This window comes from Methylobacterium segetis (assembly GCF_004348265.1).
GTDB lineage: Bacteria > Pseudomonadota > Alphaproteobacteria > Rhizobiales > Beijerinckiaceae > Methylobacterium > Methylobacterium segetis.
Map to the genome: position 1 here is coordinate 1 of NZ_SMNT01000019.1, position 56,196 is coordinate 56,196.

The window sequence follows — 56,196 nt, forward strand, 5'->3', positions numbered from 1 at the left end:
CCGAGCCGGCGCGGCCGGCCGCCTTCGCGCCGCGGCCGATCCCGCCCCTGCCGCGATCGTCCGGGGCCGACATCGTCCCGGGCCCGGCCGGCGCAAGGCCGGAGCGGGGCGCCCGCGACGAGGCCGTCGTGGCGGCCTTCGACCGCGAGGGCCTGGAGGTGCACCTGCAGCCCGTGGTGGTGCTGCCGCAGCGCAAGGTCGTCTCCTACGAGGCGCTGGCACGGCTGCGGGTCGAGGGCGAGGTCCTGGCGCCGGAGGCGTTCCTGCCGGTGCTGGAGCGCTACGGCCGCACCACCGACCTCGACCGGCGCATGCTGCAGCGGGTCGCCACCATCGCCCGCCATCTCGCGGGGCGCGGCAGCGAGGCGGCGGTGGCCTACGGGCTCTCGCCGCTCTCCCTCTACGAGCCCGGCTTCCTGCGCTCGCTGGCCCGCCTCGTCGCCGCCGAGCCCGGCCTCGCGGGGCGGATCGTGATGGCGCTGCCGCAGGCGAGCTGGCGCAACCTCGACGCCGAGCAGGCGGCGGCGCTTGCCGCCCTCCGCGGCCGCATCGGCTTCATCCTCGACCGCCCGACGGACCTGCGCTTCGACGCCCTCTCGCTCGCCGAGCGCGGCGTCGGGCAGGTCAAGGTGCCGGCCGACCTGCTGCTCCGGCAGGCGGCGGGCCGCGGCCCCCTCTCCGACATCGCGGTGGAGGATCTCGTCGCGGCGCTCGCCCGGGCCGGCATCCGCCTCGTCGCCTGCGCCGTCGAGCACGAGGGCGACGTGCCCGACCTGATCGACCTCGACGTGCCCTTCGCGCAGGGAAGCGTCTTCGCCGCGCCCCGCGCCGTCCGGGCGGAGGTTCTGACCGCGCCCCCCGCGCCGCCCCCGCCTCAGCCCCCGGCCGACGACCCCGAGCCGCCGCCGCAGCGGCGGCCGTTCCGCGACTTCCTGCGCCGGGCGAGCTGAGGGCGGGCGTTGCAATCGGCGGGCGTGCCGCCTAACCGGGCCTGGACCAGAGCCATCCCGGGACGCTTCATGACAGCCTCATCCGCCGCGGCGGTTCCAGCCCAGGGCCGGGCCGCCGTCCCGGTCCTCGCCGGCATCGCGGACATCGCGCCGCGCTACGACCTCCTCCTGTGCGACGTCTGGGGCGTGCTGCACGACGGCACGGTCGGCCATCGCGCGGCGGGCGAGGCCCTGATCCGCTTCCGCCGCCTCGACCCCGAGGGCCGGCCGCGCCGGGTGATCCTCGTCTCGAACGCGCCGCGGCCCTGGCCGGGCGTGCAGCGGATCCTCGACGGCTACGGCGTGCCGCGGGAGGCCTACGACGCCATCCTCACCTCCGGCGACCTCACGCGGGACCTGATCGCGCGGCGCGCGGGGGCGGCCATCTACCATCTCGGGCCGGAGCGCGACGGGCCGATCTTCGAGGGGCTCGACCTCGATCTCGTCCCCGCCGAGGCGGCCGACCTCGTCGTCTGCACGGGCCTGTTCGACGACACGCGCGAGACGGCCGACGATTACCGCGCCGCACTCGCGGCCTTCCGCGCCCGCGCGGTGCCGATGATCTGCGCCAATCCCGATCTCGTGGTGGAGCGCGACAGGAAGCTCATCCCCTGCGCCGGGCTGATCGCGGCGGCCTACGCCGAGATCGGAGGCGAGGTCGTCTACGCGGGCAAGCCCTACCGGCCGGTCTACGAGGCGGCGCTGGAGAAGGCGGCGGCCCTCGACGGCGCCGGCCCGCCGGACAGGGCCCGGGTGCTGGCCATCGGCGACGCGCTCCGCACGGATATCGCGGGGGCCGCCGCGTTCGGCATCCCGAGCCTGCTCGTGGCCCGCGGCATCCATGCGGAGGAGCTCGGCGTGCTCGGCGAGCACGAACGGCTCGGCGATGCGGCCGACTGGCTCGCCCGCCAGAGCGTGCACCCCGACGCGCTGATCGAGCGGCTCGTCTGGTAGGCGCCTCAGGCGAACAGGGCGTCGATGTCGTCCTGGGAGGTGGCCGGCCCGCCGATCTGCGGCCCGTTGAGGAGGAGGCGCTCGGCCCGGCCCCGGCGATCGGCCTCGCTCGGATCGACGCCCGATTCGTCCCGCGCCTTCACGGCGTTCGCGAAGCGGGCGAGCCGCAATTCGAGCTGGCGCAGGGCCTCGACCACCTTCGAGATGCGCTGGCCGGTGATGTCCTGGAAGGCGCAGGCCTCGAAGATCTCGTAGATCTTCGCCTCGACGTTGACCCGGTAATCGGCGTCCTCGGGCAGGGACAGCATCTCCTCGGCGGAGGCCATGATCCGGTTGGTGGCGCCGGCCGTCGCCTCGAGCACGTTGCCGAGCTCCTCGTGCGCCATCGGGATGCGGTCGCGGGTGATCTCGTTGGCCCGCAGCGCCGCGATCTCCTGGCGCAGATGGCTGATATACTCCGCGATCTCCACGAGCTCGTGGATCACCGCCGGCGAGGGCCGCTCGGGAGCCGAATCCCGCGTCTTGCGTGCGAATAGCATCCGCGCTCACTCCACAGGGCGGCGCCGAACGGGCGCCGCCGGTACGCGTGCCGGCCCCTCCGCCCGGGGGGCCGTGATCGACAGGACGCCTCAGGCGCCGCAGACCGCCTCGATCTTGCTCTTGAGCGTGGCGGCGTTGAACGGCTTGACGATGTAGTTGTTCACGCCGGCCTTCTTGGCGGCGATCACGTTCTCGGTCTTCGACTCGGCGGTGACCATGATGAAGGGCGTGGTGCGCAGCGACTCGTCGGCGCGCACGTGGCGCAGCAGCTCGTAGCCCGTCATCGGCTCCATGTTCCAGTCGGAGATGACGAGGCCGTATTTGCGGCTCTTCAGCCGGGCCAGCGCCGCGGTCCCGTCGGAGGCGTCGTCCACCTCCTCGAAGCCGAGCTGCTTCAGGAGGTTGCGGATGATGCGGACCATCGTCTGGTAGTCGTCGACGACCAGGATCGGCATGCTGAGATCGAGGGCCATGGGGGTTCTTCGCTCCGTATTCCCGGGGGACGGTGCGGCGTCCCCTGCATATTGAGGGAAGCGCCCAGCGACGCGGCGCCTCGTAGTCGCGAAATTACCGGAGACCCGCTTGCGAAGCGGTTAACTGCGCGCGCATCCGTACGCGCCCCACCCGCGGGGCCCGTGCCCCTCGCTTGACCCCCCGTGCGGTTTTCGACAGGGTCCGCCCGGCCTCCTCCCCCAGAGCCCGGCCCACCCGCCCCGCAACGCCCCATGAGTCCGATGTCGTCCGCCGACGAGACACCCGCGCGGCCCTTCACGGTCTGCCGCGAGGACGAGCCGCTGCCGCCGCAGCTGCGCGGCGCCGTGGCGGCGATCGGCAATTTCGACGGGGTGCATCGCGGCCACCGGAGCCTCGTGGAGGCCGTGCGCGCGGGCGCGCGCGCCGACGGGCGCCCGGCCGTCGTCCTCACCTTCGAGCCGCATCCGCGGGCCTATTTCGCGCCGCACCTCCCCCTGTTCCGCCTGACCGACCCCGGCGCCAAGGAGATCGTGTTCCGGCGCCTCGGCCTCGACGGGCTCGTCGTGCGCCGCTTCGATGCGGGCCTTGCCGGCACGGGCGCACGCGACTTCGTGCGGGGCCTGCTCGTGGAGGATCTCGGGCTCTCGGGCGTGGTGATCGGGCATGATTTCCATTTCGGCCGGGGGCGCGAGGGAACGCCGACGCTGCTCGCCGGGCTCTGCCGGGATTACGGCCTGTCCTGCCGCATCCTTCCGGCGGTCTCGCTGGTCGACGAGGCGGAGCCGGTCTCCTCCAGCGCCATCCGCGCGGCGCTCTCCGGCGGCGACATCGCCCGGGCGAACGCGCTCCTCGGCTACCGCTGGTTCGTGCGGGGCGAGGTCCGCCACGGCGACAAGCGCGGGCGGGTCCTCGGCTACCCCACCGCCAACATCGCACTCGACGATTGCGGCCTCGCCCACGGCATCTACGCGGTGCGGGCGCGGCTGCCGGACGGGCGGGTCCGCGCGGGCGTGGCGAGCTACGGCCGCCGCCCCACCTTCGACGACGGGGCGCCGCTCCTCGAGGTCAACCTGTTCGATTTCGCGGACGACCTCTACGGGCAGGCGCTCGAGGTCGAGTTCCTCGCCTTCATCCGCGGCGAGGAGCGCTTCGCGAGCGCCGAGGCGCTGGTCGCCCGCATGGATGTCGACGCGGCCGAGGCCCGCGCCCTCGTCGCGACGGACCGGACGTCCTCGATGATCGAGGGCGGGCGGTAGGTCCGCCGCTCACCTCTCCCACCCGGGAGGCCGCCCTCGGCGGGCCGACCCGGACGGGTCTCGGAGAGGCCGATCGCCCCACTTAGAGCTTCTCCCGGCTCAGAGCTTCTCCCGGCCCATCTCGCCCGCGAGGTCGGCGGCCGCCTGCCGCAGGTCGGTCGCGTCGCGGGTGCCGCTGAGGGCGTAGGTGGAGCCGCCCGCCGTCCAGTAGGCGGTGGTGCCGTCGCTGGAGCGGACAACCTCCTTCTCGCGGGCGCCCGACTTGCGGTGCGTGGCGAACAGCGAGACCTCTCCGAGGGCGCCCGCGTCGATCGCGACCTCGACGCCCGCGCCGCGATGGGCGGGGAAGACCTGCACGTCCCGCACCGTCCATCCGGCGGGCAGGTCCGGCAGGCGGATGCCCGTCGCCGCCTCGATGTCGGCCCGGTCGTAGGCCGGCGTCGGCCGCTGCGAGGCCATGCGGGCGCGCAGCTGCGCCGTCTGGCGGGCCTGCGCCGCGTCCTCCACGAAGGTCGGATCGATCGGGGAGGCGAAGGTATCGGGCACGCCGAACCCGCCGACCTCGGCATGGGCGAGCCAGCCGGCCCCGACCAGGATGGCGATGGCCGCCGCGCGCCGCAGGCGGGCGCCGACGGAGCGCCAGCGGAGCGAGCGGTCGAGGCGGCGGGCGGCAGCCCGGTTGCGCTCGGGGCCGGGGCCGGGCAGCCGGGCGAAGGCGGCGCGCAGGGCGTCGCTGTCGTGCATCTCGGCCATCACGCGGGCCGCCACCTCGGGGTGGCGCGCGAGATGGGCCTCGACCTCCAGGCGCCTCATGACGTCGAGCTCGCCGTCCACGAAGGCGATGAGATCGGAATCGGTAATCGGGTCGACCATGGCGGCAGGTCCTCATGCCCTGTCCGGGCGCATCTTGAACGATCGCGAGACCGGCCGATGCGGCGGCCGGTGCGGGTGGCCTCAGGTTTCCCCGACGGCCCGGCTCTCGTAGCCGAGGGGCGGGGCTCCCCGGATCTCCGGCTGGCCGCTCGACGGCACGAGGCGCAGATGCGGCCGCTCCGAGCCTCCCCCTTCGCGCTCGGGCGGTTTGCGGGCGGGCCGGCCCTCCTCGAAGGCCCGCAGCGCCGCGCGTCCGCGGCCGAGCCGCGACATCAGGGTCCCGATGGGGATGCCGAGCACGGCCGCGGCATCGGCGTAGGCCATGCCCTCGATCGTCACGAGATGCAGGGCCGCGCGCTGCTCCTCGGGCAGGGTCAGGAAGGCCTCGCGGATCTGGGCGAGGCGCACCTGCCCTTCCTGGGCGGGCAGCGCCACCTCGTCGCTCATCTGCACCAGCACGTCGGCGTGGCGCGCCTCGACGCGCTTGCGACGCTGGTCGTCGATGAAGACGTTGTGCAGCACCGTCATCATCCAGGTGCGCAGGTTGGTGCTCGGCCGCAGGGTCGCCTGAGCCTCCAGGGCGCGCACGAGGGTGTCGTGCACGAGATCGTCGGCCCTCAGCGTGTCGCGGGTGAGCGAGCGCGCGTAGCGCCTCAGGGGCACCAGCAACTCGACGATATCGGGACGCTTCGACTTGTCGGATGTCATACCGGTTCAGACGGGTGCCGAGGCACCTTTAATCCCCGCCCGCGCCCGTCGCGGACGGGGTTTGTGCTTGAGACTACTGGTAGGCGGCGTGGAGATCGAGGGTGCATTCGTGGCCGACCCGCTCGAAATGCTCCGCGAGCCACGCCTGCGCGGCCGCGCGACCCCGGTCGCGCAGGCGCTCGAACACCCGCCAGCGCGCGTCGAGGCGCGAGGAGGCCGGGTAATCCTCGAGGGCGTCGGTGCCGTCGATCCGGTGGACCCGCACCCGCTCGTAGGCGCCCTGGCCGAGGACGCCCTCGTCGATCAGGTTGTCCACGAAGTCGATCGCGCGCAGCTCCCGCATCAGGTTGGCGTTGAACGTGATCTCGTTCAGCCGGTCCTGGATCTCGGCCTCGGTGCGGGGCGTCTCGCGCCGCTCGACGGGGTTGATCTGGACGAGGAGGATGTCCCGCGTGCGCGCCCCGCGATGCAGGGGATAGAGGGGTGGGTTCCCGAGATAGCCCCCGTCCCAGTAGGGCACGCCGTCGATCTCGACCGCCTGGAACACGGTGGGCAGGCAGGCCGAGGCCATCAGGTGGTCGACCGTGAGCCGCTCGCGCTCGAACACGGCGAGCTTGCCGGTCCAGACATTGGTGGCCGAGACGTAGACGCCCGCCGTCTCGGCCTCCCGCAGCCGCTCGAAATCGACCTGCTTGGCCAGAGCCTTGCGCAGCGGGTTCACGTTGAGGGGGTTGGCGACGTAGGGGCTCGGCATCAGCGCCTTCGTCCAGAACTCGGCGACCGGGTTGCCCTGCCACAGGCCGAGCAGCCCGCTGACGACGCGGCGCTGGGCCGGCCAGAGGTCGCCGTCGAGGCTGACCTCCCGCCAGAACCGCTCCAGCGCCTCGCGCGCCCCCTTGGGGCCGCCCGAGAGCCAGCCGTCGATCATCACGACCGCGTTCATGGCGCCCGCGCTCGCCCCCGTGACCGCCTCGAAGCCGAGGCGGCCATCCTCGATCAGCGCATCGAGCACGCCCCAGGTGAAGGCGCCGTGCGCGCCGCCGCCCTGAAGGGCGAGGGCGACGGTCTTCTCCGCCCGCGCACCGGCCAGGACGTGCATCGGCGGGCGCGCCTCGGACCGCGCCTCGATCCCGTCCTCGGACTGCACGGGCTCGGGCACGGCGGTGGCCGGGTTGTGCGGCTCCGGCCCGTGCGGGTTCGCCGCGGGCGGGGCTGGTCTCTCGGTGCGGCTCATGGGATCCGTCATGCCTCTCAACATGGTATGTTGCGCTGCAACAGCAACGGCCAGGCCAAACGGCCGGCCGACGCCTCCGTTCCGCGAATCGGCGCACGGGGCCGGGGCAGCCGATGAGGCGAAAGGGCCGCAAGCCCGGCCGCCCGCAGGGGCGGGGCGCCGGAATCGGGGAGAACGGCCCTCCGCCTCGACATTCGCGCCCGGATGCGACATGACACGCGCGATGCTGCCATGCGCGGCCTCGGCTTGACGCTGCGGGCCGGCAATCTCAGCTAAACCAACGCGCGCGTATCCTGCGCATCTCTTGAGTTGATCCTGGCGGCGCGCCGGCTCCGAACGAGCGGGCCCGGGCCGCCGGGGGCGGCGAAACCCGGAGACGGGCGGGGCGGGAGCCCTGCGGCCCGGGCCACGCGCGCCCCGAAGGATCGCAGACGAGATCCTGCAGACAAGGTCCATCGATGGAACTCACCACAGCCGCAGCCGCTCCCGAGACCCTCGGCGGAACCGGCCCCGAGATCGCAGGGCCGGCCCCCCGGCACCGCACGGTCGGCGTGCGCGTCGGCACGGGGGAGGGCGCGGTCACCGTCGGCGGCGGCGCTCCCGTCGTCGTCCAGTCCATGACGAACACCGACACGGCCGACATCGACGGCACCGTGGCGCAGGTCGCCCAGCTCGCCCGGGTCGGCTCGGAACTCGTCCGCATCACCGTCGACCGCGACGAGGCGGCCGCCGCCGTTCCGAAGATCCGCGAGCGCCTCGACCGCATCGGCGTGCACGTGCCCCTCGTCGGCGACTTCCACTACATCGGCCACAAGCTCCTCTCCGACCACCCGGCCTGCGCCGAGGCGCTCGCCAAGTACCGGATCAACCCGGGCAATGTCGGCTTCAAGGAGAAGAAGGACACGCAGTTCTCGACGATCATCGAGCAGGCGATCCGGTACGGGAAGACCGTGCGCATCGGCGCCAACTGGGGCTCGCTCGACGGCGAGCTCCTCACGCACCTGATGGACGAGAACGCGAAATCCCCGAGGCCCATCGACGCCCGCGCCGTGATGCGCGAGGCGATGGTGCAATCGGCCCTCTCCTCGGCCAAGCGCGCCGAGGATCTCGGCCTGCCGAAGGACCGCATCATCCTCTCGGCCAAGGTCTCGGCCGTGCAGGATCTGATCGCGGTCTACCGCGAGGTCGCCCGCCGCTCGGACTACGCGATCCACCTCGGCCTGACCGAGGCCGGCATGGGCTCGAAGGGCATCGTCGCGGCCTCGGCCGCCATCGGCGTGCTGCTCCAGGAGGGCATCGGCGACACGATCCGCTACTCGCTCACCCCCGAGCCCGGCGGCGACCGCACGCTGGAGGTCAAGACGAGCCAGGAACTCCTGCAGACGATGGGCTTCCGCACCTTCGTGCCCCTGGTCGCCGCCTGCCCGGGCTGCGGGCGCACCACCTCGACGACCTTCCAGGAGCTCGCCCGCGACATCCAGAACTGGATCACCACCTCGATGCCGGAATGGAAGAAGACCTATCCGGGCGTGGAAGGGCTGAACGTCGCGGTGATGGGCTGCATCGTGAACGGCCCGGGCGAGTCGAAGCATGCCGATATCGGCATCTCGCTGCCCGGCACGGGCGAGACCCCGAGCGCGCCGGTCTTCATCGACGGCAAGAAGGCGATGACGCTGCGCGGCGCCACCCTCGCCAAGGACTTCGAGACCATCGTCATCGACTACATCGAGCGCCGCTTCGGCCAGGGCGCCCGCAGCGCCGCCGAGTGAGGCTCGCCCGCTGATCCCGAGGCCGGGCCGATGGCCCGGCCGGGGCTTGCCGAAAGGTCGCTGTTTCCGCCGCTCCGGCCGCGTGCTAAGCGTGCCGGCACGATCCCCTTGAGCGGCCCGGCGAGCGCCGGGCGCGCGTGCCCCGGACGGCATCGCGTCCCCATGGCGTCCTCGATGCGCCGCGTCGCGAGCCTTCGGGCGGCCCTCACCCTAGATCGCCCTTCATGACGCACTCCGCCACACCGAGCGTCCCCGCCGCTCAAGCCGCCGCGGGCGCTTCCGGTACGGCCTCCGCCGCAGGCGCTTCCGGCACGGCCTCCGGAGCTCCCGCGCCCGGCGAGGGCGGAGGCACCCCGCCGACCTCGGCGGGGGTCCTGGACGGGCCCGAGGAGGGGCACGCCCCTGCGAGCTTCTGGACCCTCGTCGTCGGCTCGGTCGGCGTCGTCTACGGCGACATCGGCACGAGCCCGCTCTACGCCTTCCGCGAGGCGCTGGCGCCGGCGCGCGCCGACAACATCCTGCTCGCCGAGGAGGTGCTCGGCACCGCCTCGCTGATCCTGTGGGCGCTGCTGCTCATCGTCACCATCAAGTACGTCGCCATCCTCCTCCGGATGGACAACAACGGCGAGGGCGGCATCCTCTCGCTGATGGCGCTCGCCCGGAAGTCGCTCGGCGGCTCGCGCCTCGTCTTCACCCTCGGGCTCCTCGGCGCCTCGCTGTTCTACGGCGATGCCGTGATCACGCCCGCCATCTCCGTGCTCTCGGCGGTGGAGGGCTTGAAGCTCGTCACCCCCGCCTTCGAGAACTCCGTGCTGCCGATCACGGTCGGCATCATCGTCGCCCTCTTCCTCGTGCAGAGCCGGGGCACCAGCAAGGTCGCGGCCTTCTTCGGGCCGATCATGGTCGTGTGGTTCCTGGCCCTGGCGCTCGCGGCCCTGCCGCACATCCTGGCCAATCCCGGCGTGTTCTGGGCCTTCCACCCCTGGTATGCGGTGCATTACCTGCTCGGCCACGGCTCGGGCGCGCTGGTGGCGCTCGGCGCCGTCTTCCTCGCGGTGACGGGCGCGGAGGCGCTCTTCGCCGATCTCGGCCATTTCGGGCGCCGCCCGATCCAGGTGGCGTGGCTCGGCCTCGTCGCGCCCTGCCTCGTCCTCAACTACCTCGGACAGACCGCGCTGGTGCTCGCCAAGCCCGACACGACGGACCCGTTCTACCAGCTCGTGCCCGAATGGGGCCTGATCCCGATGGTGGTTCTGGCGACGCTCGCCACCGTCACGGCGAGCCAGGCGGTGATCACGGGCGCCTTCTCGCTCTCGCGGCAGGCGATCCAGCTCGGCCTGCTGCCGCGGCTCGAGATCCGCCATACCTCCGAATCCCATTCGGGCCAGATCTACCTGCCGCAGATCAACCTGCTCCTGATGATCGGCGTCGTGGTGCTGGCGGTGCTGTTCCGCTCCTCCTCGGCGCTGGCCTCGGCCTACGGCATCGCCGTGACGGGCACGATGCTGCTCACCGCCTCGCTCTCCTTCATCGTGCTCTGGCGCTACTGGCGCTGGTCGCCGATCGCGGCCGCGGCGGCGATCATGCCCTTCATCGTGGTCGAGTTCCTGTTCATGCTCTCGAACCTCCTGAAGGTGTTCGAGGGGGGCTACGTGCCGCTGCTCGTGGCGGGCTGCCTCATCGTGCTGATGTGGACCTGGGTGCGGGGCGTCACCATCCTGTTCAACAAGACCCGCAAGACCGACGTGCCGCTGGTCGAGCTCGTCGGGATGCTGGAGAAGAGCCCGCCCCACCACGTGCGGGGCACGGCCGTGTTCCTCACGAGCGACCCCGAGATCGCGCCCGCGGCCCTCCTGCACAACCTCAAGCACAACAAGGTCCTGCACGAGAAGAACGTCATCCTGACGGTCGAGACGGTCGACACCCCCCGCTCGAACCAGGCGGACAAGGTGCGCATCGAGCCGATCGGGCCGCATTTCTCGAAGGTCGTGATGAAGTTCGGCTACATGGAGCAGCCGAACATCCCCAAGACCCTGACGCTCCTGCGCAAGCAGGGCTTCAAGTTCGACATCATGGCGACGTCGTTCTTTCTGTCCCGCCGCTCGATCCGGCCGGCGGCGCATTCCGGCATGCCGCTCTGGCAGGACCGCATCTTCATCACGCTCGCCAAGAACGCCAACGACGCGACGGACTTCTTCCAGATCCCGACCGGACGCGTCGTCGAGGTCGGCACGCAGGTCACGGTCTGAACCGGGCCGCGCCCTGTGCGAAAGGGCACATACCATGCGCTCCGCGCAGGGTTCGCGGGCCGGGAGGCGATGCACCCGTGTTGCCGCGCGGCGGACAGCTGGCTTAGATTGAATTCATTCTGAAGACGGCGCGGACCGGGGGCGGTCGCGATTCCGGTCTCCCGTTCGGGAGGCCAGATCGCGGGCACCCTGGCACCGCTTGCGCTGCCTGGGGCACCCGCTGTGCCCCGGGGCCGGCCCCCGTGCCTCACGACAGGACGATGCTGATGATCAAATTCACCGTGAACGGGGCTGAGCGCAGCTTCGACGGCGATCCCGACATGCCCCTGCTCTGGTACCTGCGGGACGAGCTGGGCCTCACCGGCACCAAGTTCGGCTGCGGTCAGGCCCTCTGCGGCGCCTGCACCGTCCATCTCGGCGGCACGGCCGTGCGCGGCTGCGTGACCCCCGTCTCGGCGGCCGAGGGCCAGACGGTCACGACGATCGAGGGGCTCTCGCCGGACGGCAACCACCCGGTCCAGGCCGCGTGGCGCGACCTCAACGTCTCCCAGTGCGGCTATTGCCAGCCCGGGCAGATCATGCAGGCGGCCTCCCTCCTCAAGGACACGCCGAAGCCGACCGACGCCCAGATCGACGAGGCGATGAGCGGCAATCTCTGCCGCTGCGGCACCTATCCGCGCATCCGCGCCGCCATCCACCAGGCCGCCGGCCAGCCCAAATCCGCCCCCGGAACCAAGGGAGAGCGCCTGTGATCCACGACGCCAAGCTGATGGCCGAACTCGCGGCCGAGACCCCGAAGGCCGCCGTGCCGGCCGTGCTCGCCAATGTCAGCCGCCGGGCGGTGCTGGGCGGCCTGGGCGCCTTCGCGCTCGCCCTCTCGCTGCGTGACCGCGCGCAGGCCGAGGAGAAGAAGGACGAGCCCAAGAAGTTCGGCGCCGACGGCATGCCGAACGGCTGGAAGGACGATCCGAAGGTCTTCGTCGCCATCGCGCCCGACGGCACGGTGACCGTGACGAACCACCGCTCGGAGATGGGCCAGGGCGTGCGCACCTCGATCGCCCTCGTGGTGGCCGACGAGCTCGAGGCCGACTGGTCGAAGGTCAAGGTCGTCCAGGCCTGGGGCGAGGAGACCCGCTTCGGCAACCAGGATACCGACGGCTCGCGGAGCCTGCGCCACTTCTTCCAGCATTTCCGCCATGTCGGCGCCGCCGCCCGCCTGATGCTGCGCGAGGCTGCCGCCAAGCAATGGGGCGTGCCGGTCTCCGAGGTGAGCGCCGAGAACCACGTCGTCGTCCACGCCAAGTCGAAGCGCCAGATGGGCTACGGCGAGGCCGCGGCGGCCGCCGCCGCGCTTCCCGTCCCCGCCCGCGAGAGCGTGGCGCTGAAGGACCCGAAGGCCTTCCGCTACATCGGCAAGGGCGAGATCGGCCTCATCGACAACCGCGACATCACGACCGGCAAGGCGATCTACGGCCTCGACACCCGCCTCGACGGGATGCTCTACGCCCTCGTCGCCCGGCCGCCCGTCTACGGCGGCAAGGTCGCGAGCCTCGACGATTCGGAGGCCAAGAAGGTCCCCGGCGTCGTGAAGATCTTCCAGATCGAAGGGGCGCCCATCCCCTCCGAGTTCATGCCGCTCGGCGGCGTCGCGGTGGTGGCCAAGAACACCTGGGCGGCGTTGAAGGCCCGCGACGCCCTCAAGATCACCTGGGACGACGGCCCGAACGCGGGCTACGACACGGACGCGTTCCGGGGCGAGCTGGAGAAGGCGGCCCGCGCGCCCGGCAAGGTCGTGCGCAACCAGGGCGACGTGGACGGCGCCATGGCCAAGGCCAAGAAGCGGATCACGGCCGAGTACTTCGTGCCCCACCTCGTCCAGGCGCCGATGGAGCCCCCGGCCGCGGTGGCCTTCGTGAAGGACGGGGCCTGCGAGGCCTGGGCCTGCACGCAGGGGCCGCAGGCCGCCCATGACCGCCTCGTCAAGGCGCTCAAGCTCCCGGCCGACAAGGTCAAGGTGAACGTGACGCTGCTCGGCGGCGGCTTCGGCCGCAAGTCGAAGCCCGACTACGTGGTCGAGGCCGCGCTCTGCTCGCAGGCCGTCGGCGGCGTGCCGGTCAAGCTGACCTGGACCCGCGAGGACGACATCCACCACGGCTACTACCACACGATCTCGGTGGAGCACGTGGAGGCCGGCCTCGACGAGAAGGGCATGCCGGTGGCCTGGCTCCACCGCTCGACGGCGCCGACGATCGGCTCGATCTTCGCGCCGGACCCGAAGCACGAGCTCCCCTTCGAGCTCGGCATGGGCCTCGTCAACACACCCTTCAACCTGCCCAACATCCGGCTGGAGAACCCGGAGGCCCCCGCGCATGTGCGCATCGGCTGGTTCCGCTCGGTCTCGAACATCCCGCACGCCTTCGCGATCCAGTCCTTCGTGGCCGAACTCGCGCACGAGGCGGGCCGCGACCCGAAGGAGTACCTGCTCGAGCTGATCGGACCCGACCGGAAGATCGACCCGACCGACATCGGCGACGTCTGGAACTACGGCGAGGATCCGAAGCGCTACCCGATCGAGACGGGGCGCCTGCGCCGCGCCATCGAGGCGGCGGCGGGCGGCATCGGCTGGGGCCGGAAGATGGAGAAGGGCCGCGGCCTCGGCATCGCGGGCCATTACAGCTTCGTCACCTACACCGCGGTCGCGGCCGAGGTGGAGGTGAGCGACAAGGGCCAGGTCTCGGTCAAGCGCGTCCACATCGCGGTCGATTGCGGGCCGCAGGTGAACCCGGAGCGGGTGCGCTCGCAGATGGAGGGCGCGGTGGTGATGGGGATGGGCCTCGCACTCACCTCCGAGATCACCTTCAAGCAGGGCCGTGCGCAGCAGAACAACTTCGACGGCTACGAGATCGTCCGGATCGACGCCGCTCCGGAGGTTCACGTCCACCTGCTGCCGAACCCGGATTACCGGGCGCCGCTCGGCGGCGTCGGCGAGCCGGGCGTCCCGCCCGTCGCGCCGGCCATCGCCAACGCGGTCTTCGCGGCCACGGGCCGGCGCATCCGCGAGCTGCCGATCCGCGACAAGCTCAGCGCCTGAGCGCTCCGCAGGTCTCCGGGGTGACGCCCGGGACCTGCGGGCCTTCCGTCCGCGCACCCGCGTCGTTCCGAGGGGCCGACGCGGAGGCTCGGTGCCTCCCGCAGGGATCGGGAGCCGCGCCTGAAGCGGTCCTCCCGCGACCGGCACCCGCGGCAAGCCTCGCGCTGTAAGCCTCGGCCTGCACGGATGCCGCCAGCAATCGAGGATCTTCCGCCCATGATGCGTCTCGTCCGGCCGTTCGCCGCCTGCCTCTCCGTCGCCGTGGCGACGCTGCCCGGAGCGGCCTACGCCTCGCCCTGCTCGGACCAGATCGCGGCCCTCGACAAGCGTGTGAAGGACGAGGCCCGCGACGCCATCTCCGCCTCGACGAGCGGAAAGTCCGTCGCCGCCGCCCGCGAGGGCCAGGGCGCCGAACCCGGCCGGGCCGGCCAGCCCGCCGTGGCCGAGGCCCCGCCCGAGAAATCGGCCGAGGCCGGGAAGGGCGCCGACACGGCGCAGCAGGCCAAGGTCGCCCTCGACGAGGCCCGGACCGCCGACAAGAAGGGGGATGCCAAGGGCTGCGAGGCGGCCCTCGCCCGGGCCAAGCAGCAGCTTTCGCAGAGCCCCTGACAGGTACCAGCCCGCGGCCCCGGTGGGGCGGAGCGCCCGTGCCGGACGCCCCGCCCGCTGCTCCGTGGGTTTCCCCTAGACCCGGGCCGCCGAACTGCCGCCGGCGCTTCCCGCGTTCCCGATCCGGCGGGAACGGCCCGGCCTACGCACGCGGCGCTCGAAAGGTTTCAGGCCGCCCCGAGCGGCGCTCCGCCCCTCATCGTTGCGCCCGCAACGCAATCTTTCGGCGGCGCGACGCAACAGGCGTGAAAGACGGCCCTGCTAGACCCTACCCCAACGAGAGCCGGCCGCGACGCGGGCTCCACCACGAGGGGACAGACCATGCGCGATCTCATCAAGCTCTTCGCCGCCGGCACCATCCTGACGGCCTACGCGCTCGTCGTGCCGAGCCTCGCCGATGCGGGGCTCGGGCCGCACCCTGCGGCGGCCCGGATCGTCCAGGTGTTCTGAACCCGGTCCGAATGCGCGTTGAAATTGCAATGTGGGGTGTGGCCGAGAAATCCGGATCGGCCCGTCCGAGATAGGGGCGGATCACTCCGCCCCGAAGTCGCGCTCAGGCGCTGGCGCGCAATGCGTGCTTGTTGCCGTTCAGGCCCGCACACAGATCATCGACTTCGGTCAAATCCAGAGCGTCGCCATTCTCACTCGCGATGGCATCGATGAGATGATCCTGCCGCGGATCGAAAGGATGACCCTGCATCCTATAGAATTGATAATAGCGTAGAGCCGCAAGAACGGTATCACGTTCGCGGGCAGTTACAGTTATGTTCTGCATGGGTCTATTATTCCCCTAAGGCTGCAACGAACGCTTGGACGAGGCCGCGCGACGACTCAACCAAGCTTGACTGTTGTAACCCTTCGGCAACCCGGGCGTCCATATCTTGACGCGCGCCCCCCTGGTGATTCGGGAGGCTCTCCCGTCGCGGCCGGACCCGCAGCGATCCGGTAAGTCGTTGGGCCGCGTTGCGTCCTGCAGTTGCAGGCGCGTCTCCGTACTGAGGGAGCGCAGGACCGGGCCGGATCGTAGCCCGGCAAACAGCCCCTGCCGAGCCCCCGACGCGCCTCAGCCGAGCCCGTATCCGGCGAAGAAGGCGGGCACGACCTCGCTCGCCGGGCCGTAGCACGTCTCGTCGAACAGGCCCGCGTTGTCGGAGGGCTCCAGGTTCAGTTCGCAGGTGCGGATGCCGAGCGTGCGCGCCTGCGCGGCGTAGCCCGCGGCCGGGTAGACGGAGCCGGAGGTGCCGATCGAGACGAAGAGATCGGCGCGCGTGAGGGCGGCGTCGATCGCCTCCAGGTGCATCGGCATCTCGCCGAACCAGACGATGTCGGGCCGCAGGGTGCCGGTGCGCGCGCAATGGGGGCAGGGCTGCGCGCGCAGGATGTCGTCGCGGCGGCCGAAAGCGTGGCCGCAACCCGTGCAGCGCGCCCTCAGAAGCTCGCCATGCATGTGCACGACCGCGCCCGCGCCGCCGCGCTCGTGCAGGTCGTCCACGTTCTGCGTGCAGAGAAACAGATGTCCGCCCGCCTCCGCCGCGCGCGCCTGGGCCCGGGCGAGGGCCCGGTGGGCCGGATTCGGCTCGGCCGCCAGCGCGTTGCGGCGGCGCCAATTGTAGAAGTCGAGCACCGTGTCGGGATCGGCCGCGAAGGCTTCGGGAGTGGCCAGCCGCATCGGATCGAAGCGCGCCCAGAGGCCGCCCCGGTCCCGGAAGGTGCCGAGCCCGCTCTCCGCCGAGATGCCGGCGCCGGTGAGGACGAAGATCCGCGGGACGGGGGAGGCCATGCCCGCGACTGTACGCGGCCCCTCAGATCAGTTCCACGGCCGCGTTGGGGAAGCGGATCGCGAAGGTGGCGCCCCGGCCCGGTCCCTCGCTCTCGGCCGTGGCCCGGCCCCCGTGCAATTCCGCGATGCGCTTCACGATCGAGAGGCCGAGGCCCGTCGAGCCCTCGCCCGCCGTGGGCTTCGCCGAGAGGCGCTGGAAGCGGCCGAACAGGCGCCCCGCATCCTCCGGCGACAGGCCGGGCCCGTGGTCGGAGACGGCGCAGACCGTCTCGTCCGCGTCCCGCCAGACCGCGACCCGGATCGCCCCGCCGGGGAAGCTGTACTTGATCGCGTTCGAGACGAGGTTGTCGATCGCCTCGCGCAGGCGCTCCGTGTCGCCGCAGAGCCAGGTCTCGCCCGGAAGTGCCGCCTCCAGGCCCTGGTCCTTGAGGTCGGCCAGGGGCCGGTTCGCCTCGCAGACCTCGCGGGCGAGGGCGGCGAGGTCCACGGGCTCCCGGCGCAGGGTGATGTCGAGGGCGTCGTTCATGGCATCCGCCATCAGGCTCTCGATCATGCCGGTCAGGCGCTTGGCCGAGCTGCGGATGTGGTCGGCCTGCGCCCGCATCTGCTCCACCGGCGGCGGGCTCATGCCGGTGAGGTCGTTGAGCATCTCGGCGCGGCCGAGGATGACCGCGAGCGGGTTCTTGAGATCATGCGCGATGGTGCCGAGGATCTCGGTCTTGAGGCCGTTCGCCCGGCGCAGGTCCGAGCGCTGCATGCCGAGGCGGCGGTTCGCCCGGATCAACTCGGCCGTGCGCTCGACCACGCGCTGCTCCAGCCCGACATTCGCGCGCTGCAATTGCTCGTAGAGGATCACGTTGTCGAAGGCGATGGATAGCCGGCTCGTGAACAGGTCGATCAAGGCCCGGTCCGTGTCTGAGAGCGAACGGTCGGCATCGATCAGGGCGACGATCTCGCTGCCGCTCGCGGTCTCGAGGTAGAGCGTCGAGCAGCGGGTCCCGAAGCTGTGGCGGCGCTCGGCGAAGGTGCGGGCGACGATCGGGTGCACGTCCGCGTCGAGGGGCCAGGCCGGCTCGCGGCCCATGTAGTGATGGTAGCAGCCGGAGCCGGCGAGCACGCAGAAGCGCTCGTCCGTCTCCCCGTTCTCGCGCAGCACCAGGATGCCGGCGCAATCGACGTTGAGGAGCGAGGCGACCTGGGTCAGCATCCCCTCCGCGAGGAGCTGCATCGACTTGTGGTCGAGGAGCATCGGGGCCGCGTCGATGATGATCTCCAGGCCCCGCCGGGTCTCGTGGAGGCGCTTGAGCTGCTGGTAGGCGCGCAGCGCCGCGGTGAGGCTCGTGAAGAGCTTGTCGGCGGTGAGCTCCGTCTTCGCCTTGTAGTCGTTGATGTCGTAATCGACGATGACGCGCCGCTCCGGCGCCTGCCCCGGCTGGCCGGTGCGCAGGATGATCCGCGCGGTCTCGTCCCGCAATTCCCGGCGGATGAAGTCGACGAGGACGAGGCCCGCGTCGTCCGTCTCCATCACCACGTCGAGGAGCACCACCGCGATGTCGCGGCGCGCCCGCAGGAGCGCGCGCGCCTCCTCGGCGGAATGGGCGGAGAGGATCTCGAGCCCCCGCCCGTCGAGCGTGTAGCCGGCGAGCGCGTAGCGCGTGCCCTCGTGCACCGCCGGGTCGTCGTCGACGACCGCGACGGCCCAGGTCCCGGCCCGCTCGGGCAGGGACGGCACCTCGTCCGGGATCAGGTGGAGGATATCGTCGTCCATCGTACCGTTCCGACCAAGCCGCAACCGCGGGTTTCACGTATCCGGCGCCGATGGGCCGCATTGTCCTCAAGCCGATCCGAGATGAAAGCCCTTTGTGGCCCCTGTGCGGTCGGCTCGGTGCGGGAGGGCACAAACAAAAGAGACCCCCCTCCGGCAAGCCTCATCAGTTGATCGGGCGTCTCGTCCAGCCATTCCGCCCTCATCAAGACTGTGGAATGACGCGTCGACGCCGTGGCATCGGACCCGCCTTCAGGCTTGATGGCTCCGGCCGGCCGACCTCGACAGGTTTCGGGCAGCTCTGACCGGAGCCGGGCGGCGGCGAAACCGGTCGTTGACAGAACGGGGCGTGCATCGCCAGAGGGGCTCGCATGATGCATGATGCAATCTTGCCGTGTAACGGCGCCGGGCATCCGCCGATGCCCGCCCCCTGGAAGCGAGACCCCTCGATCCGCGTGCCCGCGAGCGTGATGCGTCAGATTCCCAACGAGCCGGGACGGAGCGGCCGGTGAGCGCCAGCGCCGCTCACGTCGTCGTCGTCGACGACGAGGCCGAGGCCCGCGCGATGGTCGGCGACTACCTGCGCCTGCACGGGTTCGACGTGACCCTGTGCGACGGGGGACGCGCGCTGCGCGCGCACATCGCCGAACGCACGCCCGACCTCGTGGTCCTCGACCTCAACATGCCGGAGGAGGACGGGCTCTCGATCGTGCGCGATCTCAAGGCGCGGAGCGCGATCCCGATCATCATGCTCACCGCCACGGCGAGCCCGATCGACCGCGTCGTCGGCCTGGAACTCGGCGCCGACGATTACCTCCCCAAGCCCTGCGAATTGCGCGAGCTCGTGGCGCGGGTCCGCTCCGTGCTGCGGCGGGCGCAAGCGACCCCCCGTTCGGAGGCACCCGTGGCCGCACCCGAGGCCACGCGACGGATCCGTTTCGGCACGAAGTGGCTGGAGCCCGATTCCCTCCGCCTCAGCGACGATGCCGGCCTCGAGCAGCCCCTGACCCGCTCGGAATACGACCTCCTGAAGGCCTTCGCGGACCACCCGAAGCGGGCGCTCTCCCGCGAGCGGCTCCTCGACCTCGCCGACGCGCGCGATCCCGACGCCTTCGACCGGGCGATCGACGTGCGCATCAACCGCATCCGCAAGAAGATCGAGCCCGACCCGGCCAACCCCCGCTTCATCCGCACCGTGCGCGGCCTCGGCTACGTCTTCCGCCCCGAGGGCGATTGAGGAGGGGCGGTCCGAAACGCGCTATGACGGGGTCATGCGCGTCCTCGGCCGTCTCGTCCTCATGGCTCTCGGCCTCCTCCTGGCGATTCCCGCCGGCGCCGGGGCGCTGACCCTCCTGCTCGTCCTCGATCCGGCCGCCCAGGGCTGGCTCGCGGACGGCGCGCTGGCCGGGCTCGACGCGCTCCTGCCCGATCTCGCCGCGGGGCTTTCCCCCGAGACGCTGCCGATCGTGCTGGCCGGCCTCGCGCAGGCGCTGTTCGTGCTCCTCGTCGTGCCCCCTTGCCTCGTCGCCCTCGTCGGGGAGACGCTGCGGCTGCGCAGCCTCGTCTGGTACGGCGGCGCCTGCGGCCTGCTCACCGCCTCCCTGCCCTGGCTGGTGCGCGGCGCCCCGCGGCCGGGCGGCGCGGCGGGCCAGCTCGCGGCGGAGGGGCACCTCAGCGCGATCCTCTTCCTCGCGGGTGCCGCGGCGGGCCTCGTCTACTGGCTCGTGGCGGCCCGCGCCACGGATCCCCGATAGGTCCGGGGAGAGGGTCGCAAGGCCGTGACCCCGGCCCCCCGCGGCGACGGGGCCGCGCGAGGGGGCTCGGAGCCCGGCCGTCAGACAGAGGAGGGCGGCACCGACAGAAGACCGGGACCGGAGACCCGACGAAGCGTCGATCCCTGACGATCGCCCGTGCCCTCACCGCTGCGGCCTGCCTCGTGCCCCCTGCGGGAGGGACGCTGGCCGGCTCCGCCGCCCGGCCCGGCCAGACCGGGCTCGCCGCGCCGCTCGCCTGGATCTCGGCCAGGATTTCGGCGTCAGCGACCTGTGCGGCGGCTGCCTGCCGGCCGACACCCGCTTCCTGACGCAATCCGCCTCGCCCTCGCACCCTCGTCACCCGGCGCCAGGGGGAATAGCCCTTGCGGCCAGCGCGACGCTTGCGCCCTATCTGGAGCGCCATGACCCGCACCGGCTCCCTCGCTCTCGCCCTTCTCCTGTCGGTCTCGGCGCCCGCCGGCGCGCAGGGGCCGCCCGCGCCCGAGACCGCTCCGATCCAGGCGGACGACGCGCGGTTGCTGCCCGTCCTGGCGAGCCACGGCATGGTCTCCTCGCAGGAGGAACGGGCGAGCCGCGTCGGCGTCGAGATCCTTCGGCGGGGCGGCAACGCCGTCGACGCCGCGGTGGCGGTGGGCTTCGCGCTCGCCGTCACCCTGCCGCGGGCGGGCAATCTCGGCGGCGGCGGCTTCATGATGGTGCATCTCGCCGCCCGCAAAGAGACCGTGGCGATCGACTACCGGGAGACGGCGCCCGCCGCCGCCAGCGAGACCATGTTCCTCGGCCCCGACGGCGAGCCGGACCGGGCGGCCTCGACCCGCACCGGCAAGGCGGTCGGCGTGCCGGGGACGGTGCGGGGGCTTGCCGAGGCGCATCGCCTCTACGGCTCCGGCCGCCTCAGCCTCGCGGACCTGATCGCCCCGGCGGAAAGGCTCGCCCGGGAGGGCATCCCGGTCGAGGCGGGCCTCGCCGATTCGCTGCCCCGCGCCTCGGGCCTCCTCGGCCAATGGCCGTCGAGCCGGGCGATCTTCTTCTCGGGCGACCGGACGCTCCAGCGCGGCGAGACCCTCGTCCAGCGCGACCTCGCCGACACGCTCCGCGCCGTCGCGGAGGGCGGGCCGGACGCTTTCTACCGCGGGCCGGTCGCCGCCCGCATCGCCGCCGCCGTGCAGGGGGCGGGCGGCGTGATGACGGAGGCCGACCTCGCCGCCTACAAGCCCGAGACCCGCAGGCCCGTGCGCGGCACCTACCGGGGCTACGACATCGTCTCGATGCCGCCGCCGAGCTCGGGCGGGGTCCATCTCATCGAGATCCTCAACGTGCTGGAGGGTTTCGACCTGGCCGGGATGGGGGCGGGCAGCGCCGCCGCGATCCACACGCTGGCCGAGGCGATGAAGCCGGCCTACGCCGACCGCGCCACCTGGCTCGGCGATCCGTCCCGCACGCGGGTGCCGGTGAAGGGCCTCATCGCCAAGCCCTACGCCGACACGCTTCGCGCCGCGATCGACCCCGAGCGGGCGCGGCCCGCAGCCGCCGTGAAGGCCGGCGACCCGCTGCCCTTCGAGCATACCGAGACCACGCATTTCTCGGTGGTCGACGCGGAGGGCAACGCCGTCTCGAACACCTACACGCTCAATTTCTCCTACGGGATCGGGCTCGTCGCCGAGGGCACCGGGGTGATCCTCAACAACGAGATGGACGATTTCTCCGCCAAGACGGGGGCGCGCAACGCCTACGGCCTCGTCGGCGGCGCGGCGAACGCCGTGGCGCCCGGCGCCCGGCCGCTCTCCTCAATGACCCCGACCTTCGTCTTCAGGGACGGGCGCCTCCTCCTCGTCACCGGCAGTCCCGGAGGCAGCCGCATCATCACCACCGTCCTGCAGGTGATCGTGAACGTGCTCGATTTCCGCATGAACCTCGCCGAGGCCGTGGCGGCGCCGCGCATCCACCACCAATGGCAACCGGACGTGCTGCTCGCCGAGGAGGGGCTCTCCCCCGACACCCTGGCGATCCTGAGAAGCGGGGGCCACACGGTGAAGGTGGGGACGAGTTCCGGCTCGGCGAATTCGGTGATGCGGGTCGACGGGCTGCTCGCCGGCGCCTCGGACCCGCGCCAGCGCGGCACCCTGGCGGAAGGGTACTGACGGTTGGTGGTGGCGCGCAGGGCAGGCTAAAGGGAGCCCGCGCCGCTCCCGGCGCACGATTCCGGTCGCCCATGCTCGCCCTGCGCTCGCTCGCCTTCAACGTCTGCTTCTACCTCTTCACCACGCTGCTCGCGGTCGGTGGCCTGCCCACCCTCGTCTCGCAGCGGGCGGTCATCCGGCTCGCGCAGACCTGGGCGCGGGGGACGCTGTGGCTCCTGCGCGTGGTGGGGGGCTTGCGGGTGGAGTTCCGGGGCCTCGGCAACATCCCCGAGGGGCCCGTGCTGATCGCGGCCAAGCACCAATCCGCACTGGAGACGCTCGCCCTCGTCACGATGTTCGACGACTTCGCCTACATCCTGAAGCGCGAGCTGCTCTGGATCCCCCTGATCGGCTGGTACCTGTCCCGCAGCGGCATGGTGGCGATCGACCGCACCAAGGGCACCCGCGCCATGGCGCTGATGAACGAGGCGGCTCTGGGCGCGATCCGGCAGGGGCGCCAGCTCATCATCTTCCCCGAGGGCACCCGCCGCCCGCCCGGCGCGCCGCCGGCCTACAAGCTCGGCCTGACCCATCTCTACGTGGCGCTCGGCGTGCCCTGCCTGCCCGTCGCCCTCAATACGGGGCTCTACTGGCCGCGCCGCAGCCTCAAGCGCCGCCCCGGCACCGCCGTGATCGAGTTCCTGCCGCCGATCCCGCACGGGCTTGCCCGGGCGCCCTTCCTGGAGGTGGTGGAATCGCGCGTCGAGACCGCCTCGAACGCGCTCCTCGCGAGCGGCCGCGCCGACCTCGCCGCCGCCGGCCTGACCGTGCCGTCCGCGGAGACGCCGCCGAAGCCGGAGCGGAGCCGCAGCAGCGCCTGAGCCGCGCGGAAATCCCGTTCCCGAGGTGCGATATCACGCCTCGGGAGCCCCGGTTCCGCTTGTGGATAACCCTCCGAATACCCACCTTTCGGGTACGGTAGCGGCGTCCTTGACGCGGGCGAATCGAGCGGGATAGTGTAGAACAAATGGCGAACAAGAGAGCTTTGTCCTGGTCGGCCGCGCTCCGCGACCTCAAGGACGATCGGTCACGGAGACAGGACGTGCGCGAAGAGCGTCTGAGAACGACGGCGAGCCTGCGCGGTACCCCGGCGCTGGCGCTGAGCGCGTGGCGCGGCCGCTCCGGCAAGCGCTACGTGGTCGGCGTCCACGACCTGAGCGAGCCCGATCTCGAGGAGATGGGGGAGGCTGTGGTGATCGCGGTGCGCCGCGACGAGGCGGGCATCGCCGAACTCGTGGCCGTGGCCGCCGCCGGCGAGAGCCCGCGCGAGCGCCTGCACCGCAACTGGCTCGCCCGCGTGCGCACGAATGGCGCCAACGAGATGCACGTGCACCGGCTGGCCGGCAGCGCGGACGAGCGCAGCGCCATCGTCGACGACCTCAAGAGCGACGTGGGCGCGCCTGCCCGCGTCTGAGCGGCGGCCGCTTCGTCGGGGGATCGGGGGCGGCTGCCATGCTTTCGCCCCGTTGGACCGACCATGACGCTGCCTGAGGCCGCAGGGACGCCAACCGAGCCCTTGCGCGCCCGCCGCCGGGCCGCGTCGAGCCCGCGGACCTGTTCAGGGAGCGGACGAGATGGTGGGTGATCCGGAATCGCGGGCCGAGCACTCCGTCCGCGCGAAGCCCCGCTCGCGGATCGGCCTCTTCCTGCCCTTCGGCCTTCTCCTCGCCCTCGTCGTCCTCTGGTCCGCCGGCTGGGTCTTCATCCGGGACCGGGCCGCGAAGGAGATGGACGCCTGGATCGCCCGCGAGGCGGCAGCCGGCCGCGCCTGGACCTGCGCGGACCGCTCCATCAGCGGCTATCCGTTCCGGATCGAGCTGCGCTGCGCCTCCCTCAAGCTCGCCCGCTCCGACGGCGGCTTCACGCTCGGGCCGATCACCGCCCTCGTCCAGATCTACCAGCCCCGGCACGGGCTCCTGATGGCGCAGGGGCCCTTCCACGTCGACCAGGGCGACCTCACCGCCGACGTGACCTGGACCGCGCTGGAAGGCAGCTTCCACGGGGCATCGGACGGCTTCGTGCGCGCCTCCCTCGTCGTCGACGACCCGAAGGGCAGCGTGCGCGGCGCCGGGCCGGAGCCGATCGACTTCGCCACGAAGCACCTCGAGCTCCACGCCCGGCCGACGCCCGGCCGCTTCGAATCGGACGGCGCCGTCGACGTGAGCCTGCGCGCGGCGCAGGTGCTGCTGCCGGTGATCGACGCCTTCGTCGGCAGCGCGGCGCCGGCCGACCTCTCCCTCGACGCGACCGTGAACCGGGCCACGGTGCTGCGCACCGGCCCCGTCCCGCAGGAACTGGAAGCGTGGCGCCAAGCCGACGGCAGCCTCGACCTGACGATGCTGTCCTTCGCCAAGGGCGACCGCCGCCTCCAGGCCCGCGGCACCCTCGACATCGACGACGCGCATCGCCCGGCCGGTCAGCTCGACCTGCGGGCGGCGGGCCTCGAATCGATCGTCGGCCAGATCATGGGCCAGCGCATGGGCGCGGAGAAGGGCGCCCTGATCGGCAACCTCGTCGGGCAGCTCCTCGGCGGGATCCGGCGCAAGGATCGCGGACCGGATGCGCCGGCCGAGGGCGGGACGGCGGGAGACGCCGCGCTGAAGCCGCTGCCCCCGTTGCGGCTCGCGGACGGGCGGCTGATGCTCGGGCCCTTCCCGATCCCGAACGTGCAGCTGCCGGCCCTCTACTGAGGCCTCAGCCTTCCCAGCGCCCGGCGGCGAGATCGTCCGCCGCCGTCGCCTCGACCCAGCCGCCGACGCTGCCGTCCGTGAGATGCTCGCGCTTCCAGAACGGGGCGCGCGTCTTGAGGTAGTCCATCAGGTAGCTCGCGGCCTCGAAGGCAGCCGTGCGATGGGCCGAGGCCGTCAGCACGAGCACGATGCCGTCACCCGGCGCCACGCGGCCGTGCCGGTGCACGACGCGCACCCCGGCGAGCGGCCAGCGGGAGCGGGCCTCCTCGACGACGCGGGCGATCTCGGCCTCCGCCATGCCCGGATAATGTTCCAGTTCCAGGGCGGTCAGGCGCCCGCCCTCGTCGCGGCACAGGCCGGTGAAGGTCACGACCGCGCCGGCACGGCCCGCCGTCTCCGCGGACAGCCGGGCGATCTCGGCGGCGACGTCGAAGGGCTCGGCCTGGATGCTGACGGGGGACGTGGTCACGGCAACTCCCGATGCGGGGCGGGCGCCGCCGCGCTCGGGTGGCCACCCCGCGCGAACGGCGCTAAGAGCCTGTCGCAGAACTCGCCCCGCGATGCCAGGGCTCTCGGCCGGACGCGCCTTGGCCGGACGCGCTCGGGTCGGCGCGCGGAAACGCTCGACTCGGTGGCCGTGCGCGTGCGCCTATGGGCCTTGAGCGAGTCGCGGCCGGTTCGCGATCCGAAGGACGACCCGTGTGACGCCAGACCTGATCCTGCCCCATGACGGCGTGCTGCCGCAATTCGCCTCCCGCCCCGTCTGGTGCGGGCGGGGCAGCACGGTGATCGGCGCCGCGACCCTCGGCGCGCAGGCTTGGCTCGGGGACGACGCCGTGATCCGCGCCGACGGCCAAACCGTGACGCTGGGCGACCGCTTCTGGCTCGGCCACCGCTCGACCGTTCACATCGCCACCTTCACCCACGGCACCCGCGTCGGCGACCGGGTGACGGTCGGGCGCAACGCCGTGGTCCATGCCTGCGCGGTCGGGTCCGATGTGGTGATCGAGGACGACGTCGTCATCCTCGACGGCGCCACCGTCGAGGGCGGCGTGGTGATCGAGGCGGGCTCGACGGTGTTCCCCCGGGCGAACCTGCCCGCCGGCTTCGTCTATTCCGGCAGCCCCGCCAAGCCGCAACGCCCGATCACGCCCGAGGAGATCGCCGAGCGCGCCGAGCGCCTGCGCGAGGCCAGCGGCGACAGCGCCCCCGTGCCGCCGGCCGACGCGCCGGAGGTCGAGGAGAGCGTGTTCGTCGCCCGCACCGCGCGGCTGCGCGGCCGCATCGCTCTCGGCGCCGGCTCGACCGTGCTGTTCTCCTGCGAGTTGAGCGCGGAGGCCGGCCCGATCGTGGTGGGCGCCGACACCAACATCCAGGACAACAGCGTCCTGCGCAGCCGGGGCGAGGGCATCGTGATCGGGCGCGACACCACGATCGGCCACAACGTGCGCATGGCCGATTGCCGGATCGGCGCTCGCAGCCTCATCGGCATCGGCGCCGCCATCGCGCCGGGCACCGTCATCGCCGACGACGTGATGCTGGCGGCCGGCGCCACCACCGACCCGGGCCAGCTGCTGGAGGGCGGCCAGCTCTGGGGCGGGCGCCCGGCCCGCATCCTCGGGGCGCTCGACCCCGAGAAGCGCGCCATGATGAGCCGCATCGTCGAGGGTTATTGCGAGCACGGCCGCGCCTACCGGAAGCTTCAGGCGGAGGTCCCTTGAGGGAGTCTCAGGCCTCGTCGAACAGGCCGGTCGGCAGGCCGTCGAGGCTGCGGGCGTTCTTCTCCCGCCGGTAGGCGTCGAGCCCCGCCTCGCCCTTCGCGGCGGCCCAGCGGTCGAGGTTTGCCCGCTCCTCGCGGTAGTCGAAGAGAGGCACGGCGTAGCCGCAGGAGGTCTGCACGAGGTCGATGGCGAGGTGCACGATCTGGCGGGCGCCGGGGGGCTCCGTGCCGCCGAAGGCCGTGTCGAGGAGGCGCGCGTAATCCGCGCCGCCCCGCGCCAGCACCGTGCCGCGCCCGTAGAGCCGCAGGATCATCGGCAGGCCCTCGAAGGCGCAGAGCATCAGGGTCAGTCGCCCGTCGGCCAGGAGATGCGCCGCCGTCTCGTTGCCGCTGCCGGTGAGGTCGAGATAGGCCGCCGCGTCGTCGCCGAGGATGCGCAGCTCCCGCGTGCTGCGCGGCGACACGTTCACCCGCGTGCCCGCGGCGGCCGAGGCCGTGAAGAAGACGTGCTGGCGGCCGATGAAATCGCGCAGGCGTTCGTCGAGCCTTGGAAACTGCTTGGCCATGGATGACCCCTCCCTTCAAGACCGATTACCCGAGGAACCGCCTGACCAGCATCTGCCCCAGCGCCCGCGGCGATTCCGCGGTCAGCATGGCGAGCTTGCGCGAGGTCGAGAGGGCGGCGAGGCCGTGAAGGCCGGCCCAGAGGGCGGCCACCGCCTGCCGCCGCTCCTCGGCCTCCGGGATCAGCGGCGCCAGGACCGCGTCGACCGGGCGGATCGCCTCGGAGAGCGCCTCCGCGTACCAGTCCGGAAAGGGGGCGCCGGGCGCGGTCGTGTATTCCGAGACGAGGCTCCACACCGTCGGGTCCGCGGCCACGAAGGCGAGGTAGGCGTCGGCGAGCGCCAGCGCGTTCTCGCGCGGCGACACCTCCGGCCGGGTCGCCGCGAGCAGCGTGTCGCGCAGGCGCCCGAAGGTGCGGGCATTGACCCGCAGCACCACTTGGTCGAGGTCGCCGACCGCAGTGTAGATCGAGTTCGGCGCGTAGCCGATCGCGCTCGCGAGCCGGCGCATCCCGAGGCCCCGCAGGCCCTCGGCGCGCAGGAGCCCTTCGGCGGTCTCCGTCACGAGGGCGAGGAACGCCTCCCGGTCGTGCTCGCCGCGCGGACCCGTGCCGCGCCTCGCGCTTCGCTTTCCCGCCACCTTTGCCACGCATCCTCCCATCGGCGTGCGCGCCCGCACCCGGCGGGCCTTCTAGATTGTACGGCGTGCAAATTCAACGTTGCAGGCCGAACGGAGCGGATCTAATTCTTGTACACCGTTCAAAAACGGCGGCCGCACGGAGCGGGCCACGCCGGATTTGACGCTTTACCGATCGGCGGGCAGTCATGCGCTCAGCCGGGGAGGCAACCATGTTCCGCTCGCTGATGACGGCGCGACGCTTCGCGCCCTTGTTCTGGTGCCAGTTCTTCTCGGCCTTCAACGACAACTTCCTCAAGAACGCGCTCGCCTTCCTGATCCTGTTCAAGATCGGGGAGCACGATCCGGGGCATTCCGGCATCCTGATCACGCTGGCGAGCGCGGTCTTCATCGGCCCGTTCTTCATCCTGTCCGGCCTCGGCGGGCAACTCGCCGACCGCTACGACAAGGCGATCATGGCCCGGCGGCTCAAGTTCGCCGAGATTTTCGCGGCGGCGACCGCCGTCATCGGCTTCTTCCTCCATTCCGTGCCCGTCCTGTTCGTGGCGCTCGGCCTGTTCGGCGTGATCGCGGCCCTGTTCGGCCCGATCAAGTACGGCATCCTGCCCGATCATCTGCGGCGCGAGGAATTGCCGGCCGGCAACGCGCTCGTCGAGGGCGCCACCTTCCTGGCGATCCTGCTCGGCACGATCGTGGCGGGGCTCGCCACCGCCGCGGGCGGCAGCGGGGCGGCCTTCGGCGCCATGATCATGGGCTTCGCCCTGCTGTGCTGGCTCTCGGCCCGGCTGATCCCGCGCACCGGCGAGGGCGCGCCGGACCTGCGCGTCGACCCGAACGTCGCCCGCTCGACGGTGGAGCTTCTGCGCGACCTCTGGTCCGATTCCCGCCTGTGGCGCGGCTCGGTGATCGTGAGCTGGTTCTGGCTCGTCGGCGCCGTCGTGCTGTCCCTGCTGCCCGTCCTCGTGAAGACGGGGCTGAACGGCTCCGAGACCGTGGTGACGCTCCTGCTCGCCACCTTCTCGGTCGGCATCGCGCTGGGCTCCGGCCTCGCCTCCTGGCTCGCGAGCGGGCGCATCGTTCTCCTGCCGGTGCCCGTCGGCGCGGTGCTGATGGGCCTGTTCGGCCTCGACCTCGCCTGGACGGTGGCGCACCTGCCCCCCGCCTCGGGCCCGATGGTCGGCGCCGCCGAGTTCCTGGGCACCGGCACGGGCCTGCGGGTGGCGATCGACTTCCTCGGCCTCGCGATGGCGGGCGGCCTCTACATCGTGCCCTCCTTCGCCGCGGTGCAGGCCTGGACCGACAAGGCCAAGCGCGCCCGCGTCATCGGCGCCGTCAACGTGCTCACCGCCGCCTTCATGGTGGCGGGCACCCTGGCGCTCGCCATGCTCCAGGGGGCGGGCTTCTCGATGGCCGCCCTGCTGGCCCTCGTCGCGATCCTCAACCTGATCGTCGGCGCGGTGATCTTCGCGACCCTGCCCACGAGCCCGTTCCGCGATTTCCTCTCGATCCTGTTCCGCGCCTTCTACCGGCTGGAGGTGCGGGGCCTGGAGAACGTCGAGAAGGCGGGGCCGAACGCCATCGTGGCCCTCAACCACGTCTCCTTCCTCGACGCGCCGCTCGCCCTCTCGCTCCTGGAGCAGGAGCCCGTCTTCGCGATCGACCACGGCATCGCGCAGCGCTGGTGGGTGAAGCCATTCCTGACGATCACCAAGGCGATGCCCCTCGACCCGACGCGGCCGCTCGCCACCCGCACGCTGATCAACGCGGTCAAGGGCGGCGAGACGCTGATCATCTTCCCCGAGGGCCGGCTCACGGTCACGGGCAGCCTGATGAAGGTCTATGACGGCGCGGGCCTCATCGCCGACAAGTCGGGCGCGATGGTGGTGCCGGTGAAGATCGAGGGGCTGGAGCAGACCGCCTTCTCGCGCCTCTCCCGCGCCCAGGTCCGCCGCCGCTGGTGGCCGAAGGTGACCGTGACGGTGCTGGAGCCGGTCCGGCTCACGGTCGACCCGGAATTGAAGGGCAAGGCGCGCCGCCAGGCGGCGGGTGCGGCCCTCTACGGCATCATGTCCGACCTCGTCTTCCGGACCGCCGACATCGACCGCGGCCTGATGGAGGCCCTGATCGAGGCGGGCGACCGCCACGGCTGGCGCCGCAGGGCGGTCGAGGATCCGATCGGCGGCACGCTCTCCTACGGCCGCCTCGTGATGGGCGCCAACATCCTGGCCCGCAAGCTGATGCCGCTCGCCCCCGTCGGCCGGCCGGTGGGCGTGATGCTGCCGAACGCCAACGGCGCGGCCGTCACCTTCTTCGCCCTCGCCTCGGCCGGCCGGGTGCCCGCGATGATCAACTTCTCGGCCGGACCCGCCAACATTCTCTCGGCCTGCAAGGCGGCGGAGGTGCGCACGGTGCTCACCTCCCGCGCCTTCATCGAGAAGGGCCGCCTGAGCGGCCTGGTCGAGGCGATCCGCGGCGAGGTCGAGATCCTCTACCTCGAGGACGTGCGCGCCACCGTCACGCTCGGCGACAAGATTCGGGGCTTCCTCGGCCCCCGCAAGCCGCTCGTGGCGCGAAGGGGCGACGATCCGGCCGCGATCCTGTTCACCTCGGGCTCCGAGGGCACGCCGAAGGGCGTGGTGCTCGCCAACCGCAACATGCTGGCCAACACCGCCCAGGCCGCCGCCCGCATCGATTTCGGCCGCACCGACAAGGTCTTCAACGTGCTGCCGGTCTTCCACGCCTTCGGGCTGACGGTCGGCCTCGTGCTGCCCCTGATCTCGGGCGTGCCCGTCTACCTCTATCCCTCGCCGCTGCATTACCGGATCGTGCCGGAGCTCATCTACGGCTCGAACAGCACCATCCTGTTCGGCACCGACACGTTCCTGGCCGGCTACGCGCGGGCCGCCCACGCCTACGACCTGCGCTCGCTCCGCTACGTGCTGGCCGGCGCCGAGGCGGTGAAGGACTCGACGCGGCGCACCTGGGCGGAGAAGTTCGGCCTGCGCATCCTCGAGGGCTACGGCGTCACCGAATGCGGGCCGGTTCTCGCGCTGAACACCCCGATGTTCAATCGCTTCGGCACGGTCGGCCGGCTGATGCCCGGCATGGAGGCGCGCCTCGAAGCCGTGCCCGGCATCGACACGGGCGGGCGCCTCTTCGTGCGGGGGCCCAACGTCATGCTGGGCTACCTGCGCGCCGAGAAGCCGGGCGTGCTGGAGCCGCCGGCGGGCGGCTGGCACGACACGGGCGACATCGTGACGATCGATCCGCCGGGCTTCATCACCATCACGGGCCGGGCCAAGCGCTTCGCCAAGGTGGCGGGCGAGATGGTCTCGCTCGCCGGCATCGAGGCGCTCGCCGCCGATCTCTGGCCGGAGTCCCCGAGCGCGGTCGCGGCGGTGCCCGATGCCCGCAAGGGCGAGCGGCTGATCCTGTTCACCGAGCGGAAGGGGGCGACCCGGGCCGAGTACCAGAGCTTCGCCAAGGGCCGCGGGGCCACCGAGATCGCCATTCCCGCCGAGGTGGTGGTGCTCGACCGGATCCCGATGCTCGGCACCGGCAAGGTCGATCAGGTCGGCGTGACGCGGCTCGCCCGCGAGCGGGCGCAGGCCGTCGAGGCGGCCTGAGACGGGCCTCGGGCGCGTCGGAGCGCCCGCGATGCGATCATCGGTGCGATCACCGTTCGGGGGCCTGGGACGTTGATCGCGATCATGTCGCGCGCGGGGGGCTCAAGCCCGCAAGTCCCGCACGGCCTCGGCCAGCGCGTCGACCTGCGCCTCGCTGTGGGCGGCCGAGAGGGCGATCCGCAGGCGGGCGGTGCCGGCCGGCACGGTGGGCGGGCGGATCGCCACGACGAGGAAGCCCCGCGCCTCGAGCGCCGCCGAGAGCGCGAGCGCGCCCTCCGCCGCGCCCACGAGGATCGGCACCACCGCGCTCTCGGCCTCCGGCAGCCCGAGCCGGGCCGTGAGGCGGCGGGCGAGCACCAGGGGCCGGGCGGCGCGCTCCGGCTCCGCCTCCAGGATCTCGAGGGCGGCGAGCGCCGCCGCGGCGGAAGCCGGCGGCAGGCCCGTCGTGTAGACGAAGCTGCGCGCCCGGCTCGTGAGGAGGTCGACGACGGCCCGGCTCGCGCAGACATAGCCCCCGTAGGAGCCCAGGCTCTTCGAGAGCGTGCCCATCTCGAGCGGCGCCCGCGCCCCCGGCTCGACCACGCCGAGGCCGTGCGCGTCGTCGACGAGGGTCCAGGCGTCGAAATCCTCCGCCAGGGCCAGGATCTCGGGGAGCGGCGCCCGGTCGCCGTCCATGCTGAAGACCCGCTCGGTCAGGATCAGCGCCCGCCTGCGGGCCGGCCGGTGCCGGTCGAGGAGGCGCCGCAGGTCGGCGAGGTCGTTGTGGCGGAAGCGGACCACCTCCGCGCCCGAGACCCGCGCCCCCGCCCAGAGGCAGGAATGGGAGAGCGCGTCCGCGAGCACGAGGTCGCGGGGGCCGACGAGGGCCGGCGTGATGCCGAGATTGGCGAGGTAGCCGCTGCCGAAGACGAGCGCCGCCTCCTTGCCCTTGTGGCGGGCGAGCCGCTCCTCGAGCGCGGCGAGCAGCGGGTGGTTGCCGGTCACGAGCCGGGAGCCGCCGGCGCCGGCGCCGTAGCGGGCCGTCGCCGCCTGCGCCGCCGCGATCACCCGCGGATCGTTGGCGAGGCCGAGATAGTCGTTGCAGGAGAAGGAGATCAGCCTCCGGCCGTCGCGCTCGGCCAGGGCGCCCGCCGTGCGGATCGTCGGCCGCAGGCGGCGGCGCAGGGCCGAGGCGTCGAGCTCGGTGAGCTTCTCGCGCGCGAAGGTTTCGAGGCTCGTTCCGGAATCGGACATCGGAGCGTGAAGCACGCGCAGGCCGGAGGCTGTCAAGCGGCGGCCCGGACCGGGCTTGGGTCAGTTTGAAATGTGAGCGCGGCCAAGTCCGCTCCGCGTTCCCGCGTCGTTCCCTCCCGCATTTCCTCCCGCAGGCGTATGCTTGGCGCCAAGCAGGAGGAATGTATGTGGAAGCCCTGGCAGGGACAGCGTTATGGAAATCACCTGCTGCTAGGCGAGAGTTGATATGCATGGCGGAATAATGGGAAACTCCGCCATCCCGAGCCGCACCATCCAGTCAACATTGTCGAAGCAGCAATGGAAGACCGGCCCGGCTATGGCGGGTTCATGATCTGCCTGACGCGGGCGCGTCGAATCGGCTTAGGAGCATCGAGGACATCGCCGCGCTTGTTGAGGCTGCGGCGCTCGCGCCGGGCAAGCGTGGGCCGTACCAGAAAAGAGCGGTCTAAGCTGCTTGCGTCGTCTCGCCATCGCGGTGGAAGTCGGTTTCTACAGTTCCGCCAGCCTCAGTCACGACATAATGAAATGACCGACTAATCTCTGGAAGCTCTGAATCGGCCGCGCCATACCAGAACACATCAACTCTGAACTTTATATCTGATTCGTTGACGAGGGCCTGTATTTTTGCAAGCGTCTTATTGGGCCATTGAGAAAATTCACCAATGACCAATCGCTCCAGAGCGGCAAGGTGTTTCTTTAAACTACTTGAATGTACGACATTCCGAGTACTATAGACCCAAAGGCCAAACTGCCTTTCGCGTATCTCGTGCTTGATGCGATACGTATCGCCGCGCTTGTACGAGAGCGTAGGCGATGTCTCCATGATCGCAGAGATCAGTTCAGGATCGAGGTCGACGCCCTGAAATACGACAGACGCATACGTAGCGGGGAGCGGCCTAGAGTCAGTGCTCGTCATGCAGGTTTCCGATCTCATCGCCGCTTAGCTTTCCGACCACGTCGCCGTTGTCGTAAATTACTGTGTCATCTCTAGGACTCAGTCCTGCCGCCTGCTTGATCGTGTGCAACGCATCGCTGCACCTATAGGGGTCTATGCCCAACTCCTTGCTAACGTGTGGAACCGGATTGCCGCCCCGATCCCAAATGACGCGGCGTGGCAACCGGGTCTCTCATAGGGTTGCTACGTCGCTCAGCGCGCAGCCTCTCGCCAAGGGTGCCACGGTATCCCATCCCGACTGCCAGGCAACCCCCGCGCCATGCTCAATCGGTGCCTGAGCCTGAATGCCCAAAGCAAACGATCCCTCGCCGACGCGCGGTGCAAACGGCGTCGTTCGGTGGCTTCGGCGAGCGAGGTCGGCGGATTCAATCTGAGACATTCCTCCTAGGCCGGAAGCCTGGCCGCGGGCCCGGGGCCGTGCGATCCTGGACCGAGGCCGGGATGCGGGGAAAACCCGTTCCGTGCGGGGGCCGCTGCCCTTTAAGATCGGGAGAGACGAGGGTCGGGTGAAGCCATGATCGGCGGCAGAAGAGAGCGGGTGCCGGATTTCTCGAACCATCCGGATCTCGTCGTCATCTATCTCGGGATGAAGGTTCGGGCCCTCTACGGCCTGAAGACCCTGATCGGGTTCGGCGCGCCGATCGAGAAGGCCGGCGCCGGCCGCCCGGACGGGCTCCTGCATTACGAGAACAACATCATCTTCAGCCTGCGCCCCCTGCATGTGGGCATGCGCTGGTACTGGCGCGACATGGACAGCCTCGTCGCCTGGTCGAGATCCGAGCCGCACCGGCAATGGTGGGCGGATTTCCTGAAGGACACGCGCGGCGTCGGCATCTGGCACGAGACCTATCACATGCGCGGCGGCATGGAGGCCATCTACAACGACGTGCAGACGCCGGTGGGCTTCTCCGCCTTCCTGCCGATGCAGGAGGCGCGGGGCTCCCTGGCGAGCCGCCACCGGCTGCACGCCGCATCCGACCTCGGCGCCCTGCCCTCCGAGAACCGCCCGGACGCCGCCGCGCTCCCCTGAGCCCGGGCCGGTCCCGCCCCTTGACCGCGCCGCCCGCGCGCCGCAATCCCGGCCGCGATGCCCGCGCACGACACCCATCTCTGGCGGCCCTACACGCAGATGAAGGGGGCGGCCCCGCCGCTCGAGGCGGTGCGCACCCACGGCAGCCGCATCGTGCTCGCGGACGGGCGCGAACTCGTCGACGGCATCGCCTCGTGGTGGACGGCGGTCCACGGCTACAACCATCCCCACATTCGCGAGGCCCTGGTCGCCCAGGCCGGGGCGATGCCGCACGTCATGTTCGGCGGCCTGACCCACGCGCCGGCCGAGCGGCTGGCCGCCCGCCTCGCCGCCCTGCTGCCGGGCGACCTCGACCACGTCTTCTTCACGGATTCGGGCTCGGTCGCCGTCGAGGTCGCCCTCAAGATGGCGGTCCAGCTCTGGATCAACCGCGGCGTTCCGGGCCGGACCCGCATCCTCGCCTTCCGCGAGGGCTATCACGGCGACACCCTGGGCGCGATGTCGGTCTGCGATCCGGACGAGGGCATGCACCGCCGCTTCGGCGCCTACCTGCCGGGGCAGGTCTTCTGCGACCTGCCGCGCGACGCCGGGACGGAGGCCGCCCTCGACGCGGCGCTCGCGCGCCACCGCCACGAACTCGCCGCCGTCATCGTCGAGCCCCTCGTCCAGGGGGCGGGCGGCATGCGGATGCACCCGCCCGAGACGCTGGCGGCGATCGCCCGCCTCGCCCGCCGCCACGGCCTGCCCCTCATCCTCGACGAGATCTTCACGGGCTTCGGGCGCACCGGCACCCTCTTCGCCTGCGAGCAGGCGGGAATCGTGCCCGACATCCTGTGCCTGTCGAAGGCGCTGACCGGGGGCACGCTGGCGCTCGCCGCCACGGTCGCCCGCACCGACATCTTCCAGGGCTTCTGGTCGGACGACCCGGCCGCCGCCCTGATGCACGGGCCGACCTTCATGGCGAACCCGCTCGCCTGCGCGGCGGCCAATGCCAGCCTCGACCTGTTCGAGCGGGAGCCCCGCCTCGCGCAGGCCCGCGCCATCGGCGAGCAGCTCGCCGAGGGAATGGCGCCGCTCGCGCGCCTACCGGGCATCCGGGACGTGCGCGTCCTCGGCGCGATCGGCGTCGTGCAGTTCGAATCACCCCCCGATCTCGCGGAGCTGAAGCGCGGGCTCGTCGCCCGCGGCACCTGGGTGCGCCCCTTCGGCGACATCCTCTATCTCACGCCCGCCCTCACCATCGGGCAGGACGATCTCGGCCATCTCCTCGCGAGCGTGGGCGCGAGCGTGCGGGAAGCGGTTTCCCCCTGAGAGAGTGCTGCAACCCGGAGGATGGTTCCACAGTTGGGATTGCGACACGGTTCACCGGGATGCCCGCCCGGTGCGCCGGCCCTGGATCTGGGAGGATGCACACGGTGACGAACGAGACGACGAGCCCCTCGGACGACCGGCCCGTGATTCTCCTCGTCGAGGATGAGGCCCTCACCATCATGGATCTCGGAGACGTCCTGGAGAATGGCGGCTACGAGACCGTGCAATGCGCCTCCGCGGAGCGGGCGCTCAGCATCCTGCAGGCGCGGCCCGACATCTGCGGCCTCGTCACCGACGTCGAATTGTCGGGGCGGACCAACGGGTTCGACCTTGCCAATTCCGTGGCGGAGGCTCGTCCGCAACTCCCCATCGTGATCGTCTCGGGGCGCGCCGCGCCCGATCCGGAGCGGATGCCGGCAGGCGCCCGCTTCATCGCCCGCCCCTGCAGCGGCGAGGACATCCTCGACCAGTTGCGGAGCCTGCTTCCCTGCTGAGGCGGCGGACCGGGCCCCCGCCGCGCCGCGCTGTCATCGCAGCTTCACACGAAACCGTCACATGCCGTTCCGGTCGGCACCCGACCCCGTCCGGGGCCGGGCGCTCGGCCTTGGCCGTTTCGGCCGGACAGGCAGCGTGAGAAGGTGTAGGCGATGAGAGCGGCGGAGGATGGTCTGTCGGCCGCGTCGAGCGACGAAGTCTCCGGCATGCAGGCGAGCGGCAAGGTCAAGCCGGGGAAGGAATCCGGCAGGGAACCCTCCCTTCCGGAGGGCAAGCCGGGGCGGGAGGAGCAGCGGCGCCTGCGTCCCCCCGGCGCCAAGAGCGTGGGCTGGGCCCTCGTCCAGGCGGCCCGCCTCCACCGCTCCCGCATCGGCGACCGGCTGGCCGCCCTCGACCTCTTCGCCGGCCAGGAGCAGGTGGTGCAGGCGCTCGCGGCCGCCGGCACCATGACGATGGGCGATCTCGCCGCGACCCTGCGGGTCCGCCCGCCCACCGCCTCGAAGACGATCTCGCGGCTCGCCGCCCTCGGCTTCGTGGAGCGCCGGGCCGAGGCCGGGGACGGCCGCATCGTGCGGGTCCGGCTCACCGAGACGGGCCTTGCCCGGGCGGCCGCGATCGAGCGGCTCTGGGACGAGGTCGAGGCCGAGCTTCTCGACGGGTTCGACAACAAGGAGCGCCGCCGCCTGCGCAAGCTCCTGCGCAAGGTCGCCCGTAACCTCGCCGACGTCACCGGCGCCGCGGGCCACGAGGCGGAGGCCGAGCTCGACGGCGAGGAGGAGGACGAGGCGGGGCTGATCGCGCCGGACGCGGTGATCCGCCCGCTGTAAGTGGCGTCCTCTCGCGCCTTGCGCCGGCGGGTCCTGAGAACGCGGCCGGCCGCCTAAAGGGGCCGGCCGCGCGGCGCGCCTCAGCGGCGGTGATACCGGCGGTGGTGGCGGGAATGGCGGCGCGAGCGCAGGTCGGTGCGGTAGGCGCGCCGGCCCGGATCGATGCCGAGCGCCCCGTTGACGGTGCCGACCGCGCCGCCGACGGCGCCGCCCACGATGCCGCCGACCGGGCCGGCGACCCGGTCGCCCTCGGCCGCGCCGCGGCGGACGCCGCCCGGCAGGCCCTGCGCCTCGGCGGCGCCGGACAGAGTGAGCGCCGACAGCGCGAGCGTGGCGGCGACGAGAATGCGTTTCATGGCAGGTGAGTCCTCATTGCGTTGTCTCGCTTCCTGAGAGGCCGGCCTGCGGCACCCGGAAGGTTGCCGGATCAACGGCCGAGCTTGGAAAAAGTGGCAGGCTCGCGATCCGAAGTCGGCTGCGTCGCGAATGCGCAACACTCCGGCGCGCGCATGGCCGCTGGTCTCCGGCCCGCGCCGCTGCTAGAAGCGGCGTCCCATGCGCGACGTCTTCGATCCGCGCGGCTTGCGCCGCCCCACCCGAATTACGGGCCCGGCCTCCGGGTGAGGCCCCGCGCCCGCGCGGGAGCCCCGGATGCCGGGAGAGCGAAGCCGCCGGTCGACGGCCGGCCCGACAGACCCGCCAGACGAGCGCGAAGACGCCTGACCTCATGAGCGACAGCACCGACGCCCCGGCCACCCGGGACTATTCGCAGACCCTGTTCCTGCCCCGCACCGAGTTCCCGATGCGGGCGGGCCTGCCCGTGCGCGAGCCGCACCTCCTGGAGCGCTGGGCCGGGATCGACCTCTACGGGCGCATCCGGAAGGCCGCCGCGGGACGGCCGAAATTCGTGCTGCACGACGGCCCGCCCTACGCCAACGGCAACATCCATATCGGCACGGCGCTCAACAAGATCCTCAAGGACGTGATCGTCCGCAGCCAGGGCGCGCTCGGCCACGACGCCAATTACGTGCCGGGCTGGGACTGCCACGGCCTGCCGATCGAGTGGAAGATCGAGGAGCAGTACCGCGCCAAGGGCCGGAACAAGGACGAGGTGCCCGTCATCGAGTTCCGGCAGGAGTGCCGCACCTTCGCGGGCCACTGGCTCGACGTGCAGCGCGAGGAGTTCAAGCGCCTCGGCGTCACCGGCGACTGGGACCATCCCTACGCGACCATGGCCTTCCCGGCCGAGGCGGCGATCGCCCGCGAGCTCCTGACCTTCGCCATGACGGGCCAGCTCTATCGCGGCTCGAAGCCGGTGATGTGGTCGGTCGTCGAGAAGACGGCCCTCGCCGAGGCGGAGGTCGAGTACGAGGACCACGTCAGCGACACGATCTTCGCCGCCTTCCCGATCCGCGAGGGCGCGACGGGCGACCTCTCGGGCGCCCGCATCGTGATCTGGACGACGACGCCCTGGACCATCCCCGGCAACCGCGCCGTCGCCTACGCGAAGAAGGTGGCCTACGGTCTCTACCGCGTCACGCAGGCACCGGACGACAATTGGGCGCGGCCCGGCGACACGTTCATCCTCGCCGACGCGCTGGCCTCCGGCGTCTTCTCGGCCGCCCGCGTCGAGGCGCAGGAGCGCCTGCGCGACGTGGCGCCCGAGGAACTCGCCGGCCTCACCCTGTCGCACCCGCTCGGCGGCCATGTCCGCGGCTACGACTTCCCCGTCCCGCTCCTCGACGGCGAGCACGTCACGGAGGAGGCGGGCACCGGCTTCGTCCACACGGCGCCGGGCCACGGCCGCGAGGATTTCGAGCTCTGGATGGCGAGCGGGCGCCTGCTCGCGCAGCGCGGCATCGACACGCGCATCCCCTACACGGTCGACGCCGACGGGGCGCTGACCGGGGAGGCGCCCGGTTTCACGGGAAAACTCGTTCTTAACCATAAGGGCGAGAAGGGCGACGCCAACAAGGCCGTCATCGCGGCGCTGACCGAATCGGGCAACCTGATCGCCCGCGGCGTCCTGCGCCACAGCTACCCGCATTCCTGGCGCTCGAAGAAGCCGGTCATCTTCCGCAACACGCCGCAATGGTTCATCGCCCTCGACAAGCCGGTCGAGAGCCTGGGCAACCGGACCCTGCGCGAGGTCTCCCTCCGCGCGATCGCCGACACCGAATGGGTGCCGCCGCAGGGGCGCAACCGCATCAACGGCATGGTCGAGAACCGGCCCGACTGGGTGGTCTCGCGCCAGCGCGCCTGGGGCGTGCCGATCACCGTCTTCGTGAGGAAGGGCACGAGCGAGGTTTTGCGCGACGAGCGCGTCAACGCCCGCATCGTGGACGCCTTCGCGGCGGAGGGCGCGGATGCGTGGTTCACGGATGCGGACGGCGCCCGGTTCCTCAGGCCCGACCACGACCCGGCCGATTACGAGAAGGTGACGGACGTCCTCGACGTCTGGTTCGATTCGGGCTCGACCCACGCCTTCGTGCTCGACGATCCGGAGGCGTTCCCGGGGCTCTCCGGCGTGCGCCGCAGGCGCGACGGGGGCGCGGACACCGTGATGTACCTCGAGGGCTCCGACCAGCATCGCGGCTGGTTCCAGTCCTCGCTCCTCGAATCCGCCGGCACGCGGGGCCGCGCGCCCTACGACATCGTCCTGACCCACGGCTTCGTCCTCGACCCGAAGGGGCTGAAGATGTCGAAGTCGAAGGGCAACGTCGTGGCGCCCCAGAACGTCATCAAGGATTCGGGCGCCGACATCCTGCGCCTCTGGGTGGCGGCCTCCGACTACGCCGACGACCTCCGGATCGGGCCGGAGATCATCAAGACCTTCGCCGAGACCTACCGGAAGCTGCGCAATTCGCTCCGGTGGATGCTGGGCTCGCTCGCCCACCGGGTGCCCGGGCAGGACGTCGCCCTCGGGCAGATGCCGGAGCTGGAGCGCTTCATCCTCCACCGGTTGGCCGAGCTCGACGGCGAGGTGCGCGAGGCCTACCGCACCTTCGACACGAAGCGGGTCGTGGCGCTCCTCAACGGCTTCATGACGGGCGACCTCTCGGCCTTCTACTTCGACGTCCGCAAGGACACGCTCTACTGCGACCCGATCTCCTCGACGGCCCGGCGCGCGGCGCTGCAGGTCATCGACGAGGCCTTCCGGCGGGTCACGATCTGGCTGGCACCCGTGCTCGCCTTCACCGCCGAGGAGGCGTGGCTCGACCGCTACCCGTCCGAGGACGGCTCGGTGCATCTGCAGACCCTGCCGGAGACGCCGGCGGAATGGCGCGACGAGGCGCTCGCCGCGCGCTGGCACAGGATCCGCCGGGTGCGGCGGGTGGTGACGGGCGCCCTCGAGATCGAGCGGGCGCAGAAGCGCATCGGCGCGAGCCTGGAGGCCGCGCCCAGCGTGCACGTCTCGGACCCCGACCTCCTCGGGGCCCTCGACGGGATCGACTTCGCGGACATCTGCATCACCTCGGCCATCCGGATCGAGGCCGGCGAGGGACCGGCGGACGCCTTCCGCCTCGACGAGGTCCGCGGCGTCGCCGTGGTGCCGGGGCTCGCCGAGGGGCGCAAATGCGCCCGCTCCTGGCGCGTCAGCCCGGATGTCGGGATGGATCGGGACTATCCCGACGTGACCCCCCGCGACGCGCAGGCCCTGCGGGAGTGGGATGCGGCGCACGGCACCGCGAGCGCGGCGTGAGGCTGGACCCGATCGGTTCTCACCCATCCCCTTCCCCGCGCGGGGCGGGGAGGGCCTGCGGCGCGCGCCCATGAGGCCCATGACGACGCCCATGACGTCCATGACGCCCTTCCGCCTCGGCCTCGCGGCGCTCGTGGCCACCCTCCTCCTCGATCAGGCCTCAAAGCTGTGGCTCTATCTCGGCACGGATCTCGTGCTGACCCAGCCCTGGCACTTCGGCCCCTACGCCGAACTCGTCGTGGTGTGGAACCGCGGCGTCTCCTACGGGCTGTTCCAGCAGGAGGGCGGAATCGGGCGCTGGCTCCTCGTGGCCCTGTCGCTCGCCGCGGCCCTTGGCCTCGGCCTCTGGATGCGCCGGGCACCCTCGCGGCTCCTCGCGCTCTCGCTGGGACTGATCGCGGGGGGCGCCCTCGGCAACGCCGTCGACCGGGCGGCCTACGGCGCCGTGTTCGACTTCGTGCATCTGCACGCGGGCACGTGGTCCTGGTACGTGTTCAACGTGGCGGATGCGGCCATCGTCGCGGGCGTGATCGGGCTGATCCTCGACGGGCTCCTGCCGCAGCGGCGATCGGCCGGGCCGACGGAGAAAAATGCTCCGACCGTGTGATCCGTAAACCACAGCGGCGTTCTCTCGCCGCCGGACCCTGGTGCAGTGCAGTCAAGGCGCCATACGATCGCCCGAAACCGGGATCAGGCCGGACGGGTCGGATCAGGCCGCCGCGAGCGCGACCGCCCCGGGCCCCGTTCAGGGACCTCGAGGCCCGGCCGGAACCTGTGGGGCAGCATGACCGGGTATCGCCGTATCCTCCTTGCAACCGTCGCCGGCCTCCTCGCCGCCGGGACCGCCCAGGGCCAGGAGCGGGGCGAGCTCATGCGGGACACGCTGAGCAATCTCGGCCTCCTCGAGAAGGACCAGCCCGCGATCAACTACCGCGAGCGCGCGCCGCTCGTGATGCCGCCGAAGCTCGACGGCAAGGCGCTGCCCGCGCCCCGGCCCCGCACCGCCTCCCCGCAATGGCCCAAGGAGCCCGAGGTGCTGCAGCGCGAGCGCGACGAGGCGGAGCGCCGGGTGCCGAAGGGCAACCAGCCGCGCGGGCGCTACAACGACAACAACGCGACGCTCGGCATCGACGACATCCGCGCGGGCCGGCGCGCCGACGCGAACATGACGACGCAGCCCGAGCGCAAGCCCGGCGACAACAACCGCGACTCGTTCTGGGTGAACCCGCTGGAGCTGATGCGGGGCGTCGGCCAGGAGAAGACCGAGCCGTCCGTGGCCGAGCCGAGCCGGGACACCCTCACCGATCCGCCGACCGGGTACCGCAAGGCGCCGCGCAAGGTCGTCGTCGAGGGGCGCGACCCCGTCAACAATGCGAGCCGGGAACGGGAAGAAGCCGATCCCGGGCTCTATCTACGCTCTCAGGGCCGCTGAGCGGCCGCCCCGTCCCCAGGCAGGGTCGCGGTACGAGATTTGCCCGGCTGCCGGCTGACCGAGATCGGCGCCAGGGCGTGAGCCAGAACCGGACGGCCCGCGGGACGGGCCGCAAAGGACATCAGGATGCACCTCTTCCGGAAGCCCAAGCCCGCCGGACTCCTGCGCCGGCCGAGCCGCGCCGAGGCCCCCCTGCTCGCCCATGCCGGGCGACTCGAGGCCGCGCCGTTCGGGCGCTCGGAGGCCGGCGGCCCTGAGGTCTCGTCGTTCAGCCTCGACAACGGCCTCGACGTCGTGGTCGTGCCCGACCACCGCGCGCCCGTCGTCACCCACATGATCTGGTACCGCAACGGCTCGGCGGACGATCCGCTCGGCCAGTCCGGCATCGCCCACTTCCTCGAGCACCTGATGTTCAAGGGCACCGAGACGCATCCGGTCGGCGCCTTCTCCAAGGCGGTCTCGGGGCTCGGCGGCCAGGAGAACGCCTTCACGAGCTACGACTACACCGCCTATTTCCAGCGCGTCGCCCGCGACCACCTCAAGACCATGATGGAATTCGAGGCGGACCGGATGACCGGCCTCGTCCTCGACGATGCCGTGGTCGCGCCCGAGCGCGACGTGGTGCTGGAGGAGCGGCGCATGCGGGTCGAGACCGACCCCTCCGCCCAGCTCTCCGAGGCGATGGCGGCCTCCCTCTTCGTCCACCACCCCTACGGCATCCCGATCATCGGCTGGATGCACGAGATCGAGGAGCTGAACCGCCACCACGCCCTCGACTATTACAAGCGCTTCTACACGCCGGAGAACGCGATCCTCGTCGTCGCGGGCGACGTCACGCCCGACGAGGTGCGCCGGCTCGCCGACGGCACCTACGGCCGCGTCACGCCCCAGGGCGCCCGGCCGAAGCGCATCCGGGCCCGCGAGCCGGAGCCGAAGGCGCTCCGCCGCCTCAGCGTCGCCGATCCGAAGGTCGAGCAGCCGACCCTGCAGCGGCTCTACCTGACGCCCTCCTGCATCACGGCCCGCGACGGCGAGTGCCATGCGCTCGAACTCCTCGCCGAGGTGCTCGGCGGGGGCGCCACCTCCTACCTCTACCGCAAGCTCGTCCTGGAGACCGGCATCGCGGTGAACGCGGGCGCCTGGTACATGGGCTCGGCGATCGACGACACCCGCTTCTCCGTCTACGCGGTGCCCGCCGAGGGCGTCAGCCTGGAGACGCTGGAGGCGGCGGTGGACAAGGTCCTGCGCCGCGCGCCGGCCGAGGCGCTGGAGCCCGAGGCGATCGAGCGGGCCAAGACCCGGCTCGTGGCCGAGACCGTCTACTCCTCGGACAGCCAATCCTCCCTCGCCCGCATCTACGGCTCGGCGCTCGCCATCGGCGAGACGATCGAGGAGGTGCGCCGCTGGCCCGTCGACATCGAGGGCGTGACGAAGGAGCGCCTCGCGGCGGTGGCCGAGCGCTACCTCGTGCCCGCCCGCTCCGTGACCGGCTACCTCGTCAAGTCCCGCGACCCGGACGCGCCGGTCTCCGTCGCGGCTGCCTGAGGGCGCCGCTGCCGACATCTCGGGGCGCGGCCGGATCAGGCGCCGCCCCCGCACAAGAACAACGAGGTTCCCATGAACTTGGCCGAGACTCCCACCCGCACCGCGGCCTCGCCCACCCAGGCGAAATCCGTCGCCACCGTCGGCGGGGTCGAGGCGTGGCACGTCGAGTCGCCGGTGGTGCCGATGGTGGCGCTGGCCTTCACCTTCGAGGGCGGCGCCGCGCAGGACCCGGACGGCAAGGCCGGCTGTGCCCAGATGCTGGCGCGCCTCCTCGACGAGGGCGCGGGCGACCTCACCTCCGACGCCTTCCAGGAGCGCCTCGCGGCGCGCGCCGTCGAGCTCTCGTTCCATGCCGGGCCCGACGCGGTCGGCGGCTCGCTGAAGACCCTCGTCAAGCACACCGACGAGGCGATCGACCTTCTCGCGCTGGCCCTGACCAAGCCCCGGCTCGACCCGGACGCGATCGAGCGCGTGCGCGCGCAGACCATCGCCGGCCTGCGCTACCAGCAGAACGATCCGGGCGTGCTGGCCTCGCGGCGCTTCTTCAAGGAGGCCTTCGCCGGGCACCCCTACGGCCGGCCCTCCTCGGGCACGATCGAGAGCATCTCGGCCATCACCCGCGACGACCTCCTCGCCCTGCACGCGCAGGTGATCGGGCGGGGCGCCGTGAAGGTCGCGGCCGTCGGCGCCATCGACGCGGCGGCTTTGGCCGACGCGCTCAACCGATCCTTCGGCGCCCTGCCGGAGGCGGGCCCGCTGCGCGCCGTGCCGCGCACCACCGTGCAGGATCTCGGCCGGCGCGTGGTCGTCGATCTCGACGTGCCGCAATCGGTGATCCGCTTCGGCATGGCGGGCGTCCCCTGGCGCGACCCGGACTTCATCCCGGCCTACGTGCTGAACCACATCCTGGGCGGGGGCGCCTTCACCTCCCGCCTGTTCCAGGAGGTGCGCGAGAAGCGCGGCCTCGCCTACTCGGTCGGCACCTCCCTCGTCAGCCACCGCTCGGCGGCGATGACCTGGGGCTACACCGCCACCAAGAACGAGCGCGTCGGCGAGGCGCTCGCCGTGATCGGCGACGAGATCGGCCGCTTGATCACCGAAGGCCCCTCCGACGAGGAGCTGCAGAAGGCGAAGGACTATCTCACGGGCTCCTACGCGCTCGGATTCGACACCTCGACCAAGATCGCGCACCAGATCGTGCAGATCGCCTTCGAGGGGCTCGGCATGGACTACATCGCGCGCCGCAACGACATGGTGGCGTCGGTGACGCAGGCCGACATCCGGCGCGCCGCGGGCCGCACCTTCGCGGACGGGCGCATGCTCGTCGTCGCCGCCGGCCGGCCGACGGATTTCTGAGACCGGCCGCGGCGCGCCGGCCCAGGGCTGGCAACAGGGCTGGCAACCGGGCGCGCCGTCGCCATCTCAGGGGTCCCGGACGCCAGCGGACAGGCTCCCGATGCACCTCACCGGACTTCACCACCTCACCGCGATCACGGCCCGGGCGGCGGACAACCTCGCCTTCTACACCCGGATCCTCGGCCTGCGCCTCGTCAAGAAGACGGTGAACCAGGACGATCTCTCGGCCTATCACCTGTTCTACGCCGACGGGGTCGCCGCACCCGGCACCGACATCACCTTCTTCGACTGGCCGGCGCCCCCCGAGCGGCGCGGCGCCAACAGCATCGTGCGCACCGGCCTGCGGGTCTCCGGCCCCGAGGCGATCGCGTGGTGGCGCGAGCACCTCGCCCGCGAGGGCATCGACCACGCCCTCCCGGTCGAGCGGGACGGCCGCCTGACCCTCGACTTCGAGGACGGCGAGGGCCAGCGCCTCAGCCTCGTCGACGACGGCGGTGCCGGCCCGGCCCATCCCTGGAGCGGCAGCCCCGTGCCCGCCCCCCACCAGATCCGCGGGCTCGGCCCCGTGCGCCTCGCGGTCGCCGAGGCCGGGCGGACCGAGGCGGTGCTCACCGAGGTGCTCGGGATGCGCCACGACCGGACCTTCGAGCTGCCCGAGGGGGAGGTGCGGGTCTACGCGATGGGGGAGGGGGGCGCCGGCGCCGAACTCCAGGTGATGCAGGACGCCTCGGCCCCGGCGCGCCAGGGCGCGGGCGCCGTGCACCACGTCGCCTTCAGCATCCCCGACGCGGATTACGCGGCCTGGGCGGACCGGCTGAAGACGCGGCGGATGCCCTCCAGCGGGCCGGTGGACCGCTACTACTTCCGCAGCCTCTACTTCCGCGAGCCGAACGGCATCCTGTTCGAGATCGCCACCGAGGGGCCCGGCTTCACCGCCGACGAACCCCTGGAAGCCTTGGGCGAGCGCCTCGCCCTGCCGCCCTTCCTGGAGCCGCGCCGGGCCGAGATCGAGGCGGGGCTGAAGCCGCTGTGAGACGGCGCCCCCTGGGGCCGTCAAGAATTCAGAGCCGTTCTAGACAGTAGAACCATCCCCCGCATGCGCTGCTGCCATGCCTTGACGGGCGTGCTGCACATGCGAGAAGACGCGCCAAAAGTCCGCGAGATTCGGAGTCACCTGTCCCGATGAGCAAATACAACGAGGAGCGGGTGCTCTCGGTGCACCACTGGACGGACACGCTGTTCTCCTTCCGCACCACCCGCGACCCCTCGTTCCGCTTCCGCAACGGCGAATTCACCATGATCGGCATCGAGGTCGAGGGCAGGCCGCTGCTGCGCGCCTACTCGGTGGTTTCGGCCAATTACGAGGAGGAGCTGGAGTTCTTCTCCATCAAGGTGCCGAACGGCCCGCTGACCTCGAAGCTCCAGCACCTCAAGGTCGGCGACCCGATCATGGTCGGCAAGAAGCCGACCGGGACGCTCGTGCTCGACAACCTGCTGCCGGGCCGTCACCTCTACCTGCTCGGCACCGGCACGGGGCTCGCGCCGTTCCTGTCGATCATCAAGGACCCGGAGACCTACGACCGCTTCGAGAAGGTGGTGCTGGTGCATGGCTGCCGGCAGGTGCAGGAGCTCGCCTACGGCGAGACGATCACGCAGGACCTGCCCCGCCACGAGTTCCTGGGCGAGATGATCAGCCAGCAGCTGGTCTATTACCCGACGGTGACGCGCGAGCCGTTCCGCAACCGGGGCCGGATCACGGACCTGATGACCTCGGGCAAGCTGTTTGCGGATGTGGGCCTGCCGGTGATGAGCAAGGAGGCGGACCGGTTCATGCTGTGCGGCAGCCCGGAGATGATCCGCGACACGCGCCAGCTCCTGGCCGATGGCGGCTACGAGGAGGGCAACCACGGCGAGGCCGGCCACTTCGTCATCGAGAAGGCCTTCGTCGAGAAGTAGACGGCCTCGATGCGGGCCCTGTTCGTCGCCGGCGCCGGGACCGAGATCGGCAAGACCTACGTCACCGCGGCGCTGACGCAGGCCCTGCGGGCGATGGGCCGCCCGGTCCGCACCCTGAAACCCCTGGCCAGCGGCGTCCCGCCCCTCGGCCACCCGGATTTCGCCGAGAGCGACACCGCCCGGCTGCTCGCCGCGCAGGGCCTGCCGGTGGGCCCCGAGACGGTCGCCGCCTGCTCGCCCTGGCGCTTCGCGGCGGCCCTCGCGCCCGATCTCGCCGCCGCCCGCGAGGGCCGCAGCCTCGCGCTCCCCGATCTGGTGCGATGGTGCGAGGCGCAGATCGCGGCCGCGGAGCCCGGCACCACCGTCGTGATCGAGGGCGTCGGCGGGCTGATGAGCCCGATCACCGGGGCCGAGACCGGCCTCGACTGGCTCAAGGCCCTGCGCCTGCCCGCCCTCCTCGTCTCCGGCAGCTATCTCGGCGCGATCAGCCACGCGCTGACGGCGGTCGAGACCCTGCGGGCGCATGACTGCCCCCTGGTCGCCGTCGCGGTGAGCGAGAGCGCGGGCGCGCCGACGCCCCCCGAGACCGTCGCCGAGGCGATCGGAAGCCGGATCGGCGCGCCCGTCTTCTGCCTGCGCCGCGGAGCGGAATGCCCCGAGGCGCTCGCGCTCCTCGCCGCCGCTTGACCGGGGCGGCCGGGGCGGGCCGACACGAGCGCGTGATTCCCGGCTCGCGCCCCGCACCGGCCCTGGACGAGCGCCCGCCGCCTTCTACCTTCGCGGAACACGGCCGGGCCCGGATCGGCGCGGCCGGAGGTCGGAGTCGCCCCCGTGAGCCAGCTCGCAACCCATGAGACCGCCATCGGGATGGGAGCGGAGGGGCAGCGCGGCGGGGCCGTCCGGCCGGCCATCCTGCTCGGCGCCCTCGGCATCGTCTACGGCGACATCGGCACGAGCCCCCTCTACGCCTTCAAGGAGGCGGTGCGGGCGGCGAGCCACGGCACGGGCACGGCCGAGCCCGCAGCCGTGATCGGCGCCGTCTCCCTGATCCTGTGGGCGCTGATCCTGATCGTCTCGATCAAGTACGCGGTCCTGATCCTGCGGGCCGACAACCGGGGCGAGGGCGGCATCGTCGCCATGCTGGCGCTGCTCGGGGCCCGCCACGCCAAGCCCGGATCCTGGCAGGCGCTCCTCCTCGTCGTCGGCCTCGTCGGCGCGGCCCTCCTCTACGGGGACGGGGCCATCACGCCGGCCATCTCGGTCCTCTCGGCGGTCGAGGGCCTCAAGGTCGACGCCCCCGCCCTCCACCGGTTCGTGGTTCCGATCACGCTGGCGATCCTGGTCGGGCTGTTCCTCGTCCAGAGCAAGGGCGTCGCCTTCATCGGGCGCATCTTCGGCCCCGTGATGCTGGTCTGGTTCGCCGTGCTGGCGCTTCTGGGCATCGGCGGCATCCTGCACCGGCCGGAGATCCTGCGGGCGCTCAATCCCTTCGAGGCGGTCGACTTCCTGACGCATGCCGGCTGGCATGTCAGCTTCGCCATGCTCGGCGCGGCCTTCCTGGCGGTGACGGGCGGCGAGGCGATGTATGCCGATCTCGGCCATTTCGGCGCGCGCGCCATCCGCCTCGCGTGGTTCGCCCTCGTGCTGCCGGCCCTCGTGATCAACTATTTCGGCCAGGGCGCAGTCCTCCTCGCCGAGCCCGCCGCGATCGAGAACCCGTTCTACGCGCTCGCGCCGGACTGGGCGCATTATCCCCTGATCGCGCTGGCGACGCTCGCCACCGTGATCGCCTCGCAGGCCATCATCTCGGGGGTGTTCTCCCTGACCCAGCAGGCGATCCAGCTCGGCTTCCTGCCGACCATGCGCATCGTCCAGACCGCCTCCGACGAGCGCGGCCAGATCTACGTGCCCGCCGTGAACGGGCTCCTCGCCATCGCGACGCTCACCGCCGTCGTCGTGTTCGGCTCCTCCGACGCGCTCGCGGGCGCCTACGGCATCGCGGTCTCGATGCTGATGGCGATCACGACGCTGCTCGCCGCCTTGATCGCGCTCAAATGGGGCTACAACCCCGTCGCGGTCGTGGCCCTCAACGGCTTCTTCCTCGTCATCGATCTCGTCTTCCTCGGCGCCAACAGCGTGAAGCTGTTCGAGGGGGGCTGGTTTCCCCTCGTGCTGGCCGGCCTCGTCGCGATGATGATGCTGACCTGGCGGAAGGGCACGGCGATCATCGAGGAGACCCGCGCGTCCCTGCGCATGCCGGAGGCGGAGTTCCTGGAGCGCCTGCGGCGGGACCCGCCGGTGCGGCTTCCCTGCGCGGCGGCCTACCTCTCGGCGGCCACCCACGGCATCCCGCTGCCCCTCTCGCGCTTCCTGGAGCGCAGCCACGCGCTGGCCGAGCGCCTGCTCATCATCACCGCCCTCTACGAGGAGACGCCGACCGTGCCCGAGAGCGAGCGGGCGGAGGTCTCGCAGATCGCCCCCGACTTCTACCGGATCATCCTGCGCTACGGGTTCATGCAGGACGCCTCGATTCCGGAAGGGCTCGCCTGCGCCGTCGGGCACGGCCTGCTGCCGCCGGGCTTCGTCGAGGACGTCACCGTCTTCATCGGCCACGAGACGGTGATCCCGAAGAACGACCGGCGCGGCATGTCGCACTGGCGGGAGAAGCTCTTCGCCTTCATGCAGCGCAACGGGGAGCGCACGGGCGCCTTCTTCTGCGTGCCGACGCGGCAGGTGATCGAGGTCGGCACCGAGATCGAGATCTGATCAGGCCGCCCGGAGGGCTGCCGAGACCTCGATCCGGTTCCGGCCGTTGCGCTTGGCGCGGTAGAGGGCGGCGTCGGCGTGGCGCAGGAGGGCGTCGAGCTCGCGCCCGATCACCGCGCTCTCCGCCGCCCCGATGCTCACGCTGACCGCGAGCCCCGGCAGGCTCGGCACGGAGAGCCGGGCCACCGCCGCCCGGATCTGCGAGGCGTGGCGGAGCGCGCTCTCGACGTCGCGGTCCGGCAGCACGCAGGCGAATTCCTCCCCGCCCATCCGGCCGAACAGGGCGCCCGGCGGCAGCAGGGCCTGCACGAGGCAGCAGAAGCCCACCAGGACCCCGTCGCCGACCATGTGGCCGTGGGCGTCGTTGATGCTCTTGAAGTGGTCGAGGTCGAACAGGAGCAGGGTGACCGGCCGGTCGGAACCGGCGAGCAGCGCCTGCGCGCCCGCCACCAGGGCCCGGCGGCTCGCGATGCCGGTCAGCGGGTCGGTCTCGGCCGCCTGCCGCTGCACCCGCTCGACCCGCTCCTTAGTCAGCGCCATGAAGGTGAAGGCGATCGCGACCGTGAACAGCATGCCGACGAAGCAGAGGATCGCGAGCCAGGCCGACTGCATCACGTCCTGGTTCGTCGGCAGGGGGGTGAGCAGGGCCAGCGGGATCCGCATGACGTAGACGAGGGCGTAGGCTCCGAGCAGGACCATCGCCGGATAGCGCGAGACCAGGGCCTCGGCCCGCCCGCGCCAGATCTCGTAGGCCCCGGCGGCGCAGAACCCGCCGGCGATGGCCGAGGCCAGGATCACCCGGGCCGCGAGAGAGGCGTAGAAGTCGGGCACGAAGCAGAGGGCGCCCCAGAGGGCGCCGCCGGCCAGGGCGAGATCGAGGCGGAGGGGCCTGCCCTCGAAGGCGCGCACGCCGCTCCAGATCAGGCCGTAGGCCCCGATCATCAGCGTGTTGGCGAGGCCGATCGAGGCCGCGTCGGGAATGACGCCGCGAAGCGCGAGGAGGCCCGAGGCCGCCGCGCCCGTCACGTGCGCGACGCCCCAGATCGCGAGCGGGCGGGCCGTCCGGTCCTGGCTCCAGGACAGCAGGAACAGCGTGCCGACCACGAAGGTGACGATCACCGTCACGAGCAGCAGGGTCGGGGTGTCGAGGCGCATCGATCCGTTCCGGTAACGGCCCGGCTCGCCCGGGCATCGCTGCCGGTAGAGTCGATAGACGGCCCATGCTGTCGGGATCGTAAAGGCAGGGCCGCAAATGCAACCTATTCGGTGCATCGTGCGGTCTCAACACTTCAGGGTCGAATACTGGAGCGGCACAGGTCGAGGCGCGCGGATAGAGCCGGACCTGTGGCCCCCGGGCATCGACGCGCGGTGGCGAATTCAGGTTTCCGGCCTGTCCGCCCGCCGCGCGGACGGGGCGGGCGCGAGCGGCGTGATGCGCAGGGTGGTGATGCGGTTCTTGGCCTTGCGCAGGACCTGGAAGCGGAAGCCGTGGAAGTTGAAGGCGGTGCCCTGGTCGGGGATCGCCCGGGCCTCGTGGATCACGAGGCCGGCGATGGTCGTGGCCTCCTCGTCGGGCAGGTTCCAGTCCATCGCCCGGTTGAGGTCGCGGATCGGGACCGAGCCGTCCGCGTTCACGGAGCCGTCGCCCTGCGGGCGCACGCCGGAGACCGTCACGTCGTGCTCGTCGGCGATGTCGCCGACGATCTCCTCCAGGATGTCCTCCAGGGTCACGAGGCCCATCACCTCGCCGTACTCGTCCACGACGAGGGCGAAGTGGGTCTTCTTGGTGAGAAAGGCCTTGAGCTGGTCGCGCAGCGAGGTGGTGCCGGGCACGAACCACGTCTCGAGGGCCAGCGCCTCGACCTTGAGGCCGGACGCGTCGCCGCCGGCCGCGTCGAGGGCGCGCAGCAGGTCCTTGGCGTGGAGCACGCCGACGATATTCTCCGAGGTCCCGCGCCAGAGCGGCATCCGGGTGTAGGGCGAGGACAGCACCTCGCGCACGATCTCCTCGGACGGCAGGTCCGCGTTGATCGTGCGCATCTTGGTGCGGTGGACCATCACCTCCGAGACCGTGAGGTCGGAGAGGTCGAGGAGGCCGCCCAGCATGTCGCGCTCGGCCTTGGCGACGCCCCCCTCCCGGTGCAGCAGCGCCACCTGCCCCCGGATCTCCTCGGTGGCGGAGAGGATCGACTGGTGCTCCCCGATGGTGATGCCGAAGGGGCGCAGCATCAGCCGCACGAGGTTCTCGATGGCGATCGCGAGGGGGCCGAGGAGCGCCACCGTGAAAGCGACGGGCCGCGCCGTCAGCAGCGCCGCCTGGTCCGGCTTCGAGATGGCGAGCGTCTTCGGCAGCACCTCCGCGAAGACGATGACGAGCACCGACATGCCGGCGGTGGCGTAGAGCACGCCGCTCTTGCCGAAGATCGCGGTGAGCACGCTCGTGGTGAAGGCCGAGGCCCCGATCGCCACGATGTTGTAGCCGATCAGCATGGAGCCGATGAAGCGCTCCCGGATCGCCAGGATCCGGTTGACGATGGCGGCGCGCGGGTCGCCCGAGGTCTCGAGCGAGAGCATCCGGGCTCGCGAGGCCGCGGTGAAGGCGGTCTCGGCGCCCGCGAAGAAGGCCGAGAGCAGGAGCGAGATCGCCACGATGCTCGCGGCGAGCCAGAGGTCGGTGTGGGATTCCATCGGACCCGTAACGTCGCCGCGCGGCCGGTGTGCCGAGGAAGCCGCGTGCGAGCGCCCCTCTTAGAGCATTTTCACGCCGAAGTGGTTCCCGGTCCGGCGCGGCCCGGCCCGACGCCCCCTAGCGGGCCCCGGCGCCCGACGGGACCGGGCCGGGCACGCGCCGCGGCAGCGCCCGGGCCGCGACGAGGGCGAGGGTGGCGAGGGCGAGGGCGAGGCCGAGGGAGAGGCCGGTCGCGCCGGCGACCGGGCGGAGCGCGGCCGCGGCGAGCGGGGAGGCGATCAGGAGCGCCCGCTCGGCCCCGGTGAGGCCGCCGCGGCGATGCGCCTCGATCGCGAGGAGCGCGCTCGCGGGCACCAGCGGCGCGAGGTCGTAGAGGGGGACGTAGGGCGAGACGAGGGGGGCCGCGGCGAGCAGCGCCGCCGCCCGCAGGGTCAGGGGCGCCCCGCCCGCCCAGACCCGCCACGCCGTGCCGACCGCCAGGAGGGCCACGGCGACCTGCCCGGCCCAGGCCGAGGCGAGCGAGCCGCCGAGGAGGCGCACCGCGCCGAAGGCGCTGGCGTTGATGTCGAGCCCGGACCACGCCTCCCGCAGGGCGATGCGGTTCGTCTCGGCGAGGGTGGCGAGGAAGGCCTGCCAGGGCGCGAGGCCGAAGGCGAGGCAGGAGAGGGCGCACAGCCCCGCGACGCCGGCGAGGCAGGCGGCGAGCGCCCGCCAGCGGCCGGTGACGAGCAGGAGGGCGGGGGCGAGGGCGGCGAGCTGCGGCTTGTAGGCGACGCAGGCGAGGAGGAGGCCCGCCAGCACGGGCCGCCGGTCGACGAGGAGCGCGCCGAGCGTCAGGAGGCCGGCGGTGAGGAGCCCGTTCTGCCCGTAGGCGAGGTTGCACAGGACGAGGGGGTGGGCGCAGGCGATCAGCACGCCGTCGCGGCTGCCCGTCGCCTGCCGGAGGGCGAGGGCGAACAGGCCGAGGGTGACGAGCATCCAGAGCGGGAAGGCGGCGCCGTAGGGCAGGAGGCCGAGGAGGGCTGCCGGCAGCAGGAAGACGGGCGGGTAGTGCCACGCGAAGCGGTCCGCGTCGGGGCCGAAGGCGGCGGCCTGCGCGGCGAGATGGGCGTTGAGGTCGTAGGCACCCGCCGCCCGCCCCTCCAGCGCCCCGCGCCCGGCGAGCCAGACCTGCGAGAAGTCGTAGCCGAGGAGGTCCCCGAGCCAGTTCCGCCCCGGCACCGGCCCGGTGCCGAGGAGCCCGAAGGCGATGAGGAGGGTCAGCGGCACGAGGGCGAGGGCGGCGCGCCGGGCGAAGGCGCGGAGCCGGGCATCGCTCGTCAGGAGCGCCGAGAGCTCGCCCCGCGGCGCTCCACCGACCGTCGATACGCTCATCTGGCTGAACCCGTCGCGGCGCCCGTGATGCGGGATGTTAGGCGCCGGAGGGTTAAGGAGTCGCGCTGAGCGGGGAGGGGCCGGAGGCGGCCCCGTCCCTCACTCCGCCCGCAATTCGTCGTCGAGGAAGGCGCGCACCTCCGCCCGGTCGATGCCCGGCGCGATGAAGCTCTGCCCGATCCCGCGGGCGAGGATGAAGGTCAGGGCCCCGTCGCGGACCTTCTTGTCCTGGGCCATGGCGTCGAGGATCGCCTCCGCGCCGCCGCAGCCGCCCGGCACCTGCTGCAGGCGGGTCGGCAGGCCGGCGAGCGCCAAGTGGTTGGCGACGCGCCCCGCCTCCTGGCCGGGGCAGAGGCCGAGCCGGGCCGAGAAGCGGAAGGCGAGCGCGAGGCCGATCGCCACGCCCTCCCCGTGGACGAGGCGCCCGGAATCGTAGCCCGTCAGGCGCTCCAGGGCGTGGCCGAACGTGTGGCCGAGGTTGAGCAAGGCCCGCTCCCCGTCCTCGCGCTCGTCGCGGACCACCACGCCGGCCTTGGCGCGGCAGCAGATCGCCACCGCCTCGTCGCGCTGGGCCTCGCCCGCGAAGATGCCGCGCCAGTTCGCCTCGCACCACGCGAAGAAGCCCGCATCCCCGATGAGGCCGTATTTCGCCACCTCCGCGTAGCCCGCCCGCATCTCGCGCTCGGTGAGCGTATCGAGGGCGGCGGTGTCGGCGAGCACGAGGCGGGGCTGGTGGAAGGCGCCGATCAGGTTCTTGCCGAGGGGCGAATTGATGCCGGTCTTGCCGCCGACCGAGGAATCGACCTGCGCGAGCAGGGTCGTCGGGGCCTGTACGAAGCGCACGCCCCGCCGGAGCGTCGCGGCGGCGAACCCGGCGAGGTCGCCCACCACGCCGCCGCCGAGGGCCACGACGAGGTCGTTGCGCTCGACCCTGTGGGCGAGGAGCCCGTCCGAGACGGCCGCGTAGGTCGCGTAGGATTTCGAGGCCTCGCCCGGCGCCACCGCGATCACGCCGGAGCGCAGGCCCGCCGCCTCGAGGCTCGCGCGCACCCGGTCGCCGTAGAGGCCGGCCACCGTCTCGTCGGTCACGATGACGGCCGCCCGCGCGCCGAGCGCCGCCACGCGGGCGCCCGCGCCCGCGAGCAGCCCCCGCCCGATCAGGATGTCGTAGTCGCGCCCCCCGTCGAGGGGGACGTGAACGGTGAGGGGCTGCCGGATGGCCTCGGCCCCGGTCTCGGTCACAGTCTCGGTCAGGGTCTCGGTCACTGGGCGGCGACGCCTCGGTTGGTGGGGCCGGTGAGGTGGGTGTCGAGGGCTTCGAGCACGTCCTGCACCACCCGGTCGTGGGACACGTCGCGGGAGAGCACCATCACGTCGGCTCCGCCGTAGACGGGGTGGCGCGCCTCCATGAGCTGGCGCATGGTCTCCTCCGGATCCTCCGTCTGCAGGAGAGGCCGGTTGCCGCGCTTGCGCACCCGCCGCATCAGCACGTCGAGATCGGCCTTGAGCCAGACCGAGATGCCGCCCTCGGCGATCCGCGCGCGGGTCGAATCGCGCATGAAGGCGCCCCCGCCCGTGGCGAGCACCATCGGGCCCTCGCGGATCAGCCGCGAGATCACCCGCTCCTCGCCCTCGCGGAAGCTCGGCTCCCCGTAGATCGCGAAGATGTCGGGGATGGTGAGCCCGGCGGCGGCCTCGATCTCGTTGTCGGCGTCCTTGAAGATCATGCCGAGGCGGCTGGCGAGGCGCCGGCCGACCGTGCTCTTGCCCGCGCCCATCAGACCGACGAGCACGATCGACCGCGGCCCGAGGGCGCGGCGCAGACGCACTTCGATCGGTTCGCCTGCCGGTTCAGGCTCTGTCATGGCTCGGATCTACGCATGGACCAGTCTGCACGGGATCCGGGGGTCTTACCGCGTTTTGCCGCGGGCGTGAAACAGCCGACATGCCCGCATCCGAGCCGGGCGCGCAATGCGCGCGCGAGAGCCCGGCCGCACGCAGCGAGACCCCGGCTGTGGCTTCGCGGGCCTTGCCAGCGGCCG

49 protein-coding genes are annotated in these 56,196 nt (G+C 71.9%); 30 read left to right on the forward strand and 19 right to left on the reverse strand.

The window, feature by feature from the left end:
• A partial coding sequence (locus E1J50_RS06970) for an EAL domain-containing protein (RefSeq protein ID WP_132251819.1) occupies positions 1-950 on the forward strand: 950 nt, incomplete at its 5' end.
• 69 nt (positions 951-1,019) lie between these two features.
• Positions 1,020-1,943: a TIGR01459 family HAD-type hydrolase gene (locus tag E1J50_RS06975; protein WP_132251821.1), complete on the forward strand. Its 924-nt coding sequence runs from the start codon at positions 1,020-1,022 to the stop codon at positions 1,941-1,943.
• A 5-nt stretch (positions 1,944-1,948) separates the two neighbouring features.
• Here E1J50_RS06975 and E1J50_RS06980 read toward each other — a convergent pair whose 3' ends face one another.
• Together E1J50_RS06980 and E1J50_RS06985 are read right to left on the reverse strand one after the other, a co-directional pair.
• Positions 1,949-2,482: a protein phosphatase CheZ gene (locus E1J50_RS06980; RefSeq protein WP_132251823.1), complete on the reverse strand. Its 534-nt coding sequence runs from the start codon at positions 2,480-2,482 to the stop codon at positions 1,949-1,951.
• Between the two features lie 90 nt (positions 2,483-2,572).
• Positions 2,573-2,956, reverse strand: coding sequence for a response regulator (locus tag E1J50_RS06985; protein WP_109889715.1), 384 nt, complete (start codon positions 2,954-2,956; stop codon positions 2,573-2,575).
• A 261-nt stretch (positions 2,957-3,217) separates the two neighbouring features.
• On the opposite strand from E1J50_RS06985, the gene E1J50_RS06990 reads away from it, so the two are divergent.
• A complete protein-coding gene (locus tag E1J50_RS06990) occupies positions 3,218-4,213 on the forward strand; it encodes a bifunctional riboflavin kinase/FAD synthetase (protein ID WP_132251825.1) in 996 nt (331 codons plus the stop codon).
• A 99-nt stretch (positions 4,214-4,312) separates the two neighbouring features.
• Here E1J50_RS06990 and E1J50_RS06995 read toward each other — a convergent pair whose 3' ends face one another.
• From E1J50_RS06995 to E1J50_RS07005, 3 genes are all read right to left on the reverse strand, one after another.
• Positions 4,313-5,086, reverse strand: a complete 774-nt coding sequence (locus E1J50_RS06995; protein ID WP_132251827.1) for an anti-sigma factor family protein — start codon at positions 5,084-5,086, stop codon at positions 4,313-4,315.
• Positions 5,087-5,167: 81 nt separating this feature from the next.
• Entirely contained in the window at positions 5,168-5,794 is a 627-nt protein-coding gene (locus E1J50_RS07000; RefSeq protein ID WP_132251830.1) for a sigma-70 family RNA polymerase sigma factor, read from the reverse strand.
• A 73-nt stretch (positions 5,795-5,867) separates the two neighbouring features.
• Complete coding sequence (locus E1J50_RS07005) at positions 5,868-7,028, reverse strand: patatin-like phospholipase family protein (protein ID WP_245516462.1); 1,161 nt, start codon at positions 7,026-7,028, stop codon at positions 5,868-5,870.
• A gap of 458 nt (positions 7,029-7,486) precedes the next feature.
• Here E1J50_RS07005 and ispG point away from each other — a divergent pair, with 458 nt between their 5' ends.
• The 6 genes from ispG to E1J50_RS28320 all read left to right on the forward strand — a co-directional run bounded on the left by ispG (position 7,487) and on the right by E1J50_RS28320 (position 15,196).
• Positions 7,487-8,797, forward strand: coding sequence for a flavodoxin-dependent (E)-4-hydroxy-3-methylbut-2-enyl-diphosphate synthase (gene ispG, locus E1J50_RS07010; protein ID WP_132251834.1), 1,311 nt, complete (start codon positions 7,487-7,489; stop codon positions 8,795-8,797).
• Between the two features lie 224 nt (positions 8,798-9,021).
• The gene (locus E1J50_RS07015) at positions 9,022-11,046 is read left to right on the forward strand and encodes a potassium transporter Kup (protein ID WP_132251836.1); all 2,025 of its coding nucleotides are present in this window, start codon (positions 9,022-9,024) and stop codon (positions 11,044-11,046) included.
• A gap of 266 nt (positions 11,047-11,312) precedes the next feature.
• A complete protein-coding gene (locus E1J50_RS07020; protein WP_132251838.1) occupies positions 11,313-11,798 on the forward strand; it encodes a (2Fe-2S)-binding protein in 486 nt (161 codons plus the stop codon).
• On the forward strand, positions 11,795-14,137 hold the full coding sequence (locus E1J50_RS07025; protein WP_132251841.1) for a xanthine dehydrogenase family protein molybdopterin-binding subunit: 2,343 nt from the start codon (positions 11,795-11,797) through the stop codon (positions 14,135-14,137). Before E1J50_RS07020 ends, E1J50_RS07025 begins: the two co-directional genes overlap by 4 nt.
• Positions 14,138-14,353: 216 nt before the next feature.
• Entirely contained in the window at positions 14,354-14,746 is a 393-nt protein-coding gene (locus tag E1J50_RS07030) for a hypothetical protein (RefSeq protein WP_132251843.1), read from the forward strand.
• 321 nt (positions 14,747-15,067) lie between these two features.
• Complete coding sequence (locus tag E1J50_RS28320; protein ID WP_281024549.1) at positions 15,068-15,196, forward strand: hypothetical protein; 129 nt, start codon at positions 15,068-15,070, stop codon at positions 15,194-15,196.
• Between the two features lie 103 nt (positions 15,197-15,299).
• Here the strand turns inward: E1J50_RS28320 and E1J50_RS07035 are convergent, their stop codons facing one another.
• From E1J50_RS07035 to E1J50_RS07045, 3 genes are all read right to left on the reverse strand, one after another.
• On the reverse strand, positions 15,300-15,521 hold the full coding sequence (locus tag E1J50_RS07035) for a hypothetical protein (protein WP_109889730.1): 222 nt from the start codon (positions 15,519-15,521) through the stop codon (positions 15,300-15,302).
• A gap of 288 nt (positions 15,522-15,809) precedes the next feature.
• Positions 15,810-16,526 (reverse strand): SIR2 family NAD-dependent protein deacylase, encoded by a 717-nt coding sequence (locus E1J50_RS07040; RefSeq protein WP_132251845.1) that lies wholly within the window; start codon positions 16,524-16,526, stop codon positions 15,810-15,812.
• 22 nt (positions 16,527-16,548) lie between these two features.
• A complete protein-coding gene (locus tag E1J50_RS07045; RefSeq protein ID WP_132251848.1) occupies positions 16,549-18,294 on the reverse strand; it encodes an ATP-binding response regulator in 1,746 nt (581 codons plus the stop codon).
• Positions 18,295-18,799: 505 nt separating this feature from the next.
• Between E1J50_RS07045 and E1J50_RS07050 the strand changes: the two genes are divergently transcribed.
• From E1J50_RS07050 to E1J50_RS07075, 6 genes are all read left to right on the forward strand, one after another.
• On the forward strand, positions 18,800-19,528 hold the full coding sequence (locus E1J50_RS07050) for a response regulator (protein ID WP_132251850.1): 729 nt from the start codon (positions 18,800-18,802) through the stop codon (positions 19,526-19,528).
• 34 nt (positions 19,529-19,562) lie between these two features.
• Positions 19,563-20,045 (forward strand): hypothetical protein, encoded by a 483-nt coding sequence (locus E1J50_RS07055; RefSeq protein WP_132251852.1) that lies wholly within the window; start codon positions 19,563-19,565, stop codon positions 20,043-20,045.
• 422 nt (positions 20,046-20,467) lie between these two features.
• Positions 20,468-22,207 (forward strand): gamma-glutamyltransferase, encoded by a 1,740-nt coding sequence (ggt, locus tag E1J50_RS07060; RefSeq protein WP_132251854.1) that lies wholly within the window; start codon positions 20,468-20,470, stop codon positions 22,205-22,207.
• A 71-nt stretch (positions 22,208-22,278) separates the two neighbouring features.
• Positions 22,279-23,067, forward strand: a complete 789-nt coding sequence (locus tag E1J50_RS07065) for a lysophospholipid acyltransferase family protein (protein WP_132251856.1) — start codon at positions 22,279-22,281, stop codon at positions 23,065-23,067.
• Between the two features lie 146 nt (positions 23,068-23,213).
• Complete coding sequence (locus E1J50_RS07070; protein ID WP_132251859.1) at positions 23,214-23,660, forward strand: hypothetical protein; 447 nt, start codon at positions 23,214-23,216, stop codon at positions 23,658-23,660.
• Between the two features lie 160 nt (positions 23,661-23,820).
• Positions 23,821-24,936: a DUF2125 domain-containing protein gene (locus E1J50_RS07075; RefSeq protein ID WP_132251862.1), complete on the forward strand. Its 1,116-nt coding sequence runs from the start codon at positions 23,821-23,823 to the stop codon at positions 24,934-24,936.
• Between the two features lie 4 nt (positions 24,937-24,940).
• Here the strand turns inward: E1J50_RS07075 and E1J50_RS07080 are convergent, their stop codons facing one another.
• Entirely contained in the window at positions 24,941-25,405 is a 465-nt protein-coding gene (locus E1J50_RS07080) for a molybdenum cofactor biosynthesis protein MoaE (RefSeq protein WP_132251865.1), read from the reverse strand.
• Between the two features lie 232 nt (positions 25,406-25,637).
• Here E1J50_RS07080 and E1J50_RS07085 point away from each other — a divergent pair, with 232 nt between their 5' ends.
• Positions 25,638-26,657 (forward strand): gamma carbonic anhydrase family protein, encoded by a 1,020-nt coding sequence (locus E1J50_RS07085; protein ID WP_132251867.1) that lies wholly within the window; start codon positions 25,638-25,640, stop codon positions 26,655-26,657.
• Between the two features lie 7 nt (positions 26,658-26,664).
• Here the strand turns inward: E1J50_RS07085 and E1J50_RS07090 are convergent, their stop codons facing one another.
• A complete protein-coding gene (locus E1J50_RS07090; RefSeq protein ID WP_132251870.1) occupies positions 26,665-27,222 on the reverse strand; it encodes a pyridoxamine 5'-phosphate oxidase family protein in 558 nt (185 codons plus the stop codon).
• Between the two features lie 25 nt (positions 27,223-27,247).
• A complete protein-coding gene (locus E1J50_RS07095) occupies positions 27,248-27,868 on the reverse strand; it encodes a TetR/AcrR family transcriptional regulator (RefSeq protein ID WP_245516463.1) in 621 nt (206 codons plus the stop codon).
• A 200-nt stretch (positions 27,869-28,068) separates the two neighbouring features.
• Between E1J50_RS07095 and E1J50_RS07100 the strand changes: the two genes are divergently transcribed.
• Positions 28,069-31,482, forward strand: a complete 3,414-nt coding sequence (locus tag E1J50_RS07100) for an acyl-[ACP]--phospholipid O-acyltransferase (RefSeq protein ID WP_132251872.1) — start codon at positions 28,069-28,071, stop codon at positions 31,480-31,482.
• A 102-nt stretch (positions 31,483-31,584) separates the two neighbouring features.
• On the opposite strand, the gene E1J50_RS07105 is transcribed toward E1J50_RS07100, so the two are convergent.
• Together E1J50_RS07105 and E1J50_RS07110 are read right to left on the reverse strand one after the other, a co-directional pair.
• A complete protein-coding gene (locus tag E1J50_RS07105) occupies positions 31,585-32,715 on the reverse strand; it encodes an aminotransferase class I/II-fold pyridoxal phosphate-dependent enzyme (protein WP_132251875.1) in 1,131 nt (376 codons plus the stop codon).
• A gap of 445 nt (positions 32,716-33,160) precedes the next feature.
• Positions 33,161-33,631, reverse strand: a complete 471-nt coding sequence (locus E1J50_RS07110) for a DUF4279 domain-containing protein (RefSeq protein WP_165937807.1) — start codon at positions 33,629-33,631, stop codon at positions 33,161-33,163.
• A gap of 577 nt (positions 33,632-34,208) precedes the next feature.
• Between E1J50_RS07110 and E1J50_RS07115 the strand changes: the two genes are divergently transcribed.
• From E1J50_RS07115 to E1J50_RS07130, 4 genes are all read left to right on the forward strand, one after another.
• A complete protein-coding gene (locus E1J50_RS07115) occupies positions 34,209-34,700 on the forward strand; it encodes a DUF4188 domain-containing protein (RefSeq protein WP_342635891.1) in 492 nt (163 codons plus the stop codon).
• A gap of 57 nt (positions 34,701-34,757) precedes the next feature.
• Positions 34,758-36,011 carry an adenosylmethionine--8-amino-7-oxononanoate transaminase gene (locus E1J50_RS07120; protein WP_132251882.1) on the forward strand — a complete coding sequence of 418 codons (1,254 nt, stop codon included), beginning with the start codon at positions 34,758-34,760 and terminating at the stop codon, positions 36,009-36,011.
• A gap of 95 nt (positions 36,012-36,106) precedes the next feature.
• Positions 36,107-36,505, forward strand: a complete 399-nt coding sequence (locus E1J50_RS07125) for a response regulator (protein ID WP_132251885.1) — start codon at positions 36,107-36,109, stop codon at positions 36,503-36,505.
• Between the two features lie 153 nt (positions 36,506-36,658).
• The gene (locus E1J50_RS07130; protein WP_207919163.1) at positions 36,659-37,333 is read left to right on the forward strand and encodes a MarR family winged helix-turn-helix transcriptional regulator; all 675 of its coding nucleotides are present in this window, start codon (positions 36,659-36,661) and stop codon (positions 37,331-37,333) included.
• A gap of 80 nt (positions 37,334-37,413) precedes the next feature.
• On the opposite strand, the gene E1J50_RS07135 is transcribed toward E1J50_RS07130, so the two are convergent.
• Positions 37,414-37,689, reverse strand: a complete 276-nt coding sequence (locus E1J50_RS07135) for a hypothetical protein (protein WP_132251887.1) — start codon at positions 37,687-37,689, stop codon at positions 37,414-37,416.
• A gap of 371 nt (positions 37,690-38,060) precedes the next feature.
• Here E1J50_RS07135 and ileS point away from each other — a divergent pair, with 371 nt between their 5' ends.
• From ileS to E1J50_RS07180, 9 genes are all read left to right on the forward strand, one after another.
• Positions 38,061-41,036, forward strand: a complete 2,976-nt coding sequence (ileS, locus tag E1J50_RS07140; RefSeq protein WP_132251889.1) for an isoleucine--tRNA ligase — start codon at positions 38,061-38,063, stop codon at positions 41,034-41,036.
• A 100-nt stretch (positions 41,037-41,136) separates the two neighbouring features.
• Positions 41,137-41,643, forward strand: coding sequence for a signal peptidase II (gene lspA, locus E1J50_RS07145; RefSeq protein WP_132251940.1), 507 nt, complete (start codon positions 41,137-41,139; stop codon positions 41,641-41,643).
• Between the two features lie 177 nt (positions 41,644-41,820).
• Positions 41,821-42,468, forward strand: coding sequence for a hypothetical protein (locus tag E1J50_RS07150; RefSeq protein WP_132251891.1), 648 nt, complete (start codon positions 41,821-41,823; stop codon positions 42,466-42,468).
• Between the two features lie 126 nt (positions 42,469-42,594).
• Positions 42,595-44,013 (forward strand): M16 family metallopeptidase, encoded by a 1,419-nt coding sequence (locus tag E1J50_RS07155; RefSeq protein ID WP_245516464.1) that lies wholly within the window; start codon positions 42,595-42,597, stop codon positions 44,011-44,013.
• 72 nt (positions 44,014-44,085) lie between these two features.
• Positions 44,086-45,369 (forward strand): M16 family metallopeptidase, encoded by a 1,284-nt coding sequence (locus E1J50_RS07160; protein ID WP_132251893.1) that lies wholly within the window; start codon positions 44,086-44,088, stop codon positions 45,367-45,369.
• Positions 45,370-45,469: 100 nt separating this feature from the next.
• Positions 45,470-46,402, forward strand: coding sequence for a ring-cleaving dioxygenase (locus E1J50_RS07165; protein WP_132251895.1), 933 nt, complete (start codon positions 45,470-45,472; stop codon positions 46,400-46,402).
• Between the two features lie 149 nt (positions 46,403-46,551).
• On the forward strand, positions 46,552-47,325 hold the full coding sequence (locus E1J50_RS07170; RefSeq protein WP_132251897.1) for a ferredoxin--NADP reductase: 774 nt from the start codon (positions 46,552-46,554) through the stop codon (positions 47,323-47,325).
• 9 nt (positions 47,326-47,334) lie between these two features.
• Complete coding sequence (bioD, locus tag E1J50_RS07175) at positions 47,335-48,012, forward strand: dethiobiotin synthase (protein WP_132251899.1); 678 nt, start codon at positions 47,335-47,337, stop codon at positions 48,010-48,012.
• 180 nt (positions 48,013-48,192) lie between these two features.
• Entirely contained in the window at positions 48,193-50,091 is a 1,899-nt protein-coding gene (locus E1J50_RS07180) for a potassium transporter Kup (RefSeq protein WP_132251944.1), read from the forward strand.
• Here the strand turns inward: E1J50_RS07180 and E1J50_RS07185 are convergent, their stop codons facing one another.
• From E1J50_RS07185 to E1J50_RS07205, 5 genes are all read right to left on the reverse strand, one after another.
• The gene (locus E1J50_RS07185) at positions 50,092-51,246 is read right to left on the reverse strand and encodes a GGDEF domain-containing protein (protein WP_132251901.1); all 1,155 of its coding nucleotides are present in this window, start codon (positions 51,244-51,246) and stop codon (positions 50,092-50,094) included.
• Between the two features lie 222 nt (positions 51,247-51,468).
• Entirely contained in the window at positions 51,469-52,779 is a 1,311-nt protein-coding gene (locus E1J50_RS07190; protein WP_132251904.1) for an HlyC/CorC family transporter, read from the reverse strand.
• Between the two features lie 118 nt (positions 52,780-52,897).
• Positions 52,898-54,154: a glycosyltransferase family 87 protein gene (locus tag E1J50_RS07195; protein ID WP_132251908.1), complete on the reverse strand. Its 1,257-nt coding sequence runs from the start codon at positions 54,152-54,154 to the stop codon at positions 52,898-52,900.
• A 99-nt stretch (positions 54,155-54,253) separates the two neighbouring features.
• Positions 54,254-55,420, reverse strand: coding sequence for a 3-dehydroquinate synthase (aroB, locus tag E1J50_RS07200; protein ID WP_425374916.1), 1,167 nt, complete (start codon positions 55,418-55,420; stop codon positions 54,254-54,256).
• Positions 55,417-56,019, reverse strand: a complete 603-nt coding sequence (locus E1J50_RS07205) for a shikimate kinase (RefSeq protein ID WP_132251910.1) — start codon at positions 56,017-56,019, stop codon at positions 55,417-55,419. The genes aroB and E1J50_RS07205 overlap by 4 nt, the downstream gene beginning before the upstream one ends.
• Between the last annotated feature and the right edge of the window lie 177 nt (positions 56,020-56,196).

Bases quoted from the DNA above. Each gene is read 5' to 3' on its own strand.
- E1J50_RS07160 (WP_132251893.1), top strand. From the start codon at position 44,086: ATGAACTTGGCCGAGACTCCCACCCGCACCGCGGCCTCGCCCACCCAG.
- E1J50_RS07190 (WP_132251904.1), bottom strand. From the start codon at position 52,779: ATGGAATCCCACACCGACCTCTGGCTCGCCGCGAGCATCGTGGCGATC.
- E1J50_RS06985 (WP_109889715.1), bottom strand. From the start codon at position 2,956: ATGGCCCTCGATCTCAGCATGCCGATCCTGGTCGTCGACGACTACCAG.
- E1J50_RS07195 (WP_132251908.1), bottom strand. From the start codon at position 54,154: ATGAGCGTATCGACGGTCGGTGGAGCGCCGCGGGGCGAGCTCTCGGCG.
- E1J50_RS06990 (WP_132251825.1), top strand. From the start codon at position 3,218: ATGTCGTCCGCCGACGAGACACCCGCGCGGCCCTTCACGGTCTGCCGC.
- E1J50_RS07120 (WP_132251882.1), top strand. From the start codon at position 34,758: ATGCCCGCGCACGACACCCATCTCTGGCGGCCCTACACGCAGATGAAG.
- E1J50_RS07110 (WP_165937807.1), bottom strand. From the start codon at position 33,631: ATGACGAGCACTGACTCTAGGCCGCTCCCCGCTACGTATGCGTCTGTC.
- E1J50_RS06980 (WP_132251823.1), bottom strand. From the start codon at position 2,482: ATGCTATTCGCACGCAAGACGCGGGATTCGGCTCCCGAGCGGCCCTCG.
- E1J50_RS07125 (WP_132251885.1), top strand. From the start codon at position 36,107: ATGCACACGGTGACGAACGAGACGACGAGCCCCTCGGACGACCGGCCC.
- E1J50_RS07020 (WP_132251838.1), top strand. From the start codon at position 11,313: ATGATCAAATTCACCGTGAACGGGGCTGAGCGCAGCTTCGACGGCGAT.
- E1J50_RS07090 (WP_132251870.1), bottom strand. From the start codon at position 27,222: ATGGCCAAGCAGTTTCCAAGGCTCGACGAACGCCTGCGCGATTTCATC.
- E1J50_RS07030 (WP_132251843.1), top strand. From the start codon at position 14,354: ATGATGCGTCTCGTCCGGCCGTTCGCCGCCTGCCTCTCCGTCGCCGTG.
- bioD (WP_132251899.1), top strand. From the start codon at position 47,335: ATGCGGGCCCTGTTCGTCGCCGGCGCCGGGACCGAGATCGGCAAGACC.
- E1J50_RS07075 (WP_132251862.1), top strand. From the start codon at position 23,821: ATGGTGGGTGATCCGGAATCGCGGGCCGAGCACTCCGTCCGCGCGAAG.
- E1J50_RS07065 (WP_132251856.1), top strand. From the start codon at position 22,279: ATGCTCGCCCTGCGCTCGCTCGCCTTCAACGTCTGCTTCTACCTCTTC.
- E1J50_RS07035 (WP_109889730.1), bottom strand. From the start codon at position 15,521: ATGCAGAACATAACTGTAACTGCCCGCGAACGTGATACCGTTCTTGCG.
- E1J50_RS07040 (WP_132251845.1), bottom strand. From the start codon at position 16,526: ATGGCCTCCCCCGTCCCGCGGATCTTCGTCCTCACCGGCGCCGGCATC.
- E1J50_RS07045 (WP_132251848.1), bottom strand. From the start codon at position 18,294: ATGGACGACGATATCCTCCACCTGATCCCGGACGAGGTGCCGTCCCTG.
- ggt (WP_132251854.1), top strand. From the start codon at position 20,468: ATGACCCGCACCGGCTCCCTCGCTCTCGCCCTTCTCCTGTCGGTCTCG.
- E1J50_RS07015 (WP_132251836.1), top strand. From the start codon at position 9,022: ATGACGCACTCCGCCACACCGAGCGTCCCCGCCGCTCAAGCCGCCGCG.
- E1J50_RS07165 (WP_132251895.1), top strand. From the start codon at position 45,470: ATGCACCTCACCGGACTTCACCACCTCACCGCGATCACGGCCCGGGCG.
- E1J50_RS07170 (WP_132251897.1), top strand. From the start codon at position 46,552: ATGAGCAAATACAACGAGGAGCGGGTGCTCTCGGTGCACCACTGGACG.
- E1J50_RS07185 (WP_132251901.1), bottom strand. From the start codon at position 51,246: ATGCGCCTCGACACCCCGACCCTGCTGCTCGTGACGGTGATCGTCACC.
- E1J50_RS07105 (WP_132251875.1), bottom strand. From the start codon at position 32,715: ATGTCCGATTCCGGAACGAGCCTCGAAACCTTCGCGCGCGAGAAGCTC.
- E1J50_RS07205 (WP_132251910.1), bottom strand. From the start codon at position 56,019: ATGACAGAGCCTGAACCGGCAGGCGAACCGATCGAAGTGCGTCTGCGC.
- E1J50_RS07000 (WP_132251830.1), bottom strand. From the start codon at position 5,794: ATGACATCCGACAAGTCGAAGCGTCCCGATATCGTCGAGTTGCTGGTG.
- ispG (WP_132251834.1), top strand. From the start codon at position 7,487: ATGGAACTCACCACAGCCGCAGCCGCTCCCGAGACCCTCGGCGGAACC.
- E1J50_RS28320 (WP_281024549.1), top strand. From the start codon at position 15,068: ATGCGCGATCTCATCAAGCTCTTCGCCGCCGGCACCATCCTGACGGCC.
- ileS (WP_132251889.1), top strand. From the start codon at position 38,061: ATGAGCGACAGCACCGACGCCCCGGCCACCCGGGACTATTCGCAGACC.
- E1J50_RS07155 (WP_245516464.1), top strand. From the start codon at position 42,595: ATGCACCTCTTCCGGAAGCCCAAGCCCGCCGGACTCCTGCGCCGGCCG.
- E1J50_RS07100 (WP_132251872.1), top strand. From the start codon at position 28,069: ATGTTCCGCTCGCTGATGACGGCGCGACGCTTCGCGCCCTTGTTCTGG.
- E1J50_RS07135 (WP_132251887.1), bottom strand. From the start codon at position 37,689: ATGAAACGCATTCTCGTCGCCGCCACGCTCGCGCTGTCGGCGCTCACT.
- E1J50_RS07180 (WP_132251944.1), top strand. From the start codon at position 48,193: ATGGGAGCGGAGGGGCAGCGCGGCGGGGCCGTCCGGCCGGCCATCCTG.
- E1J50_RS06975 (WP_132251821.1), top strand. From the start codon at position 1,020: ATGACAGCCTCATCCGCCGCGGCGGTTCCAGCCCAGGGCCGGGCCGCC.
- E1J50_RS06995 (WP_132251827.1), bottom strand. From the start codon at position 5,086: ATGGTCGACCCGATTACCGATTCCGATCTCATCGCCTTCGTGGACGGC.
- E1J50_RS07055 (WP_132251852.1), top strand. From the start codon at position 19,563: ATGCGCGTCCTCGGCCGTCTCGTCCTCATGGCTCTCGGCCTCCTCCTG.
- E1J50_RS07005 (WP_245516462.1), bottom strand. From the start codon at position 7,028: ATGAGCCGCACCGAGAGACCAGCCCCGCCCGCGGCGAACCCGCACGGG.
- E1J50_RS07130 (WP_207919163.1), top strand. From the start codon at position 36,659: ATGAGAGCGGCGGAGGATGGTCTGTCGGCCGCGTCGAGCGACGAAGTC.
- E1J50_RS07070 (WP_132251859.1), top strand. From the start codon at position 23,214: ATGGCGAACAAGAGAGCTTTGTCCTGGTCGGCCGCGCTCCGCGACCTC.
- E1J50_RS07150 (WP_132251891.1), top strand. From the start codon at position 41,821: ATGACCGGGTATCGCCGTATCCTCCTTGCAACCGTCGCCGGCCTCCTC.
- lspA (WP_132251940.1), top strand. From the start codon at position 41,137: ATGACGCCCTTCCGCCTCGGCCTCGCGGCGCTCGTGGCCACCCTCCTC.